Source organism: Sphaerisporangium album (genome assembly GCF_003323745.1).
Taxonomy (GTDB): Bacteria; Actinomycetota; Actinomycetes; order Streptosporangiales; family Streptosporangiaceae; genus Sphaerisporangium; species Sphaerisporangium album.
In genome coordinates this window covers 57,672-115,342 of sequence record NZ_QOIL01000011.1, presented here as the reverse complement: position 1 = coordinate 115,342, position 57,671 = coordinate 57,672, and the positions used below count along the sequence as shown (strand labels likewise).

Annotated in this window: 44 protein-coding genes (2 of these 44 cut by a window edge); 26 read left to right on the top strand and 18 right to left on the bottom strand. The window is 71.7% G+C overall.

The window, feature by feature from the left end; translation table 11 throughout:
* From DQ384_RS20340 to DQ384_RS20320, 5 genes are all read left to right on the top strand, one after another.
* Window positions 1-599, top strand: partial view of an SWIM zinc finger family protein gene (locus tag DQ384_RS20340; RefSeq protein ID WP_114030583.1) — the end only. Its footprint begins 769 nt before the window's first position; the window shows 599 of its 1,368 coding nt (coding positions 770-1,368); its start codon lies off the left edge, out of view; its stop codon occupies window positions 597-599.
* A gap of 217 nt (window positions 600-816) precedes the next feature.
* Window positions 817-2,250, top strand: a complete 1,434-nt coding sequence (locus DQ384_RS20335) for a DUF5691 domain-containing protein (RefSeq protein ID WP_245966634.1) — start codon at window positions 817-819, stop codon at window positions 2,248-2,250.
* 280 nt (window positions 2,251-2,530) lie between these two features.
* Window positions 2,531-3,595 carry an ATP-binding protein gene (locus tag DQ384_RS20330; protein ID WP_114030444.1) on the top strand — a complete coding sequence of 355 codons (1,065 nt, stop codon included), beginning with the start codon at window positions 2,531-2,533 and terminating at the stop codon, window positions 3,593-3,595.
* Window positions 3,585-6,167, top strand: coding sequence for a DUF5682 family protein (locus DQ384_RS20325; RefSeq protein WP_220183032.1), 2,583 nt, complete (start codon window positions 3,585-3,587; stop codon window positions 6,165-6,167). Before DQ384_RS20330 ends, DQ384_RS20325 begins: the two co-directional genes overlap by 11 nt.
* On the top strand, window positions 6,167-7,345 hold the full coding sequence (locus DQ384_RS20320; protein ID WP_114030442.1) for a VWA domain-containing protein: 1,179 nt from the start codon (window positions 6,167-6,169) through the stop codon (window positions 7,343-7,345). Before DQ384_RS20325 ends, DQ384_RS20320 begins: the two co-directional genes overlap by 1 nt.
* A gap of 10 nt (window positions 7,346-7,355) precedes the next feature.
* Here the strand turns inward: DQ384_RS20320 and DQ384_RS20315 are convergent, their stop codons facing one another.
* Complete coding sequence (locus tag DQ384_RS20315; protein ID WP_114030441.1) at window positions 7,356-8,177, bottom strand: hypothetical protein; 822 nt, start codon at window positions 8,175-8,177, stop codon at window positions 7,356-7,358.
* 182 nt (window positions 8,178-8,359) lie between these two features.
* Here DQ384_RS20315 and DQ384_RS20310 point away from each other — a divergent pair, with 182 nt between their 5' ends.
* The gene (locus tag DQ384_RS20310) at window positions 8,360-9,673 is read left to right on the top strand and encodes an MFS transporter (protein ID WP_114030440.1); all 1,314 of its coding nucleotides are present in this window, start codon (window positions 8,360-8,362) and stop codon (window positions 9,671-9,673) included.
* A 19-nt stretch (window positions 9,674-9,692) separates the two neighbouring features.
* Entirely contained in the window at window positions 9,693-10,289 is a 597-nt protein-coding gene (locus tag DQ384_RS20305) for a cupin domain-containing protein (protein ID WP_114030581.1), read from the top strand.
* 105 nt (window positions 10,290-10,394) lie between these two features.
* Here the strand turns inward: DQ384_RS20305 and DQ384_RS20300 are convergent, their stop codons facing one another.
* Window positions 10,395-11,531: a TNT domain-containing protein gene (locus DQ384_RS20300; RefSeq protein WP_114030439.1), complete on the bottom strand. Its 1,137-nt coding sequence runs from the start codon at window positions 11,529-11,531 to the stop codon at window positions 10,395-10,397.
* A gap of 339 nt (window positions 11,532-11,870) precedes the next feature.
* Here DQ384_RS20300 and DQ384_RS20295 point away from each other — a divergent pair, with 339 nt between their 5' ends.
* The gene (locus DQ384_RS20295; protein ID WP_220183031.1) at window positions 11,871-13,412 is read left to right on the top strand and encodes an aldehyde dehydrogenase family protein; all 1,542 of its coding nucleotides are present in this window, start codon (window positions 11,871-11,873) and stop codon (window positions 13,410-13,412) included.
* A gap of 31 nt (window positions 13,413-13,443) precedes the next feature.
* Here DQ384_RS20295 and DQ384_RS20290 read toward each other — a convergent pair whose 3' ends face one another.
* Window positions 13,444-17,169 carry an AAA family ATPase gene (locus DQ384_RS20290; RefSeq protein ID WP_114030437.1) on the bottom strand — a complete coding sequence of 1,242 codons (3,726 nt, stop codon included), beginning with the start codon at window positions 17,167-17,169 and terminating at the stop codon, window positions 13,444-13,446.
* A 26-nt stretch (window positions 17,170-17,195) separates the two neighbouring features.
* On the bottom strand, window positions 17,196-17,921 hold the full coding sequence (locus tag DQ384_RS20285) for a hypothetical protein (RefSeq protein ID WP_147268841.1): 726 nt from the start codon (window positions 17,919-17,921) through the stop codon (window positions 17,196-17,198).
* A gap of 255 nt (window positions 17,922-18,176) precedes the next feature.
* Here DQ384_RS20285 and DQ384_RS20280 point away from each other — a divergent pair, with 255 nt between their 5' ends.
* Complete coding sequence (locus tag DQ384_RS20280; protein WP_114030435.1) at window positions 18,177-19,145, top strand: pirin family protein; 969 nt, start codon at window positions 18,177-18,179, stop codon at window positions 19,143-19,145.
* A gap of 137 nt (window positions 19,146-19,282) precedes the next feature.
* Here the strand turns inward: DQ384_RS20280 and DQ384_RS44210 are convergent, their stop codons facing one another.
* A complete protein-coding gene (locus tag DQ384_RS44210) occupies window positions 19,283-19,375 on the bottom strand; it encodes a DUF3631 domain-containing protein (protein WP_220183045.1) in 93 nt (30 codons plus the stop codon).
* A 40-nt stretch (window positions 19,376-19,415) separates the two neighbouring features.
* On the opposite strand from DQ384_RS44210, the gene DQ384_RS20270 reads away from it, so the two are divergent.
* The 3 genes from DQ384_RS20270 to DQ384_RS20260 all read left to right on the top strand — a co-directional run bounded on the left by DQ384_RS20270 (window position 19,416) and on the right by DQ384_RS20260 (window position 24,103).
* Window positions 19,416-20,165 carry an SDR family NAD(P)-dependent oxidoreductase gene (locus tag DQ384_RS20270; RefSeq protein ID WP_114030434.1) on the top strand — a complete coding sequence of 250 codons (750 nt, stop codon included), beginning with the start codon at window positions 19,416-19,418 and terminating at the stop codon, window positions 20,163-20,165.
* A gap of 176 nt (window positions 20,166-20,341) precedes the next feature.
* Window positions 20,342-21,601 (top strand): nucleotide sugar dehydrogenase, encoded by a 1,260-nt coding sequence (locus DQ384_RS20265; RefSeq protein WP_114030433.1) that lies wholly within the window; start codon window positions 20,342-20,344, stop codon window positions 21,599-21,601.
* A gap of 102 nt (window positions 21,602-21,703) precedes the next feature.
* Window positions 21,704-24,103: a hypothetical protein gene (locus DQ384_RS20260; protein WP_147268840.1), complete on the top strand. Its 2,400-nt coding sequence runs from the start codon at window positions 21,704-21,706 to the stop codon at window positions 24,101-24,103.
* 6 nt (window positions 24,104-24,109) lie between these two features.
* On the opposite strand, the gene rfbB is transcribed toward DQ384_RS20260, so the two are convergent.
* Window positions 24,110-25,096, bottom strand: a complete 987-nt coding sequence (gene rfbB, locus DQ384_RS20255) for a dTDP-glucose 4,6-dehydratase (protein ID WP_114030431.1) — start codon at window positions 25,094-25,096, stop codon at window positions 24,110-24,112.
* A 166-nt stretch (window positions 25,097-25,262) separates the two neighbouring features.
* The gene (locus tag DQ384_RS20250; RefSeq protein ID WP_245966632.1) at window positions 25,263-28,160 is read right to left on the bottom strand and encodes a DUF4082 domain-containing protein; all 2,898 of its coding nucleotides are present in this window, start codon (window positions 28,158-28,160) and stop codon (window positions 25,263-25,265) included.
* 370 nt (window positions 28,161-28,530) lie between these two features.
* On the opposite strand from DQ384_RS20250, the gene DQ384_RS20245 reads away from it, so the two are divergent.
* Window positions 28,531-30,090, top strand: a complete 1,560-nt coding sequence (locus DQ384_RS20245; protein ID WP_114030429.1) for a DUF4082 domain-containing protein — start codon at window positions 28,531-28,533, stop codon at window positions 30,088-30,090.
* A 123-nt stretch (window positions 30,091-30,213) separates the two neighbouring features.
* Here DQ384_RS20245 and DQ384_RS20240 read toward each other — a convergent pair whose 3' ends face one another.
* A complete protein-coding gene (locus tag DQ384_RS20240; RefSeq protein ID WP_114030428.1) occupies window positions 30,214-31,281 on the bottom strand; it encodes a glucose-1-phosphate thymidylyltransferase in 1,068 nt (355 codons plus the stop codon).
* A 19-nt stretch (window positions 31,282-31,300) separates the two neighbouring features.
* The gene (locus DQ384_RS20235; RefSeq protein WP_114030427.1) at window positions 31,301-31,765 is read right to left on the bottom strand and encodes a GtrA family protein; all 465 of its coding nucleotides are present in this window, start codon (window positions 31,763-31,765) and stop codon (window positions 31,301-31,303) included.
* Window positions 31,766-31,855: 90 nt separating this feature from the next.
* Here DQ384_RS20235 and DQ384_RS20230 point away from each other — a divergent pair, with 90 nt between their 5' ends.
* Window positions 31,856-32,863 carry a glycosyltransferase family 2 protein gene (locus DQ384_RS20230; protein ID WP_114030426.1) on the top strand — a complete coding sequence of 336 codons (1,008 nt, stop codon included), beginning with the start codon at window positions 31,856-31,858 and terminating at the stop codon, window positions 32,861-32,863.
* On the opposite strand, the gene DQ384_RS20225 is transcribed toward DQ384_RS20230, so the two are convergent.
* Entirely contained in the window at window positions 32,820-33,605 is a 786-nt protein-coding gene (locus tag DQ384_RS20225) for a GNAT family N-acetyltransferase (protein ID WP_114030425.1), read from the bottom strand. The genes DQ384_RS20230 and DQ384_RS20225 overlap by 44 nt on opposite strands.
* Entirely contained in the window at window positions 33,605-34,759 is a 1,155-nt protein-coding gene (gene rffA, locus DQ384_RS20220; RefSeq protein WP_245966631.1) for a dTDP-4-amino-4,6-dideoxygalactose transaminase, read from the bottom strand. The genes DQ384_RS20225 and rffA overlap by 1 nt, the downstream gene beginning before the upstream one ends.
* Window positions 34,760-35,108: 349 nt before the next feature.
* Here rffA and DQ384_RS40475 point away from each other — a divergent pair, with 349 nt between their 5' ends.
* Window positions 35,109-36,461, top strand: coding sequence for a lipopolysaccharide biosynthesis protein (locus tag DQ384_RS40475; RefSeq protein WP_181871305.1), 1,353 nt, complete (start codon window positions 35,109-35,111; stop codon window positions 36,459-36,461).
* Here DQ384_RS40475 and DQ384_RS20200 read toward each other — a convergent pair.
* Window positions 36,437-38,821 (bottom strand): hypothetical protein, encoded by a 2,385-nt coding sequence (locus DQ384_RS20200; protein WP_114030421.1) that lies wholly within the window; start codon window positions 38,819-38,821, stop codon window positions 36,437-36,439. The two genes, DQ384_RS40475 and DQ384_RS20200, sit on opposite strands and share 25 nt — an antisense overlap.
* Window positions 38,822-39,169: 348 nt before the next feature.
* Between DQ384_RS20200 and DQ384_RS20195 the strand changes: the two genes are divergently transcribed.
* The 4 genes from DQ384_RS20195 to DQ384_RS20180 are packed head-to-tail and all read left to right on the top strand — an operon-like array spanning window position 39,170 to window position 42,982.
* Complete coding sequence (locus tag DQ384_RS20195) at window positions 39,170-40,111, top strand: sulfotransferase family protein (protein ID WP_181871304.1); 942 nt, start codon at window positions 39,170-39,172, stop codon at window positions 40,109-40,111.
* 32 nt (window positions 40,112-40,143) lie between these two features.
* Window positions 40,144-40,773 (top strand): class I SAM-dependent methyltransferase, encoded by a 630-nt coding sequence (locus tag DQ384_RS20190; protein ID WP_114030419.1) that lies wholly within the window; start codon window positions 40,144-40,146, stop codon window positions 40,771-40,773.
* Window positions 40,766-41,842: a polysaccharide deacetylase family protein gene (locus DQ384_RS20185; protein ID WP_114030418.1), complete on the top strand. Its 1,077-nt coding sequence runs from the start codon at window positions 40,766-40,768 to the stop codon at window positions 41,840-41,842. The genes DQ384_RS20190 and DQ384_RS20185 overlap by 8 nt, the downstream gene beginning before the upstream one ends.
* Window positions 41,843-41,866: 24 nt before the next feature.
* Window positions 41,867-42,982, top strand: coding sequence for a glycosyltransferase (locus DQ384_RS20180; RefSeq protein ID WP_114030417.1), 1,116 nt, complete (start codon window positions 41,867-41,869; stop codon window positions 42,980-42,982).
* On the opposite strand, the gene DQ384_RS20175 is transcribed toward DQ384_RS20180, so the two are convergent.
* Window positions 42,961-44,241 (bottom strand): hypothetical protein, encoded by a 1,281-nt coding sequence (locus DQ384_RS20175; protein ID WP_114030416.1) that lies wholly within the window; start codon window positions 44,239-44,241, stop codon window positions 42,961-42,963. The two genes, DQ384_RS20180 and DQ384_RS20175, sit on opposite strands and share 22 nt — an antisense overlap.
* 431 nt (window positions 44,242-44,672) lie before the next feature.
* Here DQ384_RS20175 and DQ384_RS20170 point away from each other — a divergent pair, with 431 nt between their 5' ends.
* From DQ384_RS20170 to DQ384_RS20150, 5 genes are read left to right on the top strand one after another with little or no spacing between them, the layout of a single operon-like run.
* Window positions 44,673-45,896 (top strand): glycosyltransferase, encoded by a 1,224-nt coding sequence (locus DQ384_RS20170; RefSeq protein ID WP_114030415.1) that lies wholly within the window; start codon window positions 44,673-44,675, stop codon window positions 45,894-45,896.
* The gene (locus DQ384_RS20165) at window positions 45,893-46,858 is read left to right on the top strand and encodes an NAD-dependent epimerase/dehydratase family protein (protein ID WP_114030414.1); all 966 of its coding nucleotides are present in this window, start codon (window positions 45,893-45,895) and stop codon (window positions 46,856-46,858) included. The genes DQ384_RS20170 and DQ384_RS20165 overlap by 4 nt, the downstream gene beginning before the upstream one ends.
* 58 nt (window positions 46,859-46,916) lie before the next feature.
* Window positions 46,917-47,915, top strand: coding sequence for a GDP-mannose 4,6-dehydratase (locus DQ384_RS20160; protein ID WP_114030413.1), 999 nt, complete (start codon window positions 46,917-46,919; stop codon window positions 47,913-47,915).
* Entirely contained in the window at window positions 47,912-48,949 is a 1,038-nt protein-coding gene (locus tag DQ384_RS20155) for a glycosyltransferase family 4 protein (RefSeq protein ID WP_181871303.1), read from the top strand. Before DQ384_RS20160 ends, DQ384_RS20155 begins: the two co-directional genes overlap by 4 nt.
* A gap of 4 nt (window positions 48,950-48,953) precedes the next feature.
* Entirely contained in the window at window positions 48,954-50,393 is a 1,440-nt protein-coding gene (locus DQ384_RS20150) for a tyrosine-protein kinase domain-containing protein (RefSeq protein ID WP_181871302.1), read from the top strand.
* Here the strand turns inward: DQ384_RS20150 and DQ384_RS20145 are convergent.
* The 4 genes from DQ384_RS20145 to DQ384_RS20130 all read right to left on the bottom strand — a co-directional run bounded on the left by DQ384_RS20145 (window position 50,282) and on the right by DQ384_RS20130 (window position 55,133).
* Window positions 50,282-50,938 carry an arsenate reductase/protein-tyrosine-phosphatase family protein gene (locus DQ384_RS20145; protein ID WP_114030410.1) on the bottom strand — a complete coding sequence of 219 codons (657 nt, stop codon included), beginning with the start codon at window positions 50,936-50,938 and terminating at the stop codon, window positions 50,282-50,284. The genes DQ384_RS20150 and DQ384_RS20145 overlap by 112 nt on opposite strands.
* On the bottom strand, window positions 50,922-52,682 hold the full coding sequence (locus DQ384_RS20140; protein WP_114030409.1) for a DUF4012 domain-containing protein: 1,761 nt from the start codon (window positions 52,680-52,682) through the stop codon (window positions 50,922-50,924). The genes DQ384_RS20145 and DQ384_RS20140 overlap by 17 nt, the downstream gene beginning before the upstream one ends.
* Window positions 52,672-53,601, bottom strand: coding sequence for an LPXTG cell wall anchor domain-containing protein (locus tag DQ384_RS20135; protein WP_147268838.1), 930 nt, complete (start codon window positions 53,599-53,601; stop codon window positions 52,672-52,674). Before DQ384_RS20135 ends, DQ384_RS20140 begins: the two co-directional genes overlap by 11 nt.
* 311 nt (window positions 53,602-53,912) lie before the next feature.
* Window positions 53,913-55,133, bottom strand: coding sequence for an ABC transporter ATP-binding protein (locus DQ384_RS20130; protein WP_114030407.1), 1,221 nt, complete (start codon window positions 55,131-55,133; stop codon window positions 53,913-53,915).
* A gap of 167 nt (window positions 55,134-55,300) precedes the next feature.
* On the opposite strand from DQ384_RS20130, the gene DQ384_RS20125 reads away from it, so the two are divergent.
* A complete protein-coding gene (locus DQ384_RS20125) occupies window positions 55,301-56,299 on the top strand; it encodes a LacI family DNA-binding transcriptional regulator (protein WP_245966630.1) in 999 nt (332 codons plus the stop codon).
* Here DQ384_RS20125 and DQ384_RS20120 read toward each other — a convergent pair.
* Window positions 56,296-56,796 (bottom strand): glutathione peroxidase, encoded by a 501-nt coding sequence (locus DQ384_RS20120; protein ID WP_114030405.1) that lies wholly within the window; start codon window positions 56,794-56,796, stop codon window positions 56,296-56,298. The genes DQ384_RS20125 and DQ384_RS20120 overlap by 4 nt on opposite strands.
* 413 nt (window positions 56,797-57,209) lie before the next feature.
* Here DQ384_RS20120 and DQ384_RS44205 point away from each other — a divergent pair, with 413 nt between their 5' ends.
* Window positions 57,210-57,671, top strand: the 5' portion of a protein-coding gene (locus tag DQ384_RS44205; RefSeq protein WP_181871301.1) for an aggregation-promoting factor C-terminal-like domain-containing protein. It continues 735 nt past the right edge of the window; the window shows 462 of its 1,197 coding nt (coding positions 1-462); the start codon lies at window positions 57,210-57,212; its stop codon lies beyond the right edge, outside the window.

Below are 57,671 nucleotides of genomic sequence, written 5' to 3'. Positions count from 1 at the left end.
CACGCGAGGACGTGCTCGCCGGCCCCGCGGTGCGGGACGAGTGGCAGGTGATCGGCCTGCGTGACGAGGAGCTGGACCGCCTCGTGTCGCGCCGGGTCTGGCTGAGGGGGCGCACCCACGGGCGGTTCGCGCTGGTGCTGACGTTCGCGCCGGTCGGCCAGGCCATGGACGCCTCCCTGGTCACCGGCACGACCATCCACGCCGAGCTGGCGTTCTACCCGGGAGCGGCCCCGTTGAGGGCACTGGTGGCCGTACGGCATGGCACGGCGCCGTCCGGGGTTCCGGCGGGTTCGGGGGTGCGCGAGGCGCTCGATCAGGTGGCCGCCGTGCTCGCGGGCGATCCTTGGGCCGACACCTGGCCGGTGCTGCTGAGCGACGTCGTCCCCGCCGCACAAGGCGACCGGTGGCTTCTCGCCGACGCCGGCGGGGTGCCGGGCGAGCAGGTGGAGGGCATGCCCCTGCATCCGTCGGCCGGTCTCCCCTGGAAGCTCCTGGCCGTGTCGGGAGGCCATCCGGTGACGGTCGCCGCCGAGTGGACACCCCACGGCCTGCACCCCCTCACCACGTGGGACGAGCACGGCCAGGTGGTGGTCTTATGAGGCCCCGCGCCCGCCTACACGCCGGTCCACGCCACGCCGGTACCCACTGCGCCGGTCCGCACCGCACCGGTCCGCACCGCGCCGGTCCGCACCGCGCCGGCGCGGTGGTCCGCTGCGCCGGTCCGTCCATTGAGCCTGCCCGTCGGCGCGTCGGCCTCGTCGATTCGTCGTCGCGGGGCCGACGCGGCGAAGAACGTCGTCAGAAAGAGGGGTCCCGGTGACCACGATCGACGAGTGGGAGCGGCTGGTGTCGGCCGCGCTGGTCGGCACCGACCGGCGTCCGCGGCCCGACCTGCTCGGCCAGGCCGCGGCCCACACGGTGGGGGCGCGCGCGGGGCAGCGGCTCCATAGGGGCGAGCCGCTGCCCGCCGCGCCCGCCGAAGAACAGCCGCCCGTGCCACGGGCGGCAGGTGAGCGCGTGGCCCGCATCCTCGACGGCGAGCATCCCCGGTTGCTCGCCGAATGGCTGGAGGCCGCGGCCGGCCGGGGGTACCGCCTGCCGGCGAAGCTCGTCCCCCGCGTGCTCGACCACGGCACGCGCGATCGCTCGCTGCGGTCGTCCATCGGCGTCCTGGCGGGGGCCAGGGGGCGGTGGCTGGCCTCGCTCAACGAGGCCTGGGGCTACCTGCTGGAGGAGGCCACGACCTACGCGCCCCCGCCAGGGCCGGAGGCCGAAGCGTCGCCGGGGGACGAAGGTGACGAGGCGGTGGCGGTTCATCCGCTGTGGGAGTTCGGCACCCGAGGGGATCGGCTGTCCTTCTTCCGCGGTCTGCGGGCCGCCACTCCCGTGAAGGCCCGGGCCCTGCTGCTTCAGAGCTGGGACAAAGAGGCCCCGGAAGACCGCGCGGCCTTCGTCAACGCCCTGGCGGACGGGCTGTCGATGGCCGACGAGCCGTTTCTGGAGGACGCGCTGGACGACCGGCGGCGCGAGGTCAGAAGCCAGGCCGCCGACCTGCTCACCCGGCTCCCGGAGTCACGGCTCGGGCGCAGGATGTCCGAGCGGGCGGCGCGGTGCCTGCGGGTCTTCGGGGAGCGGCTCCACGTCGAGCCGCCGGTGTCGTGCGACGCCGCGATGGAGCGCGACGGCGTCCGCTCCCGCGCCCCGGCGGGCACCGGGCAGCGGAGCTGGTGGCTCCAGCAGGTCGTCGCGCACACGCCGCTCACGTTCTGGACCGGCCACTTCGGTCTTTCCGCCAAGCAGATCGTCGCGCTCAACACCGGCGACTGGGCGCGCGAGATCAGGCTCGGCTGGGAACGCGCGGCGGTCCTGCAGAACGATCCCACCTGGGCGCGGGCGCTGTTCGCCGTCGAGCCGCTCAGCGACCTGCTCGCCGTCCTGCCTCCCGCCGAGCGCGCCGACAGGGCGGCCGAACTCGTCAACGACCAGCCGGTCGACGGTCAGTTGATCATGATGCTGGGCGGCCTGCCCGCGCCGTGGGGTCCGGCGCTGGCCAAGGCCGTGATGGAGAAGATCGTCGACACCGCCGGGCGCCAGCCCTGGAACCTCGCGGAGCTGGTCCGCCTCGCGGGCGAGCGCGTCGACCCCGCGATGCACGAGATGACCGCCCGGCTCTCGGACGAGCCCCCCGTCCAGGAGGTCGCCGCCACGCTGCGCTTCCGCTTCGACATGCACGAGGAGCTCCGCCCATGACCACCCGCACAGCACCCGTACGTAGAGCTGAGGCCGGTACGTACGAGGAACTCCCCGGTGCCACCACAGACGGGCGGACCACAGGGGTGTGGTCGTGAGCGGTCGGCAGGGCGGGGCGGTGGGAGGCGAGGGCGGCGTTCGCCGGGAAGGTCCTCGATCCTCAGAGCCGTTGCCGCGGCGGGCCGGTGGCCGGCGCAGGCGTTCCTATCTTCCTTTTCCAGTCCCTTCTCGGCCGGTGCCGCGCACCGGGCCGAGCACCTGAGAGTGAGCTGAAATCGATATGACCGTTCTGCGCCCCCACGCGGAAGACCAGTACGCCGAGGAGCTCGCGATCCTCGCCAAGTCCGACGACCGGCCGCGGCCGCCCGGATGGCGGCTGTCGCCCTGGGCCGTGACCTCCTACCTGCTCGGCGACGGCGATCAGATCACTCCGAAGTACATCGGCCCCCGCCGCATCGTCGAGGTCGCCGTCGCCACCCTCGCCACCGACCGCGCGCTGCTTCTGCTGGGCGTTCCCGGCACCGCCAAGACCTGGCTGTCGGAGCACCTGGCCGCGGCCATCAGCGGCGACTCCACGCTGCTCGTCCAGGGCACGGCGGGCACGGCCGAGGAGGCGATCCGTTACGGCTGGAACTACGCCCGGCTGCTGGCCGAGGGCCCGTCCCGCGAGGCGATGACGCCGAGCCCGGTGATGCGCGCCATGGCCGAGGGGCGGCTCGCCCGGGTCGAGGAGCTCACGCGCATGCCCTCCGACGTGCAGGACGCGCTCATCACCGTCCTGTCGGAGAAGACGCTGCCGATCCCCGAGCTGAACGAGGAGGTGCAGGCGGCGCGGGGCTTCAACGTGATCGCCACCGCGAACGACCGCGACCGCGGGGTGAACGAGCTGTCCAGTGCGCTGCGCCGCCGGTTCAACACCGTCGTCCTCCCGGTCCCGGCCAGCGCCGAGGAGGAGGTCGACATCGTGGCCCGGCGTGTCGCCCAGCTCGGCCACTCCCTCGAACTGCCTCCCACGCCCACGGGCCTGGAGGAGATCAGGCGGGTCGTCACGGTGTTCCGCGAGCTGCGGTCCGGGGTGACCTCCGACGGCCGCACGACGGTGAAGTCCCCGAGCGGCACCCTCAGCACGGCCGAGGCGATCTCGGTGGTGACCAGCGGCATCGCCCTGGCCGCCCACTTCGGCGACGGCGTGCTGCGGGCGGGCGACGTCGCGGCGGGCATCATCGGCGCCGTCGTGCAGGATCCGGTGTCCGACCGGGTCATCTGGCAGGAGTACCTGGAGACGGTGGTCCGCGAGCGTCCCGACTGGCGTGACTTCTACCGGGCGTGCCGCGATGTCTCCTGAGGCCCCGCGCACGCCGCCCGCACACGGCACCCCGCCCGCACACGGCACCCCGCCGGCGCACGGCACGCCCGGCGCACCGTCCGGCCGGCACAGGAAGAACGCGGGCGCGGCCGCGTCGTTCACGGTGCTCGGGGTGCGGCACCACGGCCCGGGGTCGGCCCGCGCGGTGGCCGCCGAGCTGGAACGGCTCCGGCCCGACATCGTCCTGATCGAGGGCCCGCCCGAGGCCGACCATCTGGTGGCACTGGCGGCCGACCCCGAGATGCGGCCGCCCGTCGCGCTGCTGGCGCACGTGCCGGGCGATCCGTCCAAGGCCGCGTTCTGGCCGTTCGCGACGTTCTCTCCCGAGTGGCAGGCCATCCAGTACGCCCTCCGCGCGGGCGTCCCCGTCCGCTTCTGCGACCTGCCCGCGACGCACGGCCTGGCCGCCGAACCCGCCGATCCGGTTCCCCGGCCCGTCGCCCCCGCCGTGGACGCCGAATTCCCGGAGGCGGCCGCCGGCCGAGGCACTCCCCCGGAGCATCCGGTCGCCGCGCGAGCCGCTTCCCCGGACGGGGCGGCCGAGGACGCTCCCGGAGACGCGCCGGGCGGGCGCGCCTCCGGGGCCCGGCCGCCGTCCGATGACGACGACGCCGCGGAACGGGAGGCCGAGGCGGAGGGACCGCGGGACCAGGTCGTCCATCGTGATCCGATCGGCGAGCTCGCCGGCGCCGCCGGGTACGACGACCCCGAGCGCTGGTGGGAGGACGCGGTCGAGCATCGCGGCGACACCCCGTTCGAGGTGATCGCCGAGGCGATGGTGACCGTCCGGCAGGGATACACCCCGCACGAGCAGGAGGCGCGGCGCGAGGCGTACATGCGCAGGACGATGCGCGCCGCCGTCAAGGACGGCCACCGGCGGGTGGCCGTGGTCTGCGGCGCCTGGCACGTCCCGGCGCTGCTCGACCCGGGCCCGGCCGCGCCCGACGACCGCCTGCTCAAGGGGCTGCCCAGGGTCAAGGTGGAGATGACGTGGGTGCCGTGGACGCACGGGCGGCTGGCCTCCTGGAGCGGCTACGGCGCGGGCATCACCTCTCCCGGCTGGTACGACCACCTGTTCTCCGCGCCGGACAGGCCGATCGAGCGCTGGCTCGCCTCGGCCGCCGCCGTCCTGCGAGAGGAGGACCTGCCGGTGTCGTCCGCCCACGTCATCGAGGCCGTCCGCCTGGCGCACAGCCTCGCCGTCGTGCGGGGGCGTCCGCTGGCCGGGCTGGGGGAGGTCACCGAGGCGGTCCGCGCGGTGCTGTGCGAGGGCGACGAGCTGCCGGTGGAGCTGATCCAGCGCCGCATGGTGGTCGGCGAGCGGCTCGGCGGCGTGCCGGACAGCACGCCGATGGTCCCGCTCCAGCGCGACCTGCGCGACCGCCGGCGCCGTCTGAAGCTGCACCCCGAGGCGCTCGACCGCGAGCTCGACCTGGACCTGCGCAAACCCCTCGACCTGGACCGCAGCCGCCTGCTGCACCGGCTCGGCCTGCTCGGCGTGGCGTGGGGGACGCCGCGCGAGGCCCGGGGCAAGGGCACCTTCCGCGAGTCGTGGACTCTCGCCTGGCGGCCGGAGTTCGACATCGACCTGATCGAGGCCAGCGGGTACGGCACCACGGTTCCCGCCGCCGCGACCGCCCGGGTGCGTGAGCTCGTCGACCTGGGTTCCCCGTGGACGGCCCGGCACGCGGGGCCCGGGCCGTCCGCCGCGCCCTCGCCGAGGACGCTGGCCGAGCTCACCGCGGTCGCCGAGCGCTGCCTTCTGGCCGACCTGCCCGACGCGCTCCCCCACGTCCTGTCGTCGATCTCCACCCGGGCGGCCCTGGACAGCGATGTCACCCACCTGATGGCGGCCCTGCCCGCCCTCGTGCGCACGCAGCGGTACGGCGACGTCCGCGGCACCCCTGCGGCGGGCCTGTCGGTGATCGTCGACTCGCTGCTCGGCCGCATCCGCGCCGGGCTGTCGGCCGCCGTCACCGGGCTGGACGACGACTCGGCGCGCGAGATGCTCGGGCACGTCGACGCCGTCCACGCCTCCGCCGGGCTTCTGGAGTCCGGCAGGCAGGGCTGGCTGGCGGCTCTGCGCGGCGTGGCCGAGCGGCGTGACCTGCACGGGCTGATCAGCGGCCGGTTGACCCGCATCCTGCTCGACGCGGGCACGATCCCGGCCGAGGACGTCGCGCGGCGCATGTCCCGGTCGATGTCGGCGGGCACGCCGCCCGCGCAGGCGGCGGCCTGGGTCGAGGGGTTCCTGGCGGGAAGCGGCCTTCTCCTCGTCCACGACGCCGGCCTGTTAGGTCTGATCGACACCTGGCTGACCGGCCTGACCGGCGAGGCTTTCGTGGACGTGCTGCCGCTGCTGCGCCGTACGTTCGGCGCCTTCACCCCGCCGGAGCGCCGCGCCATCGGCGAACGCGTCTCCTCGGGCGGGTCCGGGCGGGTCGCCGCGCTGGAGCCAGACGACGAGCGCGCCGCGCCGGCCGTGCGGACCGTACTCACGATCCTGGGAACCGACCTGACGTCCGCGGCCACCGCGGAGAGGAGCGCGTGATGGACGAGCGGCTGCGCAGGTGGCGGCTGGCCCTGGGCGGCGACGCCGACGGCACGGGGTGCGCCCTGAGCGGCGACGACGCCCAGATGGACGCCGCGCTCGCCGCGCTGTACAACGGCGGGCGCGGCTCGGGCCAGGGCTCGGGCGGGCGCGGGGACGCCGAGCGCGGCGCGGGTCTCGGCGCCTCGGCGCCGCGCGTCGCCCGCTGGCTCGGGGACATCCGGTCCTACTTCCCCTCGACGGTCGTCCAGGTCATGCAGAAGGACGCGATCGAGCGGCTCAACCTCACCCGCCTCCTGCTGGAGCCGGAGATGCTGGAGGCCGTGGAGCCCGACGTGCACCTCGTGGGCACGTTGCTCTCCCTCAACCGGGTGATGCCCGAGACGGCCCGCCGCTCGGCGCGCGCGGTGGTGGTCAAGGTCGTGGCCGATCTGGAGCGCAGGCTGGCGCAGCGCACCCGGACGGCCGTCACCGGGGCCCTCGACCGCTCGGCCCGCACACACCGGCCGCGCCGGGTCGCCGACATCGACTGGGACAGGACGATCCGGGCCAACCTCAAGAACTACCTGCCGGAACGGAACACCGTCGTGCCCTCCCGCCTGGTCGGGTACGCGCGCCGTCAGCGGGCCGTGATCCGCGAGGTCACCCTGTGCATCGACCAGAGCGGCTCAATGGCGGCGTCGGTGGTCTACTCGAGCGTGTTCGGGGCCGTGCTGGCGTCCATGCGCTCGCTGCGCACGTCCCTGGTGGTCTTCGACACGAGCGTGGTCGACCTGACCGACCAGCTGCACGACCCGGTCGAGCTGCTGTTCGGCACCCAGCTCGGCGGGGGCACCGACATCAACCGGGCCATCGCCTACTGCCAGGGGCTGATCACCCGTCCGTCGAACTCCATCTTCATCCTGATCAGCGACCTGTACGAGGGGGGCGTGCGGGAGGAGATGCTGCGCAGGGTCGCGGCCATGACGGCGGCGGGGGTGCAGGTGATCGTCCTGCTGGCCCTCTCGGACGAGGGGCAGCCCCACTACGACCGCGACAACGCCGAGGCGCTCGCCGCGCTGGGCGTGCCCGCGTTCGCCTGCACTCCGGACGCCTTCCCCGGGCTCATGGCCGCGGCCATCGAGCGCCGCGACATCGCCCAGTGGGCCGAACGCACCCTCGCCGTCCGCACCACATAGCGGCACGCCCTCACACGAGCCCCCTGTTGGCCAGGCCGGCGGCGCGGAGGTGGCGGAGCGTCCAGCCGTGGCCTTCGGGGTCGAGGTCGCGTGTCGCGGTCGTGAACAGCTCGGCGGCGCGGCGGTAGGACAACCGCCCACGTCCGGTGACCGGGCAGCGGTCGCCGGGCGGGGCGGTGGGCGAGGCGCGGCGTCCGGTCAGGAAGACGGGGCCGCCGGTGCGGCCGACGAGCAGCAGGGGCAGCAGCCTCGCCGTGCCGCCCCGCCAGCGGATCGCCGGCTCCGACCGCACGCGCATGCGGGCGAGGTCGAGGTCGTCGACGTCCAGGGCGAGCACCCGCTCGATGGGCGCGGCGGTCTCGTACAGCAGGCGCCAGCAGGTCTTCTCACGGAGCGGGACCGGCAGCTTGAAGATCTTTGTCAGTTGCTCGCGTGACGGCGCGGGCGACACGGCGGCCGGAGCGGGAAGGGGCCGCAGCCGCCCCAGCGGGTCGCGGCCGATCCAGCCGCGCGTCCGCCACCAGGCGATCGCCCCGCGCAGGATGGAAAGTTCGCGGCTGACGGTGCGGGGGTCGGCGGCGGCCGTCCGCTCGGTGAGGGCGGCGCGCAGGCGGTCTTCGGCGCCGGGGGCGTCGAGCAGGGCGAGCGGCACGATGGGCGGCGCCGCGCCGCGGCGTGCCCTGCCTTCGGGAGGAGTCCTGCCGACCAGGGGCCACGCCCAGGTCGCCAGCGCGATCCGGTAGACGCGCCGGGAAGCCTCGGCCAGCCGCAGGGTGGCCAGGTAGTGCTCGACGGCCACGGCGTACTCGACGGGCGCCGGTGGTGGTGTCATCGCCTTCGCTCACCTATCCGCAGTAAAAACTCCCGCCCAGGTCGGGGTTCCGACCCTACATCGCCGCCGAACCCCAGTTGGGACCGAGATGCCCTCTCTACCCGGTGCTGCAGTATAGAGACTCAACTTTCCTCAGCCCACTGATTGAAAGGCGCCGCTGCCGCCCTCCAGAGTGGACGGCCATGGCAGAGAGAACGGTGACGAAGTGGGCGCGCAGGCGGCTGGCCGCCTTGGCGTACAGAGATCTGCGGCTGTTCTTCGCCGGCGAGCTGACGTCGCTGCTGGGCTCGTCCATGTCCACGCTCGCGGTGTCCTTCGCCGTCCTGGACGGCGGCGGCACGCAGACCGAGCTCGGGCTGATCATGGCGGCGCGGATCGTCCCGATGGTGGCGCTCCTGCCGGTCGGCGGCGTCGTCGCCGACCGGGTGGGTCCCCGGCGGGTCATGGTGTGCGCCGACGTCCTGCGCTGCGCGAGCCAGGCCGTCCTGGCGGCGGCGCTGCTGTCCGGGCGTCCGGGTATGTGGGTGTTCGTCGTCCCGGCGGTCGCCTGGGGAGCCGGCGAGGCGTTCGGCATGCCCGCGCGGGGCGGCCTGATCCCCAGGCTGGCGGCGAGCGGCGCAGCGTACGAGGGCAGGCTGCGGGACGCCAACGCCCTGTCCGGGCTCGCCCAGTCGCTGGCGAACGTGGGCGGGCCCGCGCTGGCCGGGGTCCTGGTGGCCGTGGTGGGGCCCGGCGTGGTCGTCGCCCTGGACGCGGCGACCTACGGAGCGGCCGCCGTCGCCGTCGCCCTGCTCCGCGTATCCGACATTCCTCTCGCCTCACCCGGCACGCGGAAGGGGGCGGCAAGAGAGGGATGGGACGAGTTCCGGTCCCGCACCTGGCTGTGGGTGACCACGCTGCAGTTCACGCTGTTCAACGTGCTGGTGTGGGCGCCGTTCCTCGTCCTCGGCCCGGTGGTGGCGCACGACCGTCTCGGCGGCGCCCAGTCCTGGGGGCTGATCATGAGCGTGTACGGGACGGGCGCGGTGGCGGGCGGACTGGTGATGGTCGGCGGGCGGACGCCTCGCCGTCCGCTGGTGGTGGCCACGGTCGCGACCTTCGGCTGGGCGCTGCCGCCGGGCGCCATGGCGGCGGGGCTGCCCACCGCCGTGATCGCCGGGGCCGCGCTGGTGGCCGGGGCCGGAGCGGCGGTGTGCGGCGCGCTGTACGCGACCACGAACCAGCGGCACGTACCGCCCGGGGTCCTGGCGCGGATCACCTCGCTCACCGCGGTGGGCGCCTTCGCGCTCGGGCCGATCGGGCTGGCCGCCGCCGGGCCGGTCGCCGCCGCCGTGGGCCTCGCCGTCCTGCTGGGCTTCGGCGCGCTGTGGCAGCTCGCCGCCGGCGCCGTGGTCCTCGCCGTACCGGACGTCCGGCGCCTCACCGGCTCACCGGACATCGCCGGCTCACCGGACACCGTGGGACGGCCCGAGGTCGCGCGGACGCCGGTCGAATAGGATCTGCACCGTGCTGCTCATGACGCTCGGCGCGTACCCCGACGGCCCTTCCGTGCCGGTCTCCAGCGACGCCGAGGCGCTGCGCGTCGCCGGCGAAACATTCGCCGGCCCGGATCCGGTGATCGTCGTCGAAGGCGGACGCCGCCGCTTCCTGCGCCGGGACGTGACGGGCGCCTTCGTCGCGGTCCAGGAGCGTCCCCCGGTAGCCGAGGCGCTGGGCCTGCTCCCCCACCCCGAGGGCGGCTGGTTCCGCGAGACCTGGAGGACCGCCGCGTCCTTCGAGCCGCCCGGCTACGGCGGGGTCCGCCAGAGCGCGACGGGCATCTACTTCCTGCTCCAGCCGGGCGAGGAGTCGGTGTGGCACGTCGTCCGCTCCGACGAGGTCTGGCTCTGGCACCGGGGCGGGCCGCTGAGCCTCGTGCTGGGCGGTGGCGGCGAGCGGCCGGGCGACGAGGTGACGATCACGCTGGGGCCTGATGTCGAGAACGGCGAGGTGCCGCAGGCGCTGGTCCCGGCCGGTACGTGGCAGGCGGCCCGGCCCGCCGGGGGCGAGGGCGTCCTGGTGAGCTGCGTGGTGTCGCCCGGTTTCGACTTCGCCGACTTCACCGCCCTGTGACACGCCCCCGGGCCGGACCTCCGGGGCTTGCTGGAGGGAGGCGCGCGCCTCGTCGCCGGGGCTGACACCACCGGCCGGAGGCGCGCTCCCCCGTCGCGGGCCCGATCAGTTGATCGGCTGGAGATAGCCGTTGTCGACCAGCCATCTCACCGGAACCTCTTCCCGCATCTGGGGGGCCTCGGCGATCAGCCTGCTGACCAGGTGGTACTGCGAGCCGCCGCCCGGCTGCTGGAACGCCGATGCGATGGGGCCGAAATCGACGGCGAAGTCCCGGCTCACCCGGTAGGCATGGTAGTTGCATGGATATTGCGGGGAATCCGGGAAGGTGTCCAAATTGGTCGGCGGAATGCTCCGTTCCGGATAGGGTGTGCCATACGGGGCGAGGAAGGCCCCGAATTCGCTTCCGAAGCGGTCCACCCTCTCGCCGATGCGCAGCGTTTTCTGGGCGATGAGCGGCCTGCCGTTGGAGTAGCCGCCCGAGTGGGCGAATCCGAAGTCGGGCGGGAATCGGTACGAATTCAACGACCACTCCCAATAGCGGTTCAGGAACTTCTGCGGACGAAGCCCGCCGAGGGGGTCGTAGTCGCTGAGAATCCTGCCGAGTATGCCTTTTCTCGGCAGATTCTGCGGCCCGAGCCGCGGATCCTCATTGACGTAAGGCGCCGCGCAGACCGGCTCGCCGGGAGTGGAGTCCCCCGCGGCGGCCCGCACCGCCACGCCGGCGGCGCCCGCGCGTGCCGAGAGGGCAGCCAACCCCACCGGTGGCGGCGCCGCCACCGCGGGCGTGGCAGGCGCGGCCGTCCGACCGAAGGCCGTCCTCGTCACGGAATCGGCTTGGGTGCCCGCCTGGGCCGGAACACCGGCGAGGGAAAGGGCCGTGATGCCGATGGCGGCGGCCAGCGACGCGCGTCGGCGAAAATTTCGCAACGGATCCTCCTGATCAATGGGTGCGAATTCGGGCACGCCTCCCCCGACCCATCGATCACGACGGATCAGGGGAAACAGGGTGATTGACGAGATCCGCCTTGCTGGACCTGGAGGGTTTTCGCCCGTTTCTCCGGCGGCACGGTCCGGCCGCCCGGAATTCGGTCCTCTCCAGAAGACGGAGACAATCGATCTCGTGCGTACCCGTATCTCGATCAGGAGTTTCGCGAGCACGGCAAGGAAACAACAAAGATCGGACGCCAAAGCGCGCGATACCCGCCAACGGCAATCACATTCGGAAATGCCGATCAGCGCCATGTTTCACACGCGCCGCGCGAGGATCGGAGCCGTTGCCCGCCTCGCCCCCTGGCGTGCTCATCGCCGGGGAGGCGGACCGCCGTGCTGTGTTCACGCTGTGCTCACCCTGCTCACGCCGTGCTCACCGGCACGACCCGGCCGTCGACCGTCCGGCCTCTCCACACCCGGATTCCTCACCTGCTCTCGGGCGCGCCGGAGGTCGCGAAGCCCCGTTCGCGGAATTCGCGGCGTCCGTCCCTGTGGACAACGGGAAGTTGTCCACAGACGGCGGGGTGCGTGTTGGGGAAACCCGGTTCAGGCGGAAGAATGCTGGCAAGCGCCCATGTGAGGAGGTCAACGGTGACCCGCCAGATCAGCTCCGTCATCGGTGGCAAGCCGGCCGACGACACCACCGGCCCGACCTACGCGTCGGTCAACCCGGCACGGACGTCCGAGACCGTGGCCGAGGTCCGGCTCGCGGGCGAGGCCACGTTCGCCTGGGCCTGCGGCGTGGCCTCGGCCGCCCAGCGTGAGTGGGCCGCCGTCCCCGCGCCGGTGCGCGGCCGGGTGATCGCCTCGATCGGGCGGCTGGTCGAGGCCAACGCCGAGACGCTCGCGCGCCTGGTGACCGCCGAGATCGGCAAGCCGTACGCCGAGGCACTCGGCGAGGTACGAGAGATCGTCGACACCTGCGACTTCTTCCTCGGCGAGGGCCGCCGCCTCTACGGCCAGACCGTCCCGTCGGAGATGCCCGACAAGAGCCTGTTCACCTTCCGTGTCCCCGTGGGCGTCGCCGCGGTCATCACGGCGGGCAACTTCCCGGTGGCGGTGCCGAGCTGGTACCTCGTCCCCGCCCTGCTGTGCGGCAACGCCGTCGTCTGGAAACCCGCGGAGTACGCGGCGGCCTCCGCCCACGCGCTCTACCGGCTGTTCGCGGCGGCCGGGCTGCCTGACGGGGTGCTCAACATCGTCTTCGCCGACGGGCCCACCACCTTCGCCGGGCTGGACACCGCGCTCGGCGAGGGCACCGTCCAGAAGGTCGGCTTCACGGGTTCCACCGCCGTCGGGCGGCGCGTCGGCGAGCTGTGCGGGCGTCATCTCCAGTCGCCGTGCCTGGAGCTGGGCGGCAAGAACCCCATGGTGATCATGCCCGACGCCGACCTCGACCTGGCCGTCGAGGGCGCGCTGTTCTCCGGGTTCGGCACGGCCGGGCAGCGGTGCACCTCGCTCGGCACCGTCCTGGTGCACGAGTCCGTGCACGACGAGTTCGTCGGCCGGTACGCGCGGGCCGTGGCCGGGGCGAGCGTCGGCGACCCGGAGGGCGACGTGCTGTACGGCCCGATGCTCGACCAGCGGTTCGCCGACCGCTACGAGGACTACCTCGGCTGGATCGAGCCGCACCACACGGTCGTCACCGGCCCCACGGGGCGGATCACCTCCGGCAACCCCCGGGGGCAGTTCGACGGCGCGGGCGGGCTGTTCTACCACCCGGTCGTGGTGGACGGGGTGCGTCCCCGCGACCGCCTGTTCCTGGAGGAGACGTTCGGCCCGATCGTGGGTGTGGCGTCGTTCGGCAGCCTGGAGGAGGCGGTCGAGCTCGCCAACCGTCCCGGGTACGGGCTGTCGTCCTCGATCTACACGTCCGACCCGAAGGCCGCGTTCCGGTTCCGGGCGGGCATCGGGGCCGGCATGGTCAGCGTCAACAACTCCACCTCCGGCGCCGAGGCGCACCTGCCCTTCGGCGGCAACGGCAAGTCCGGCAACGGCAGCCGCCAGTCCGGGCAGTGGGTGCTCGACCAGTTCACCCGCTGGCAGGCCCTGAACTGGGACTACTCAGGCCGCCTGCAGAAGGCCCAGATGGACGTCGCCGAAATCATCCCCGACCTGGACTTCAGGCTGTGACCCGCCGGCCGCCCGGATCGCCGGAGACGCTTCAGCGTGGATGTTGGTCGTCCGGTCGGGGTCCGGGGGAATGGTGGTCGTTCGGGTCGTAGCCGAGGAGGCGCATGGCGGCTTCCGGTTCCATGGCGGCGGCGAGCAGTTGTGCGCGTTCCACGGCGCGGTTTCGGGTCTCCTCGGCTCGGCGGCGGGCCGCCTGCTGTCCGCGGACGACCATGACGGCGACGACCCCGCCCACGAGCAGCAGTACCAGTCCGGCGAGCATCGCCGCGATTCCGCTCGTCGACGGACCCGCCATCGCCTCGCCGCCGTCGGCGGGCGTCGAGCCTCCGAACACCGCGACCCCGGCGAGGACGAACAGCACGAGCGCCGCGGCCGCCCCGAGCGCCATGACCACGGGCCTGACCGGCCGCGGCCCCGTCGACGACATCCCGTACTGGGCCCCATCACCCGGGAGCGAACCGCCGACCGGCGCGGTCGCGGGCCGAGACGAACCGGTTGGGGGCGAGCCGGGCGGCACGGGACCGGTCGGGGTCGAGGCGTGCGGGAGCAGGGGCACGGGGCTCTGGCCTGAGGAGTCCCGGCCCGGGGAGTCCTGGCCCACGGGGGTGTGGAAGGAGGGGCCGTGAACCGAAGGGGTGGGGTTTGTGGAGGTTGGGTGACCTTGATCGTGTTCTGTCGCTGGTGGGGCGGTTCGAGGGTCTTCGGGACGCCAGGGGATGAGGTCCGGTGAGCCGCCGTCCGCCGAGTGCGGAGTGACGTCGGGGTACGCCGCCCGGTCCTGGATGTGGCCGCCAGGAGGCGCGAACGAGGGACCGGTGAGCGGGACGCCGCCCAGGCCGTATGCCCGGGGAGTCCCGGCCGTTCCCCCGCGCGCGTCGACGGGCTGGGCGACCTGGGGGTCCGTGCGGCTGACCGCAGGCGGGCCGCCGTAAGGCCATGCTCCCTGACCCGCGTACGGCCCGCTCGCCGTTCCGCCGTTCCACCCGTTGCGCTGATCGCCGTAAGGTCCGCCGGTCTGCGCTGGGGTGGGGTACGCGTGCGCTCCCCCGTTCTGAGGTGGGGCCGTGTACCCCTGTGGTCCGACCGTCTGTGGTGGGACCGAGTACCCGTGCGCTGCGCCGTTCCCAGGTGGAGCCGCGTACCCCTGTGGTCCGCCGGTCTGGGGTGGCACCGGGTATCCGTACGTGCCGCGGTTCTCAGGGAGGGCCGGGGAGCCGTACACGCCGCCGTTCTGAGGGAGGGGTGGGTGGCCGTAAGACCCGCCGTTCTGGGAGTCGGCCGGGTGTTCGTGCGGGCCGGCGTTGTCCGGGTGGCCCGGGGGGAGCAGTTGGCCGGGGATGGTTTGAGGCGCGGGGGCGGGCCAGGACGACGAGGAGGTCTGCCAAGGGGACGGAGAAGGGGGCCACGGGAGGGGGGAGGTCACGGGGCTGTGGCTGTGGTGGGCGGCGGCGGCGAGGTCGTGGTAGGCCTCCAGCTGCTCGTAGAAGGCGTCCGAGGCGTAGACCGTGCCGTCGACGAGCGGCCCGCGCGTGCGCTCGATCACGGCGATGACGTCGTCGCCGTTGAGCGTCTTGTGCTGCTCCAGCGCGTGCGCGACGGACAGGATCTCGCGCCGGTTCTCGCGCAGCAGTTCCTCGGTCCGCTCCAGCAGCCGGGCGAGGTTGAACTCGATGCGCTCGGCGAGCGTGTCGGGCGCCCCCGCCCCCGCCGGCTCCTCGGCGGAGCCGGCGCCGCGGGACGACGGGGCGGCCTTGCCGTCCCGGATGCCGAGGAGTTGCAGCGCGGGAAGGTGGGCGACGCCGACGCCCATGCCCCAGTACGCCTCCATGTGCCCGGTGACGGTGGTGGCGTGCTCCAGGTCGCCGGAGACGCCGGAGGAGTTGTCGTCGCCGAAGAACATGCGCTCGCCGGCGAGGGAGGCGAGCGAGACGATGATGTCGGACTCGTACTCGCTGCGCCAGCGGGTGAACTGGTCCTCGGGCTTGATGCTGGACACCATGCCGAGGTAGTCGGCGCCCTTCTCGATGGTGGCGATGTCGATCTCGAGGTGGAAGCGGGTGCGGTAGGCGGCGACGGCGTGGCAGGCCTCGTGCACGGCGACGGCGTGGCGTTCGCGCTCGATGTACTCGACGTCCTCGGGCGGCCCGAGCTGCTTGAGGCGCTTGGCGATCATGACGTCGCCCCAGGTGATGACCTCGCGCCCGGCCCGGATGGCGGTGATCAGCGACTCGTTGACGAGGTCCTTGATGGTGGCGCCGGTGGCGTAGGGCGTGATGGTGGCGAGCTTGTCGATCTGATCGGGGGTGAGCTGGTGGCGCACCTTGTCGAAGTACCCCTGGTAGGTGCGGACGCGCCCGGCCTTGGACGGGTAGCCGACCTTGTAGATGCGGTCGATGCGGCCGGGCCGCAGCAGCGCCTCGTCCAGCGAGTTCGGCATGTTGGTGGCCATCATGACGAGGATGCGGTACTTCGGCGGCGGCTTGGGCCGCATGCCGAGCAGCCGCCGCACGTACCGGTTGACGAAGCCGCGCGGTTTCTTGAGCCCGGACAGCTCGGTGAGAAGCGCCTGGAGCGTGCCCAGGTCGCCGCCGCCGGCGCCCATGCCCATGCCGGCCACGACGCGGTCGCGGCGCGAGCCCTCCGTGGCGGCCCCGGCGGACGCGGTGAGCGCGTGCCGGGTGAGCAGGGCGCGGGTGTCGCCGGACAGATAGCTGAAACCGTGGCATCCGCCCCCGGAGAAGGCGGCCGTCCCCGAGAAGGCTCCGCCGGGCGGTCCCTGCTGGGCGAGCGCGCCGCGCCTGCCCAGGGAGTCGGCCTCGTCGAAGAAGACGATCACGCCGCCGTAGCGCAGGGCGAGCTTGCGCAGCTTGCGGAACAGCGACTTGACCTTGAGCACGCCGATGCCCATGAACATGTTGATGAACGCGCCTGGGTCGACGAAGACGTACGGCTTGCCGGTCTCCCCGGCGACGGCCTCGGCCATCAGGGTCTTGCCGGTGCCGGGCGGCCCCCACAGCAGCAGTCCGCCCGGCACGTACCCGCCCCTGGCCTCGATCTCGCCGGGCCTCTCCAGGAAGACGATGTTCTCCTTGACCCGTTCGACGACGTGGTCCTGCCCCCAGACGTCGGAGAAGCGGGTCTTGATGTCGTCGGGGTAGTAGGTCTCGATGCCGCCTCTGGACAGGAACCAGAAGAGCCCGACGAACTGGACCATCACGAAGACGAAGCCGAAGGCGAGCTGCAGCCCGTACGGCAGGACCTGCCAGAGCAGGGCCGGCGCCTCGAACAGGGCGATGGCCGGCGAGACGTCGAGGATCTGACCGAGGACGAGCGCGAGCAGGGCGATCCAGAACAGCCACTTGAGCGCCCTGGCGATCCGGTAGCGGTTCCAGTCGCTGAACCGCCGGCGGGTCCAGCGGTCGAATCCTCCGAAGACGCTCCGGCTCCAGAAACGGTGGTAGCGGGCCGAGCGTTCGCTGACGAGGAAATGGACCTGCCGCAAAGCCTCGGCGGCGACGAGGCACAGGACGATGGTCCCGCCGCCCTCGGCGGCGATCGTGCGGGCGGAGTCGGCGAAGGTGGAGATGCCCTCGAAGCCGGCCAGGTGGTGCCAGACGAGGACGAGGAAGGCCGTCGCCAGCACGAGCAGGATCTTGATCCGGTCCCACAGCGCCATGGTGGCCCTGGTGGTGGAGTCGGGCCCGGAGTCGGGAGCGCGAAGGCCCGTGGGCCGCTCAGGCGCTGGGGCGTATGTCATCGGGGCTCCTCACAGGTCCCCCGGTGTCAGCCGGGGATTCGCTTGACCTTGAAGGACTGCGCGATCCTGCCGATCTCGTCGCCGCGGGTGCGATAGCACATGGCGGAGCAGCGGATGAGCATGACGGATACGCGACTGCCGTCGGCGGCGAGGTAGGCGGTCTGGTCGAAGGTCTGCACCGGGCCTCCGAGGACCTTGAAGTTGTACACCACGTGGACGCCCCGCACGCCGTCCTTTGGTGGCAGCACCTCGTCACTGAGGAGTTCGAAGTTCTTGTAGGGGTAGCCGGGAAGCTTCTCCAACTGGTCGCGAAGGTCGGCGGTGAGCGCGACGGGCAGCATCGCCGCGTTGCGCAGGGTGTCGAGGGAGGCCTTGTCCTGCTGGGTCTTGGTGAGGGTGGAGACCATGGCGAAGACGAAGGGCTCGTCGGAGCCGCCGGCCGGGTCGTACAGGTGGTCGGCGGAGGGCCGGCTGAACGCGTCGTAGCCGACGGTCCAGGAGAGGCGTTTTCGGAGCTGGGCGGTCGCGGTGGTCATGTCGCCGAAGAACTCGCGGTCCAGTGCCCGCTGGTCGACCTTCCGCCAGGAGGCCGGGACCTTGAAGTAGCTCTGCCCGTCGCTGCCCATGACGTACGTGAAGTCCGCGCCGCCACAACCGGCCGACAGGCCGGCCATCAGGGCGGCAAGCACGGCGGCCGTGACGCGGGCCGCCGCCGTGGCGGTCAGCCGTGACCCCACCCGCGACTTTTCCACAGGGGGCTTACCTCCGCTTTGCGGGCCAACACGGAGGTTGTGCCCCTTTTCGGGTCGTCGTCCCGCCCAGCGACTGTGGAAATCTTGACCAAATCTTGCCGGAAAATTAGCTCGACTTGTTACACACGCGCGAGTCGCCTCGGCCGTGGAATAGTTGCGTCGTCAACTTCTGTTGTGAGGAGTATTCTACGCCGGAGCGGCGCCACCGGGAGGCCCATCCTCGCGGCCCACGCCGTCATCCCCGAAGGAGGGACCATGCCCGCCGTAACCGCTGACACCCTGACCCTGCCGCGCGTGGCTGCGTCGGCGGACGCCGTGGCGCGTCCCGTGCTGGCCGTGACCACCGCGCCGAGCGGATTCGAGGGTGAGGGTTTCCCCGTCCGCCGGGCGTTCGCGGGGATCAACTATCGGTACCTGGACCCGTTCATCATGATGGACCAGATGGGTGAGGTGGACTATCAACCCGGGGAGCCGAAAGGGACCCCGTGGCATCCCCATCGTGGCTTCGAGACCGTTACCTACATCATCGACGGGATCTTCGACCACCAGGACTCCAACGGCGGTGGCGGCACCATCACCAACGGCGACACCCAGTGGATGACGGCCGGCTCCGGTCTGCTCCACATTGAGGCGCCGCCGGAGCACCTCGTCATGTCGGGTGGTCTCTTCCACGGTCTGCAGCTGTGGGTGAACCTCCCGGCGAAGGACAAGATGATGGCCCCGCGGTACCAGGACATCCGCGGCGGCCAGGTCCAACTGCTGACCTCCCCCGACGGCGGCGCGCTGCTGCGCGTCATCGCCGGTGAGCTGGACGGCCACGGCGGTCCCGGCATCACGCACACGCCGATCACGATGATCCACGCGACGCTGGCGCCGGGCGCGGAGATCACCCTGCCGTGGCGCGAGGACTTCAACGGCCTCGCGTACGTGCTGGCCGGACGCGGGTCGGTGGGCGCTGAGCGGCGTCCGATCCACCTGGGCCAGACCGCTGTCTTCGGCGCCGGCTCCTCGCTGACCGTCCACGCGGACGAGAAGCAGGACTCCCACACTCCGAACCTGGAGGTGGTCCTCCTCGGCGGGCAGCCCATCCGCGAGCCGATGGCGCACTACGGCCCGTTCGTCATGAACACCCGGGAAGAGCTTCAGCAGGCGTTCGAGGACTTCCAGAAGGGGCTGCTGGGCACGATCCCGGCCGTGCACGGGATGTCCGAGGGCGGACTGTAGGGCTCGCCAGGACCATATACGGACGAGTCCCGCCAGGAAGGGACGGGACTCGTCCGCGCCTGCCGCCTGGTTCAGTTCGTCCTGATCGCGTTGGCAGGGGGACAGGCCGGAACAGCCCACGGCTTCAACGCCGTCGCTCAGGGCTGACTCCGCTCATCCTGGCCCACCTCGTTGCGCGTCATCGCCAGGCAGGCGGCACGCGCCTGGGCGGGCCAGTGCCCGCCTGCCAGGCTGAACGGGGCGCGGGGCGGGAGCGGCTAGTCTGCCCCCATGCCTACCGCACTCATCACGGGCGCGACCGCCGGCCTCGGCGCCGCCTTCGCCCGCAGGCTCGCCGCCGACGGCTTCTCGCTGGTCCTGGTCGCCCGCGACGACAAGCGCCTCGACGCGACGGCCCGCACGCTGCACCGCAGGTACGGCGTGCGGGCCGACGCGCTCGCCGCCGACCTGTCGGGCGAGAAGGGCGTCGCGGCCGTGGAGGAACGGCTCGGCGAGGGCGTCGACCTGCTGGTCAACAACGCCGGTTTCGCGCACAGCGGCGCGGCCCTGGAGGTGCCTGTGGCCGAGGAGGTCACGATGCTGCGCGTGCACTGCGAGGCGATGCTGCGGCTCACGCTGGCCGCGCTGCCGGGCATCCGGGCGCGCGGGCGCGGCGGCGTCATCAACGTCGCGTCGGTGGCGGCCTTCATCGCCGACAGCACCTACAGCGCGTCCAAGGCGTGGGTGGTGAACTTCAGCGCGGGGCTGGCGGCCAAGGTGCCCGAGCCGCGCGTGCACGTCATGGCGCTGTGCCCCGGCTTCGTGCGGACGGAGTTCCACGAGCGGGCGTCGATCGACACCTCCGGCATCCCCGACTTCCTGTGGCTGTCGGCCGACCGGGTGGTGGACGCCGCCATGCGCGACTTCGCCCGCGGCGTGACGGTCAGCGTTCCCGACGCGCGGTACAAGGCCATCTCGGCGATCGCGCGGCACGTGCCGCTCGGCGTGATCGACCGCGTCTCCTCGCTCATCGGCCGCTGAGGCCGCGCGCCCCGCGCGACACCCAGGCGCCTTCGCGGCATCGTCCGGACATCACCGCAGGTCATCACCGGTTCTACCATCACGCGGGCGACACGCGCGCACGCGGCGAATGATCGTCGCGCCGCGCGCGTACGCCTACAGTCGGGCCACGTAGCCGAACTACGGGGGGTCCTGACGTGGGCGACAAACTGGTGGTGGTCGGACAGGGATACGTCGGCCTGCCGCTCGCCATGCGCGCGGTGGAGGCGGGGTTCGACGTCGTGGGGCTCGACGTCGACGCCTGGAGGGTCAAGCGGCTCAACGCCGGCGAGTCCTACATCGAGGACGTCGGCGACGACGTGCTGGCGGAGGCGCGCGGCTCCGGCCGGTACCTCGCCACCACCGACTACGCGCGGGCGGCGGGCTTCGACGTGTGCGTGATCACGGTGCCGACGCCGCTGCGGGAGGGCGTCCCGGACCTGCGGCACATCACCGAGGCCGGCCGCTCGATCGCGCCGTTCGTCCGGCCGGGGGCGACGGTCGTCCTGGAGTCGACGACGTACCCGGGCACGACGGAGGAGCACCTGCGCGGCGTGCTGGAGGAGGGCTCCGAGCTGCGCACGCCCGAGGACTTCTCGCTCGGGTACAGCCCCGAGCGCATCGACCCGGGCAACCCGCGCTGGCGCCTGGAGAACACGCCGAAGATCGTCTCGGGCATCGACCCGGCGTCGCTGCGCAAGGTGCGGGACTTCTACGAGCGCATCGTGGAGCACGCCGTCCCGGTGTCCTCCCCCCGGGTGGCCGAGCTGTGCAAGCTGCTGGAGAACACCTTCAGGCACGTCAACGTGGCGCTGGTGAACGAGCTGTCCATCTTCGCCGAGCAGCTCGGCATCGACGTGTGGGAGGCCATCGACGCGGCCTCGACCAAGCCTTTCGGCTACATGCGGTTCACGCCGGGGCCGGGCGTGGGCGGGCACTGCCTGCCGATCGACCCGTCGTACCTGTCGTGGAAGGTCAAGCGCAGCCTGGGGCACAACTTCCGGTTCGTCGAGCTCGCCAACGACATCAACGACCACATGCCGGACTACGTGGTGCACCGGCTCTCGCTCGCACTGAACCGGCAGGGCAAGCCGGTGCTGCGCAGCAAGATCCTCGCTCTCGGCCTGGCCTACAAGAAGAACACCGGCGACATCAGGGAGTCCCCGGCGATCGAGGTGGTCAAGGCGCTGATCAAGCTCGGCGCGGAGGTCAAGGCGGCCGACCCGCACGTGGACGCCCACCCGTTGCCCGGCGGGCTCACGCTGGTCGAGGCGACGGCCTGGGAGATGGCCCAGGCGGACGTGGTGGTCGTCCTCACCGACCACGAGCGCTTCGACTACGAGATGGTGCAGCGGGCCGCCGCGTACGTCTTCGACACGCGCAACCGGTGCAAGGGTCCCAACGTCGAGCGCCTGTGACCCCGCGGGCGGATGCGGCGGGGGATAAAAGGCCGGTAAGAAGATCGCCGCCTGAGGGCGTCCGGGGCCGTTCCGGCAGGTCAGGACCCCTAGCTTTCGCCCATGACGACGAATCCGCCGGCCGGCGCCACCGCGCGCGGCCGGATCGCGCCGGCCGGTGGTCCCTCACCGGCCGGCACCGCGGCGCCGCCGCGGCCCGCGCCCTCGGGCTCCCCGGCCGCGCCTGTCTCCCGGCGAGGACGCCTGGGAGGTCCGGCGCGCCGCCTTCTGACCTCCCGATGGGTACCCGGCGTCGTGGCGGGCGGCTTCCCCCTCCCGGTGCTCGCCCACTACGGCGTCTCGGTTCGGGACCTGGCGTTCTTCTGCGTCTACCTGGCCGTGTGCGTCGCGGTCCCCGGCACGCTGCTGGCGCGGGCCGCGTACCGGGGACGCCGCACGCTGCCCGAGGACCTCGCGCTCGGCCTCGCGACCGGCTACGCCGCCGAGGTGCTCGCCTACATCCCCGCGAGGGCGCTCGGCGCGCCCCTGCTCGTCCTGGCGTGGCCGGTCTCGGTGTACGCCGCGTTCCTGCTGGTCCCCCGGCTGCGCCCCTTCTGGAGGACGCGCCCGCGCCGGGACGTCCCGCCGTGGCAGAGGTGGTTCTCGGCCGGGACGGTCGTGTACCTCACCGGGTGGAGCGCCTTCATCTGCTTCCGCGTCACCGCGCCCACCTGGCCGGAGGCCGGCTGGTCCCACGTCGACCTGCCGTTCCACCTGTCCCTGGTAGGTGAGCTGAGGAACCACATGCCGCCGCAGCTCCCCATCGTCGCCGGGGAGCCGCTGAACTACCACTGGTTCGCCTACGCGCATCTGGCGGCGTCGAGCTGGATCACCGGGGTGGAGCCGCTGACGCTGGTCACCCGCCTGTCCGTGCTGCCCATGCTGGTGGCCTTCGCGGTCATCGTCGGCATGACGGGCCGGCGGGTCATCGGCTCGGCGGCCGGGGGCGCGATGGCCGTGGCCGGGACGCTGCTGGTGGCGGCGCCGAGCCTGTACGCGAACGCCAACGGCCTGATGCGCTGGACCGGCGTGCTGCACGTGCCCTGGAACAGCCCGACGCAGACCTTCGGCGCCCTGCTGTTCGCACCCGTGATGCTGCTGCTCGCGGACCTGCTCGCGCGGCCGGGAGGCGGCCGTGCCCGGTGGGCGCTGCTCGCCGTGCTGCTGGTGTCCGTCGCGGGGGCCAAGGCTCCGTACCTTCCCCTGCTCGCGGCGGCCCTGGCGGTGGTGACGGCCGCCGAGGCGGTGCGGCTGCGCCGTCTCCCGCGCGCCGCGCTCACGGCGCTCGGCATGACGGCGGCCGCCCTGGCGTTCGCGCAGGTCGTGCTGTTCGCCGGGGCCCGGCAGGGAATGACGATCGACCCGCTGTCGGTGGTCCGCGCGACGTGGGCGGAGCTGGCGGGACGGCAGGCCACCGCCGGGCTGGTGGCCGGGTTCGCCCTGGTGTTCGTGACGTGCTGGGGCGTGACGTGGTGCGGCGCCCTCGGGCTGCTCGCCCGGCCCCTGCTGCTCCTGCGCCCCGCCGTGACGCTGATGCTCGGCCTGTCTGCGGCGGGGGCCGCGCTGATGCTGCTGCTCGGCAGCGCGGGCGACCTCAACCAGGGGTACTTCCTGCAGTCGTGCTACCCGTACCTGGCGGTGCTCGCCGCGTACGGCCTGGTCACCGCCGTGCGCGAGGGCCGGCCGGGCATCCGGCCGATCATCGTCGCGGCGGTCGCCGGGACGGCCGTGGCGGGCCTGGTCCGCGTGGTGTGCGGCGTCCAGGTCCCGCTGCCGCCCGGAGAGAGGAGCGTCGGCCTGTTCCTGCCCTTCGCCGTCCTGCTCATCCTGATCGGCACCGCGTCGCTGGTGGCCGCGTCCCTGACGGAACCGAGGCGCGCGGCCGCCTGGGCACTGCTGGTCGTGGCGGTCTCGGCGGCCGGCGTGCCCGCCGCCTGGCAGGCGCGCGTGCTGAACCATCTCAGCCACGGCGCGGACAGCAACCTGAACGCGGCCGATCACCCCACGCCCGAGCAGGTCCCACGCGGCGCGCTGCGGGCGGCGCGGTGGCTGCGCGCGCATTCGGGGCCGGGCGACCTGGTCGCCACGAACGCGCACTGCCGCTGGGGGTACGACCGGCCGTGCGACAGCCGCCACTTCTGGGTGTCGGCCCTGACCGAGCGGCGCGTGCTCGTGGAGGGCTGGGCCTACACCGCCGCCAACCTGGACCGGGGAAGGCCGGACCTGCCGTTCACCGAGCGGCCCTTCTGGGACGCCGCGCGTCTGCGGGCCGGCGACGCCGTCTTCGAGGCGCCCTCGGCGCGGGCGGTCGCGACGCTGCGCGAGCGGTACGGCGTGCGCTGGCTGGTCGCCGACGAGCGGCTCCTCCGCCGCCCGGAGGCGGTCGGGCGCTTCGCGTCCTTCCAGGTGCGCTACGGCGACTACGCGGTCTACCGGATACCGGACCGCCCCCCGGGCCCGTGAGGGCCGTCAGGCACGCCCTCCCGAGCGGCGCCTCAGCGGCCGCCACCACGCCTGGTTGGCCCCGTACCAGCGCACCACCTCGTCGAGCCCCTGGTCGAACCCGGCCAGGGGCTCGTACCCGATGGACCGGATCTTCCCGCCGTCGACGGCGTACCGGCGGTCGTGCCCGGGCCGGTCCTCGACGTGGTCGACCAGGTCCCAGCCGGCGCCGCAGGCGTCCAGCAGCCGGCCGACCAGCTCGCGGTTGGTGAGCTCGACGCCGCCCCCGACGTTGTACACCTCGCCGGGCGACCCCTTCTCCAGCACGAGCTGGATCGCCCGGCAGTGGTCGTCGACGTGCAACCACTCGCGGACGTTGAGCCCGTCGCCGTACAGCGGCACGCGCACCCCGTCGAGCAGGTTGGTGACGACCAGCGGGATGAGCTTCTCCGGGTACTGGTAGGGGCCGTAGTTGTTGGAGCAGCGGGTCACCCGCACGTCCAGGCCGTAGGTGCGGTGGTAGGCGCGGCACAGCAGGTCGGCGCCCGCCTTGGCGGCGGAGTAGGGCGAGTTGGGCAGCAGCGGCTCGTCCTCGTCCCAGGCGCCCTCGGCGATCGAGCCGTACACCTCGTCGGTGGAGACCTGCACGACGGTGCGCACCCCGGCGTCCAGCGCCGCCTGCAACAGGGTCTGGGTGCCGAGCACGTTGGACACGACGAAGTCCGCCGCCCCGGTGATCGAGCGGTCGACGTGGGTCTCGGCGGCGAAGTTCACCACCACGTCGTGCCCGGGGACGACCCCGGCGGTGACGCGCGGGTCGGCGATGTCGCCGCGGACGAACGTGAAGCGCGGGCTCGCGGAGACGGGGGCCAGGTTGGCCGGGTTGCCCGCGTAGGTGAGCTTGTCGAGGACGGTCACCCGCGCGTCCTCCAGCCCGGGGTAGGCGCCGGTCAGCAGGGCGCGCACATAGTGGGAGCCGATGAACCCGGCCCCGCCGGTGACGAGGATCTTCACACGCTCACCTTCATCTCGCCCGCGTCCCTCCGCCGAGCCGGCGACGGGCCGCCCGTCCCGATCATGACGGGCTCAACCTACGCCGGGGCGGACCCGCGGGCCCGCGCCCTCCCCCGCCTTTGCCGAAACGCGTTCGACACCTTGCCGTGCCCAGGGGTGGGCGCCGTCAACTGGTGCTGAAGAGCACGTCGACCCAGTAGTTGGTCATCTGGAAGGTCTGGGTGGGGAACACGTTCGTCGCGCTGTACGCGTAGACGCCGTTCGGCCCGTCCGTGCCGCTCGCGAGGGCGGTCAGCGGGGCGTTCACGTACGCCGTGGTGAAGTACGGCCGGTTCGTCGCGTAGTTCCCCGACGGCGCGAGGTAGGACGCGACGTAGGTCGTGCCGGCGGTGATCGGGACGGGGTTCGCGAAGGTGACCTGCTGCCAGCCGGACGCGGTCTCGTTGGTGAAGGTGGCGCTGGCCAGGAGCTGGCCGGTGTTGCTCCACAGGCTTCCGATGTGCGTCCCGGTGTTCCCGGCCCCCTTGTAGAACCGGATTCCCTTGATCACGCCGTTGACCGACGACGTGAACTTCACTCCGAGCACCACCGACTTGGGGTCGGGCCAGGACGTGTTCGCCGGGATCGTCGCGTCGTTCCACAGGCTGCTGGTCGTGGCCTGCTGTACGAAGATGACGTCCGTCCAGTAGTTGGTCGCCTGGTAGGTGCTCGTCGGGAAGGTCGTGGTCGTCGCGTACGTGTACACGCCGTTGCCGCCGTCGGTGCCGTTCGCGAGGGCGGTGAGCGGCCCGTTCACCACCGCCTGGGTGAAGTACGGCGTGTCCTTCGCGTACATGCCCTGCGGGGCGAAGTACGACGCCACATAGGTGGTGCCGGGGGTCACCTGCACGGGTGTCGAGAAGGTCACCGACTGCCAGCCGTTGTTGGTCTCGTTGGTGAACGTGGCCCGCGCGAGGAGCTGCCCGGTCGAGCTCCACAGGTTGCCCACGTGCGTGCCGGTGTTGGTCGAGCCCTTGTAGAACCGGATGCCGTTGATCGTGCCCGCGGCCGTGGTGGTGAACTTCACCCCGACCTCCACCGATTTCGGGTCGTTCTGCGCCGCGATGGCAGGCACCGTGCTCGGGGACCAGATGGAGTTGGTGAGGACCACGTTCACGTTCACCGAGGCCGGCACCGGCTGGATGTTACCGATGTCGTCGATCGCCCGCGCCATGATCGTCGCCGGTCCGGCCACGGTGGGCGTCCAGGTGTACTGCCAGGTGTCGCGCCCGATCGCCTGCCGCCAGGTCGCGCCGCCGTCCAGCGACACCTCCATGGCCGCCACGACGCCGCCCCCGGTGTCGGTGGCCGTTCCCTGGATGACGGTGGACACGCCGCTCAGCAGGGACACGCCGCTCGCCGGGCTCGCGATCGTCGCCACGGGAGGCGAGGTGTCCGTCGAGGGGGTGGCGATGACCAGGCCGGGCTGGATGCTCGCGGGCTGCGCCCCCATGTCCGCCAGGACGTTGACCGTGAACTGCTGCATGTTGATGTCCGTGGGAGTGCCCGGCCGGTCGTGGACGGCGTCCAGGCCCCAGGACCACTGGGTGGTGCCGGTGCCCAGCACGAGCGCGCCGCTGCTGTGCTTGTAGAGGGTGAGTTTGTTGGTCGCCACTCCGGCGCCGTAGACGCTGCCATAGTTCAGCAGATACCGATTCGGCAGGACGACCGTGGTCGAGGACATGTCCACCAGCCCGGGCGGCCGGGTCGGGTTGTCCGGCGCCTCGTCCCATTCGTAGCCGAGCACACCCGCGGGGAACGTGATCATCTGCCCGGGTTGCAGGTTGGCGACGCTGGTGTTCTTCCACTCTCGCAGGCTCGCGACATCGGCCGGGACGGTGGTCGCGTCGCTGGCGATGCCGTTGACCATGAAAAGGGTGCCGGTCAGGGCGTTCTCCGGCCGGCCGCCGTCCGACGGCGGGGAGAAGCGCGGGTCGCGCCAGGTGCCGGTCCACTGCGGGCTGGGATCGATCTTGGCGTTGGCCAGCGTCTCCTTGTAGCAGACCATCGTGCGGAACGGTGTCGACGTCCCGTCGATGCTGGGCTCCCACCGCGTCTTCCAGAAGATCTCGTTGCCGGAGAAGAAGGCGAGGTTGACCCCGTTGTTCCGGGCGTTCTCCACGTTGCTGCGCATGTCGTTGGACCAGTACTCGTCGTGGCCCACCGACAGGAACGTCTTGTGCTCCAGCAGTTCGGCCGGGCGCGAGGCGGTGTCGGTGCCGGTGGTGTAGCTGACGTCGTAGCCGTTGGCCTCCAGCCAGCGGACCATCGGGTACTCGGAGTTGTAGAAGAAGCTCTGCGGCGAGACGTTGGGGTCGCGGGTGAGGAACGGCCGGTTGTAGCTGACCTTGTAGGCGCGGCCGGCGGGCTGGCCGGCGTACAGGCTGTTGCCGCCGTAGGTGTTGTAGGCCTGCCAGGTGGCGTCGGAGGTCTGCACGAGCAGGGTGGACCCTCGCGCGTCGTCCCGCACGACGAAGATGATCTGGCTCGCCCCACCGGTGTCCTGCCGTACCAGTTTGGCTATGTAGACGCCGGAGACGGCGGTCGCCGGCACCGCCCACGAGGCCGAGACCGCCCAGTTGCCGCAGTCGACCAGCCCGGTCGACGCGTCGCTCACGCAGGTCGGCTGTGTCTGCGGCAGGGGGACGGACGGGAGGACCGTCGCGATCTGCCGCGCGCCCATGCCGCCGTAGTAGCCGATGCGGTAGATGTCCAGGCGGTAGTTCGACGAGGTGGTGGCGATCTTGAAGTTCACCGTCTCGCCGTGGTTCACGCTCATCTGGGTGGCGTAGCCCTGGATCGAGGGATCGCCCGCGCCGACGATGTCCCACTGACTGGGAGGGTTGCCGGGCAGGCTGTTCTCCAGGCAGATGACCGAGGTCGGCGGGCAGGCGGCCCGGCCCCGGCCGTACCCGTCGTGCGAGGCGGGCGTCACGGCCCACGCCGCTCCGAGCGGGCCCGACGTGGCGAGGACGACCGCCTGGAAGGCGACCAGCGCCCCGCGAAGCATCCGACGCCAGGACATCGGCATTCCACCATGATCCGCCACGAACGCTCCCCCTGCGACGATCCGTGGCCGCCCCGCGCGCCACGCGAAGCCCGTGAGCATGAAGGACGGACACGAAAAGCTCGGGCTTTCGGCAGGATCGTAAGCTCCCACGCCAGGGTGAACGTCGATGTACTTTCCGTGTCGAGGCAGGTCAACCGATGTTTATCGGTACCACTCCGGCCCTTGACCGCGGCGCCGGAGTTCACCGCAAAGGAAATTCACCGCCCTTTACCGGGCCACCGGGCGCGCCCCGCATATCGCCTCCCGGTGGCGTGATCACAATCAGTGACGGCGGCTACTTATTCATAAGCCGCACCACTCCATATTGGGGATAAAGGATCACTTCATGATACACAGAACTCGTTTTCGGGTTCCCCGGCCGAATACCGGTCGTACCTGGCTGACGGCGGCGCTCACGGCCGTCCTCACGGCGGCCGCCCTCCTCGCGACACCGCTCGCCGCCGGCGCGGCACGGCGGGCGCCGGTGAACCTCGGCACGGCCGCCACGTTCGCGGTCCTCGCCGGATCCGCGGTCAACAACAACAACTTGACGGCGGTCACCGGAGACCTGGGCGTGAGCCCGGGCGGCACGGTGACCGGTTTCCCGCCGGGCACCGTGACCGGCACGATCCACGCCGGTGACGCCACCGCCGCCACGGCCAAGTCCGACATGGTCGCCGCCTACAACGACATCGCCGGCCGGACGCCGGTCACCACGGTGGCCGCCGAACTCGGAGGGACCACTCAGGGGCCCGGCATCTACACGCCGACCGGCGGCGCGTTCACCATCACCGGGACGCTCACCCTCGACGCCCAGGGTGAGCCGGACTCGGTCTTCATCTTCAAGTCGGCCACGCTCACCACGGCGACGGTGAGCAACATCACGCTCATCAACGGCGCGCAGGCCAAGAACGTGTTCTGGCAGGCGACCGACTCGGCGGCCCTCGGCGTCAACTCCACCTTCCGCGGCACCGTCATGGCGGCCAACTCCGCGCGGGCCTTCCCGGGCGCGTCCGTCTTCGGCCGGCTGTTCACGCTCAACGCCAACGTCATCCTGGACGGCACCACCACCGGCCCGGCGACCCACGTCGCCCTGCCGAACGACCCGCAGACGACGACGGCCCTGACGTCGTCGGCCAACCCCACCGCGCGGGGCCAGGTGGTGACCTTCACCGCCACGGTGAGCGCGGTCAGCGGCTCGCTGATCCCCCAGGGCCAGGTGCTGTTCAAGGAAGGAACGACGACCCTCGGCTCGAGTTACCTCGACTCCTCGGGCGTGGCCACCTTCAGCACCTCGTCCCTGTCGGTGGGAACCCACCCGATCCAGGCCGTCTACCTGGGCGGCGACGTCTTCGCCAGCGAGGCGCTCGTGCACTTCGCGCCGAGCAAGTCGGGCATCCTCAACCAGAACGTCTCCGCGAGCCTGTGGAGCAGCACGGCGACTCCCGCGGTGGCGTCCCACCAGGACGCCCAGGCGGTCGCGCTCGGGGTGAAGTTCCAGGCCAACACGAACGGGACCATCAGCGGCGTCCGGTTCTACAAGGGGTCGCAGAACACCGGGACCCATGTCGGAAGCCTGTGGACGAGCGGCGGGACGCTGCTGGCCAGCGCGACCTTCGCCGGCGAGACGGCCTCCGGCTGGCAGCAGGTGAACTTCGCGTCGCCCGTCGCGGTCACCGCGAACACCACTTATGTCGCCAGCGTCCTGAGCCCCACGGGGTACTACTCGGTCACCCGGCCGTACTTCACCCTCCAGTACAACAACGACCCGCTGCTCGCTCTCGCGGACGGCGCGCAGGGCGGCAACGGCGTCTACGTCTACGGCACGACGAACGCCTTCCCGACCAGCACCTTCCAGTCGACGAACTACTGGGTCGACGTGGTGTTCACGCCCACCGCCACGTGAGCCGGAGCGCGCACGGATGAGCCCGCCCGGTCCGTTCGCGCGAACGCGGCCGGGCGGCCCCGTGCCGGCCGATCCGGGTCTCCCGGCCGGCCGGCACGCCCGATCCCGGACGGATCCACACCGTCAGACCTTCACCTGGATCCTGCTGTGGTCGCCGACCATGAGCTCGTGGGTGTTGGCGACACCGGCCGCGCGGCTGACCTGGACGTTGCGCCCGATCAGCGAGTGCGCGATCCGCGAGACGCCGTCCACGGAGGAGCCGTCCAGGACGATCGAGTACTCGATCTCGGCGTTGCGCAGCTCGCAGCCGCGGCCGATCGACGTGAACGGCCCCACGTACGATGAGACGATCTTGGTGTCCGCCCCGATCACGAGGGGCCCGCGCAGGACGGAGTTCTCCACCACCGCGCCGGCCTCCACGACCACTCGTCCCGACGTCTCGCTCAGCGCGTCGATCGTGCCGGCGATGTCCGGTTCGATTGCCTCCAGGACGATGCGGTTGCACTCCAGGATGTCCTGGAGCCGGCCCGTGTCCTTCCAGTAGCCGCTGACCAGGTGGGAGTGGACGCCGTATCCGTTGTCCACCAGCCACTGGATCGCGTCGGTGATCTCCAGTTCGCCCCGCGCGGACGGCTTGATCGCCCGCACGGCGTCGTGAACGGCGGGAGAGAAGGTGTACACGCCCACGATCGCCAGGTTGCTGCGCGGATGTTCGGGCTTCTCCTGCAACGCCTGGATCTCACCCCGCGGCCCTAGCTCCGCGACCCCGTAGTACTGCGGCTCGGCCACCGGGGTCAACAGGATCTGCGCGTCGTAGCGGCCCCGTCCGAACGCCTCGACCAGCCCGGTGATCCCCCCCACCAGGAAGTTGTCCCCGAGATACATCACGAAGGGGTCGTCGGCCAGGAACTCCCTGGCGATCAGGACGCAGTGCGCCAGGCCGAGGGGCGCGTCCTGGGGGAGGTAGGTCACCGCGAGACCGAAATCCGACCCGTCCCCCACGGCCGCCCGCACCTCCTCACCGGTGGCGCCCACGACGATGCCGACCTCGGTGATGCCGGCGTCACGGATCGCCTCCAGCCCGTAGAACAGCACCGGCTTGTTGGCGACGGGAACGAGTTGCTTGGCCGAGGTGTGGGTGAGCGGCCGCAACCGCGTCCCCTTGCCTCCGGCGAGTACGAGTGCCTTCATCGCTCATCGAATCCTTAGGTCACGACCGCCCGCGGTCACGAAACGCCCACAGGCGATTCATCGCATAATTCAGCGGCAGGCTCGTCACGATCAGGATGAACTGCGCCGTCAGTATCGGCAGACCGGCCCATTCCACGAGGACCGGCAGCCCCGCCAGGGACCAGGCCAGAAATCCGATGCCCACCGCATAGAACCGGAGATAACCGGCGATCCAGGATTCCCCCCCGCCGGGAAAGACTACCAGCCGGTACCACGGATAGACCATCACCACGGTCAGGAAATGGCTCGCCACCACCACGTAGAGATAGGGAACGCCGCGGCCAAGAACCCGCAATCCGGCGACCAAGATGACGTAGTAGAGCAGAGCCGTGACGGCGCCCCCCGTGAGGTATGTGATGAGGTGGCCGCCGGGCATCCGGACGAGCTCGGCTATTTTGGGACCGGCGCCTCGGTCAAGGCCGACCCGCTGTCTGGTTTCGACCATTCGGATTCCCCCGAACCGATGAAGGACGGTCACGTCCCGAACATCGTAATCGTTATGCGCACCGTGAACGCCGAACAACGGGGGAATTGAATGTCAGTGTCGGTGGTCGTCCCGTGTTATCGCTCCGCGCGCACGCTGCCGAAACTCCTCGAAAGGCTCATGACCGTACTGGACGGCATGTCCGTGCCGCATGAGGTGATTTTGGTGGTGGACGGAAGCCCGGACGACACCTGGGACGTCGCGGCGAGGCTCGCCGACCGGTTCGGGCCCGTGCGCGCCCTGCACCTGTCCCGCAACTATGGCCAGCACAACGCGCTGCTCGCCGGGGTGAGAGAGGCACGGCTGGAGGTCATCGTGACGCTGGACGACGACCTGCAGCATCCGCCCGAGCAGATTCCGCTCCTGCTGGCCGCCCTCCACGGCGACCGCCTCGACCTCGTGTACGGCGTACCGCACGAGGAGGAGCACGGGCCGCTGCGCAGCCTCGCGTCCCGGTCGGTCAAGGCCGCCATGGCGGGCGTGCTCGACGTCCGCACCGCACGCATGATCAGCGCCTTCCGTGCCTTCCGCACGCACCTGCGCCAGGGATTCGAGGGGCTCACCGGGCCGCACGCCTCGATCGACGTCGTACTCTCCTGGGCCACGACGCGGGTCGGATCGGTCAAGGTGCACATGAACCGGCGCGACCACGGCCCCTCCAACTACACCCCCCGCATGCTGTGCCGTCACACCGCCAACATGCTCTTCGGTTACAGCGCCCTGCCGCTCCGCGTGGCGAGCTATCTCGGCTTCCTGGTCGGGGTCGTCGGGCTGGTCCTCGGAGCCACCGTCCTGTGGAGCTTCGCCGTGGGCGCCACCACGGTGGCCGGGTTCACCAGCATCTGCTCGATGATCACGTTGTTCTCCTCGGCGCAGCTCATGTCCATCGGCATCCTGGGGGAGTACGTCGGCCGCATCCACACGGGCGGGATGGGACGGCCGACGTACGTGGTCCGCGAGCGGATCGGCTACGGCGCGGCGGCGAGCGTCCCGTCTCCGGCCGGCCCCGGCGGGCTCACGAGGACGGGATCAGCCCCCTCCGCACCAGATGAACGGTGAACAGGGTTCGTACCGGCTCGAACCCGTACCTGGCCCAGGCCCGCTGCACACCGGTGTTGTGGCCTTGGGTGGAGATGACCACCTCGGTGCCGCCGCGGGCACGAGCCCGATCCTCCACGGCCGCGAGGAGGTGCGCGTACCGGTTGCGTCCCCGCTCCCCCGGCACCACACCGGCCAGGAGGATCTCCGTCGCCGGTCCGTCGTCCGCCACCGTCGCCAGCCCGATCACGCGGGACTCCCCTTCCCCCGGACCCGGACCGTACAGGGCCAGGCAGCCTCCCGCGGCGACCGGCCCCCGGGTCCAGTCCGCGTAGCACTCCCGCAGGTCGCACGCGTCGAAGAGCGGATCGGCCGCATAGTGGTTCCGGTACCCGGCGAAGATCTCGCCGACCAGCGCGCCCGCCGCCTCCGGGTCGCCGAGCGCACCCGTCCACAGGCCCGGCGCCGGCGGCGCCCCTCGCCCTCGTCCCACGGCGAGACGCCAGTGGACCAGGGAGTCCGCCAGCAGAACGGTGCGGCCGGTGGTGAGCAGCTTCGCGAACCAGTCGACCCGCTCCGCCGGGTACCGAAGGACGATCACATCGGCCGCCGACTCCAGGATCGCCGCGCGTACCGCCGGGAACGGCGGATCGTTCTCGCCGCACACCGTCAGCCGCTCCACCGGCCGTCCGAACCGCGCGGTCTCGAGCGGAGAGGCCAGCGTCCGCGCCGCCGGCACGGCCGTCACCTCGCGCGGGCCCATCAGGAGACCCGGTAGGAGGTCACCGCGTCGATCACGCGCCGCAGTTCCCGTTCCTCCAGGCCGGGGTACAGCGGCAACCGGACCTGCCGGTCGGCGACGCTCTCCGCGACCGGGCAGCCGCCCGGGGCCGTCCGCCCGTACCTCTCCCCGGCCGGCGAGCTGTGCAGCGGGAAGTAGTGGAAGACGGCCTGCACGCCGTGCCCGGCGAGATGGGCGATCAGCGCCTGTCGGTTGGCCATGTCCGGGAGCAGCAGATGGTAGATGTGCGCCGGGTGGGCGCATTCCGGCGGGACCACCGGCCGCGCGACCCCGTTGTCGTGTGCCCACGCCGCCAGGCTCTCGTGGTAGGCCCGCCACACGTCCTGCCGCCGCCGCTGGATCTCGCCGAACGACTCCAGTTGTGCCACCAGCTGCGCCGCGAGCGGCTCGGCGAGCATGAAGTTGGAGCCCATCTCCACCCATCGGTACCTGTCCACCTGGCCGCGGAAGAACTCCCGCCGGTTGGTGCCCTTCTCCCGGATGATCTCGGCGCGCCGGGCGAGGGCGTCCTCGGCGACCAGCAGCGCGCCCCCCTCGCCGCACTGCACGTTCTTCGTCACGTGGAAGCTGAGCGCGCCGAGGCGCCCGAAGGTGCCGAGCGGCCGATCCCGGTAGGACCCGCCCAGCCCGTGCGCGTTGTCCTCGACCAGCGCCAGGCCGTAGCGCTCCGCGAGCTTGGTGATCCGGTCCATCTCGCAGCCGACGCCGGCGTAGTGCGTGACCACGATGGCGCGGGTCCGCCCGGTGATCGCGGCCTCGATCAGCTCCTCGTCGATGTTGAGCGTGTCCGGACGGCAGTCCACGAACACCGGGACCGCGCCGCGCAGCACCCACACGCTCGCCGAGGACACGAACGTGTACGACGGGACGATCACCTCGTCGCCCGGGCCGACGCCGAGCAGGAGCGCGGACAGGTCCAGGGCCGTGGTCGCGGAGGTGGTGAGGACCACGTGCCCGGCTCCCGTCATCTCCCGCAGCAGCCGGGCGGCCCTCTCTCCGAACGGCCCGTATCCGGAGGACAATTCTCCGTACATGGCCTCCGTGACATGGCCGAGCTGGTTTTCCGCGACGAATGCCCGGTGGTACGGGATCGCCGTCATATCTGTTGTGCTCACGAAAACAATGAACACCGAGACGGCCGGAGCCGCGCCGCCGAATGACCGCGCTTTGGGGAGTTCTTGCTCAAGCAGTCACCTGGCCTGCCACGTGGCGCCCGCCGGTGAAGTGACCGTCCGCGAACCGGCATATCCCGCCTTCCACTTCAAAAGGCCGAATGCGACGAATTCGCCGGGGGCGCCGCACCGGGAGCGCGGCGGGCCGGTATCGGCGCGCCATTTCGCTATGCTGGCCGAATTCAGGCCCGATGCCCTCGCCGAATATACGGCTCGGCACGCCCGCATCGCGGTCGACGCGAGCCGGAGGTCGGAAAATGAGCGCCAGCCCGGGCGAAGGGGCGGCCGCCGGATGACCGGCGCGGCGAGGGCCCTGGTCCACACCATCGCCGCCCGAGGGGTCGTGACCGCCTCCTCGGCCGTGGTCAGCGTGATCACCGCCCGCACCCTTCTCGCCGAAGGACGGGGAGAGTACGCGGTGCTGATCGCCATCGCCTGGGCCGGCCTGGTCCTCGGCGGGCTCTCGGCCGAGCAGGGGCAGGTGGTCCTGTGGGCCGACGCCGGGCTCCGTCCCGCGCTGACCGCGAACGCCCTGGTGCTTGGCCTCCTCATGGGCGTGCTGACCGCTCCCGTCGTCGGTGCCGTCATGCTCCTTTCGGGATGGAACTCCTCCTGCGCCGCCGTCATGCTGGCGGCCGTCCCGATCCTCATCGTGTGGGAGTACCTCTGCGGCATCGCGTTGCTGCGGGACAGGGCCCGCATCCTGAACAACGGCACGATGATCGGCTGCCTGCTGTGGTGCGCCTCGGTGATGGCCGCGGCGATGGCGGGATGGCTCACGCCCAAGGTGGCCTTCGCCCTGTGGACGGCGTACGAGCTGGTCACCGTCGTCTACTTCGTCCACGCGCTCCGGCCGCGCCTGAGAGATCTCGACCACAGGCTGGCCCGTCGCACCGTGGGCGTCGGGCTGCGCTACCACCTCGGCCTCGTCTCCACGCAACTGCTTCCCCGGGTGGACGTGCTGATGGTGAGCGCGTTCTCGTCCACCGGCCAGGCCGGGCTGTACGCCGTCGCCACCACGCTCGCCGACCTGGCGCGCATACCGGTCGAGGCCCTGGTGAAGGTCGCGATGCCCCGGCAGGTGGAGGGAGACCACGAGCGCGCGGTCGAGGTGACGCTGCGCGCGGTGCGCGCGGCCATCGTCATGGCGCTGGTCACGGCCGGCGGCCTGTGCGCGCTGGCGTCCGCGCTCGTCCCGCTCGTCTACGGGGACGCGTTCCGCGGCAGCGTGCTCCCCTTCCTCTGCCTCGCGCCCGGCATCGTGTCGGCGAGCGTCGCCCGGCCGATCTGGATCTTCCTGCTGCGCCTGGACCGGCCCTGGGTGGTCACCTCCATGTCGGTCGGCACGCTGGTGCTGGACGTGGCGCTCAACGCGCTGCTCATCCCCCGCTGGGGCGCCACGGGATGCGCGGCGGTGACAGGCGTCGTCCTGACGGCGCTGGCCTGCACGCAGTGCGGATGGTTCCTGCGGGCCACCGGAACGCCGGCGCGGTGTCTGCTCCCGCGGTGGCCCGAGATCGCCGTCTCGCTGTCGGCGGCGGCGCGCGCGGCGGGCGACGCCCCTCTCGCCGGGCGCGTCCTGGCCGGCCGGCGCCCCTCACGCGTGCGCGAGCCGGACGCTCACGAGCGGTCCGGCAGCCGGTAGACGGCGTAGTCGCCGGAGCGGAACCGCAGGCCGATGAGGGCGTCCAGAGAGGCGCCGGAACCGGTGAGGCGCCGGTCGACCAGGAGCCAGCGAACGTGGTGGCGGTCGCGCAGCACGCCGAGGGAGGCCGCGGTGGGGGCGTTGACGGCGGTGTCGTTCAGGCGCAGCAGCTCCCGGTCCCAGAAGGGCGGGTACCGGTAGTCCTGGCCCGGCCGCCACCGGTCGTTGGCCCGGGCGGTGTAGCGCCAGCCCTCGACCAGGATGCGCCGCTCCGTGAGCGCCGCCGCCCAGAACTGACCGGCGTCGCACGGGTCCCGCCGTCCCCAATGGCAATGGGAGTTGGTGGCGACCAGGTCATCGGGCGAGGAGTGGTCGCGCAGCCACCGCGCCGCGGCCAGGGCGCCCTCCGGCACCGCGGCGGACTCCGATGCCACGGCGTGGCCGACCTTGCCGAGGCCCTTCGCCGCGGCCTTACCGGGAAGCCAGAGCATCAGGCCGTATCCGCAGGCCGTGAGGCCGACGCCGGTGGCGGCGGCGGTCAGCAGGGCCGTGGCGCGAAGCCGTCCGAGGGTCGCGGCCAGCACGACGCCGGCCACGGCGACGACGGCGAGCACGGTGAGGTAGGGCAGGAAGAGGGTGATGGCGGGCCGGCCGGGAGCGAGGGGGACCGTCACGTGCCAGGCGAAGGCGACCAGGCAGACGGCGAGGACGGCGGTCACCAGGGCGCAGGCGGTCGCCCACGCGGGAACGCGCGCGCGGCGCAGCAGGGTGCGGGCGCCGTAGACGCTGACGATGACCAGGTAGGGGTAGACGGCGAACAGGAAGAAGAACTGGCTGTAGCCCGGGTGGTGGAAGAGCACGGTGACCGCGTGGCCGGCGGCGGCCATGGCGAGCATGAACACCACCGCGGGCCTGGCGAGCAGCCGCCGGTCCGCCAGCAGCCCGGCGGCTCCCGAGCAGGCGAACGCCAGGCACAACGCCAGCAACGCGCCGGCGCCGAGCAGCCAGAGCGGGCCGGCGCCGGGCTGCCCGCCGAGTTCCTGCCAGCGCTGGCGCATGGCGGAGACCGGAGACAGAAGGATGCCTTGGCGGGCATGCCCGAACAGAACGAGCTGGGCGTAGGCCGTACAGGCCACGGTCATCGCCGCCGCGAGCAGGCCGGGCCAGCGGGGCCGTTGCCGCAGCGCCGCCCCGACCGCGATCACCGCGACCAGCCCGGCCAGCAGCAACGGCAGGAAGACCGCCTTGGCCCCCATCACGGCCACCATCAGAACGGCGGCCACCGTCCAGAGCCCGGCCTGCTCGCGTACCGGCAGCGGCGCCCGCGGCCCGGCCCTCCCGGCGGCTCGCCGGGTCAGCTGGTCCAGCACCAGGACGGCCAGCGCGGCGAACAGCAAGGCGCCGAAGGTCTGCGTGGGACTGCGCCAGGCGGTCGACTGGACCCCGCCCCAGCCGAAGACCATGGTGGAGCTGAGGTACAGGCTCGGCGTGCCCACGAACACGGTGCCGGCGAGCACCGGCCCGGTGATCCCCCAGGACCCGGCGACCCGCCGCGCCGTCATCGCGATCAGCACGAGGAACGCGGCCAGCATGGGCAGCATCGAGAGCCGCAGCACCAGGACGACCAGCTCCACCCCGGTGACCCAGCTCGACGCCGCGACGTGCGCGTAGGCGAACCAGTGATACAGCAACGGCTCGCCCGCCACCATCGGCGTCCGCGGCGGCATGTGATGCTTCAACTCCGCCGCCAGCGCGAGATGGAACGGCTCGTCGTAGTCGCCCGCCCCCATGGCCGGCCAGCTCAGGGCGTTGTTACGGAAGAACGGGACGGCGCTCCACACGGTGAGCCCGGCGAAGGCGCCCGCGATCGCCCAGGACGACCGCAGCGGCGCGCGGGCCCGCGCGCCGCTCCGCCAGAACCGCCGCAGCCCGGGAACCAGCAGGAAGACCAGGTAGGTGGCGACCGGCCATGCCAGGACGAGCCGCGGCGCCCCGAGCGCGCGGGCGGGGAGGTAGGTGAGGACTTCGAGGGCGTATCCCACCGCCAGGCCGAGCGCGACCTCCTCGGCCACCGTACGCCGGCCCCGGTACACGGCACGGACCAGCAGCGTCCCCGGCGACGCCACACCCAGCGCCAGATACGCGCAGAACAACGCCATGTCCCGGCCCGGGGTGCCGAACCACGCCGCCACGGCCACGGCCACCAGCAGCCCGGACAGGGCCGGCGCCCACCACCCCCGCACCCTGGGCGGCCGTTTCGGCGACGGTCCGCGCCCGCCCGGCCCCACCTCCATCGGCGCGGTGGCGACCAAGAACTCCGACCGGCTCTCGGAGCCGGGAAACGACGAGGTGTGGGCCATGCGGCAATTGTTGTCGGCGGGCTCCGGGGGACGCCCTTTCGAATATGCGCGCGGCGGTCTTGTTGCCGGTTCTTTGCCCGCGACCGCGAATGCCGCAGAAAACGGCCTGTCACCGAGGCCCCCGGCAGGCGGCGAGACGTTATGGGCGGATTCGGGAACGCACGGGTTGGATGGACTGACCCATCACTGCGGAACGGCCGGACGATTCGGACCGTCCGGTCAACCGTGACTATGAACATGGCAGCGATTCGGAAACTCCGCCGAAGCGCCGTGGGCGATCGCCCGGCGCAGGTGTACCTATGTTTCCTTGGAATGTGCAGGCGCCGCGATAGTGGGAGAGATCTTGTGATGGAAGACACCCCCTCCACAGCGCGGAGCCAGGTCGCGACGGTGAATCCGTTCCAGCCACCGGGGAGCCTGAACCTCACTTTCCTCCTCGGCACGGGACGTTGCGGTTCCACGCTGCTCTACAAGGTGCTGACGCAGCATCCCCTGCTCGGTTTCCCCACCAATCTCGACGATCGGTTCGGACGGCTCGCGCCATCGCTCCGGCGGCTGGCCGCGGCCATGCACCAGTGGTCGCGGCCGGGCTTCCCGCCGAAGCGGGTGCGGCCGAGCGAGGCGCAGACGGCCCTGGCCCGCGAGGTGTCACCGCTGGTGGTCGAGCCGTTCCGCGAGCTGGTGGCGGCCGACGTCACGCCGTGGCTGGCACGGCGGCTGAGCACGTTCTTCGAGGATCGGGCCGCGCGCGAGGGCGTGGACCACTACGTGCACAAGTTCACCGGCTGGCCCCGCGTCGGCTTTCTGCTCGAGGTCTTCCCCCAGGCCCGCTTCGTGCACATCCTGCGGGACGGGCGGGCGGTGGCCAGCTCGTGGACGCAGATGCCGTGGTGGCGTGGACATCTCGGCCCGTGCGGCTGGCACTACGGGCCGCTGCCGGACGCGTACGCCGAGGAATGGGACCGCGACGGGCGGTCGATGATCCATCTGGCCGGGATCGGCTGGAAGATCCTCATGGACGCGTACGAGCACGCCCGGATGAGCGTTCCCCCCGACCAGTGGCTCGAGGTGCGCTACGAGGATCTGGTCGACGATCCCCGCAAGCAGATGACCATGGTCCTGGAGTTCCTCGGCCTGCCGTGGACGTCCCGTTTCGACCGCTGCTTCGGCCGTCACAGGTTCGAGAACAGGCAGGTGGAGGCCTTCCGTCATGACCTCACACCCGGCCAGCTGGCGCTGCTGAACCGTTCTCTCGGACCGCACCTCGGCGAACGCGGTTACACGTTCTGACCTCGATATCGGATCTACGCAGGGGGATCGTGATGCAGACCGCCATGAAACGGCTCAACAGAAAGATCGAGGTCGCGCGACGGCATGGAGCCCAGAACGTCGCCAAGGCCCTCGCGGGGAAGGCGCTGCAGTTCCCCCTGGCGCTCGTGTTCGGCGGCGACCGATGGCACCTGCGGGGATTTCACACCACCAACTACAAGAAGATGGCGGTCGAGCTCGCCCGCGCCGTGCCCGGGCGGCTGGACGTCGCCGTCGAGGTGGGGTGCGGTCTCGGCGACATCCTCACCCGGGTGCCGGCCACGCGCAGGCTGGGGTTCGACGTCGACCGCGGCGTGATCGCCTGGGCCCGGTTCCTGCGACGGGCGCGCGGACCGAGGGCGGAGTTCGCCGTGGGCAGCTTCGACGCGCTGATCCGGCACGAGGTGCGGGAGATCGACCTCCTGCTCGCGCTGGGCTGGTTCCACTACATGCCCGACGAGTGGATCGAGCACCAGACGCGCTCGCTGCTCGCCGCCAAGCGGGTCAGGTACGTGATGGTCGACGAGTTCCCCGACCAGAAGGGCCGGATCGAGCGCATCTTCGACGGCTTCGGCGTCCGGATCGACCGGCGTCACGATTGGCAGGACGACAAGCACCTGCTCCTCTACCGCTGCGATGTCTGACCTCCGGCAGGCGGCCCGCGCGGCGGGGACCGGTGGGAACGGCGCCCGGCGGCGCCCCGCGTTCATCATCACGATCGACGTCGAGGAGGACGACGCCTGGAGCGGCTCGGCCACGGTCGCGACGCGCAACGCCGCCTTCCTGCCCCGCTTCCAGGCGCTGTGCGACAGGTACGGCCTGCCTCCGACGTATCTGGTCGACTGGACCATGGCCACGAGCCCGGCGTTCCAGGAGTTCGGCCGTGCGGTGCTGGAGCGCGGCCGCGGCGAGATCGGCATGCACCTGCACGCCTGGACCACGCCGCCGATCCTCCCGCTGACCGGCGCGGACCACCGCCACAAGCCGTTCCTGACGGACTATCCGGAGCACGTGATGGCGGCGAAGGTGACGACCGCGACGAGGGTCCTGGAGGACACCTTCCAGATCGCGCCGGTGAGCCACCGTGCCGGGCGGTGGATGCTGGACGAGACCTACGCGCGGATCCTCGTCGAGCACGGGTACCTGGCCGACTGCTCGGTGACGCCGCACATCTCCTGGCGCGGCACCTCGGGGGCACCCGGCGGGCGCGGCCCGAAGGACTACACGGGCTTCCCGGAGAAGCCGTACTTCGTGGACCCGGAAGCACTGCACAGAGCGGGCGGGTCGCCGCTGCTGGAGGTGCCGATGACCATCGCGGTCCGCCGGTACGGCGCCGTGGTGGAACGCGCGCGCGCCCTGCTGTCCCGGAGCGGCCCGGCGCGGCGGGCGTCGGGCAGGCTCTGGCCGGCGACGACCTGGATGCGCCCGAACGGCAGGAACCGCCGCGACATGATCGAACTCGCCAGGCGCGCGCTGCACTCCGGGCGCGATCACGTCGAGTTCATGCTGCACTCCTCGGAGCTGATGCCGGGCGGCAGCCCGTACTTCCGGACCTTCCGGAGCGTCGAGGCGCTCTACGACGACATCGAGGCACTCTTCGCGTTCGCCTCCGGCCCGTTCGAGGGGCTGACCCTCTCCGGATACCGGGCCCGGTTCGCCGCGGACGCGGGGCGGCCGCCGGAATCCGCGGCGGGGCCGCGGCGCACCGGATGACCGGACAGCCGGACAAGGAGACACATGCGCCCCGTGCACGTCTGCGAAGTGATCAAGTCGCTCGCCAAGGTGGGCGGCGCCGAGGTCCTGCTCACCCGGCGGCTGTGCGCGGCCCCCACGGGCAAGCGCTACACCGTCGTGTGCATGGAGGCCACCCCCGCGCCGTTCCTGGAGCGGCTCCGGCGGCACGGCGTGACCGTCGTCGACCTCACCTCCTGCCCCCGCCCGCTCAGGCTGGCCCGGCTGCCCGGCGTGGTGCGGCGGCTGCGCCCGGACGTGCTCAACGTCCACTCCCCCCTGCCCGCGTCGGTGCTCCGGCCGGCCTCCCTGCTGTGGCGCCACCGGCCGATGCTGGTGTCCACCGTGCACAGCGTCCGGTTCCGGCTGCCGACCCTGCTGCTCGACCGTGCCACGGGGTGGCTGGACGGTCGCACCGTGGCCGTCTCCCCCGAGGTCGCGCGGAGCGTGACGACCCTGGGCGCGCGCCGCCTGTCGACCCGCGTGCACGGTGCCGACGTGGCCGAGCAGCGCCGCTGGGCGGCGGAGGCCGCCGCGATCAGGAAGGAGTGGGACGTGCCAGGCGACGCCTTCCTGATCGTGCACGCCGGCAACTTCCGGGCGGTCAAGAACCACGGCTTCCTCATCGAGGCGGCGGCCGAACTGGCCGCCGCGGGGCCGACCCGCGCGACGTTCCTGCTCGCCGGGTCCGGCCCGCTGCTGGCCGAGACCGCGCGGCGCGTCGCCGACCTCCGGCTCCCCGGCGTGCGCCTGCTCGGCCACGTGCCGGACGCCGCGCGCCTCATCGCCGCGGCCGACCTGCTCGTGCTCTGCTCGACGTACGAAGGGCTGCCGGTCGTCGTCATGGAGGCGCTCGCCGCGGGCGTACCCGTGGTGTCCACCCGCGTCGGCGGGATCCCGGACCTCATCGAGAGCGGCCGCAACGGGCTGCTCGTCCCGCCGGGCGATCCCAAGGCGTTCGCGGGGGCGATCCTGCGGGCGATGCGGCCCGACACGCACGCCCGGTTGCGCGAGGGCGCGCGCGAGAGCGCGGGGACGGTCGACATCGGGGAGACCGCGAAGTGGTTCGACCGGTTGTACGACGAGGCGCCGCGCCGATCTCAGGACAGGGCCGCCGGCTGAGCGGCCCGCTCGGGCTCCGGCCGCCGCCCGTCGCCCGGCGCCGGTGAAGCCTGCTCCTCGGGCGGCGTGCGGGTCCACGCGAGCGCGCACAGCAGGCTCGTCACCATGACCAGGGGCATCCGCTGGCGGGCGATCAGTCCTATGTTGGCCATGGTGGTGGCGTAGACGAGCGCGCCGGGGACGAGGAAGAGCAGGAGGATCAGCAGCATCCTGCGGTCGCGGAGCCACAGCCGGCGGGCGCCGGCCACCCCGAAGCAGATCAGCGCGTACCACACGCACGTGTCGATCTTGCCCAGTTGCAGCGCCAGGCTGCCGGGGGTCCACGGGAACGGGGACAGCAGCGTGTAGACCAGTTTGGGGCCGAGCGCGCCCCACGGGAGGCCACCGTCGTCGAAGGCGACGCCCGACCCGTGCCGCCACCCCGACAGGCCGGCGTTGGAGTTCTGCGCGGCCGGCGACTGGGCGTACTCCAGCTGGTTGCGCATCGCCTCGACCGGCTCGCTCTTCATCACGAACTCGAACTGGAACAGGACGACCATCGCCAGGGCGGTGAGGACGACCAGGCTCCGCAACGAGACGACGTGCTTCAGCCCGCTGACCCCCAGGGCGAGCGGGAGCACGCACATGAAGGCCATGTAGGGGCGGACGTTCCACAGCGCCCACAGGAGCGGCGCGAGCAGGAGGAGCCTGCCGAGGCCGAAGCGGCGCGTCAGCGAGACCCCGACGGCCAGCGTGGCCATCACGAGCAGCGCGTTCACCCCGTCCTTGTAGGTGTCGGAGGTGTGCAGCAGGAAGGCCGGCATGAAGGCCACCACGACGAGCAGCCGGAACGCGGCCCGCTCGTCCGCGCCGAGCATCCTCGCGAACCTGTACATGACCACGCACAGCACACAGGCCATCAGGGCCATGAGCGCCGCGGAGGCCAGCGGTGCCGGGCCGTCGCAGATGTATCTGATCAAGGCCAGGAGATTGCAGTGGAGCGCGGCTCCGTAGAGCCGCCCCGCGCCGCTGACCGTGACGTAGGAGATGCCGTCCCGCCTCCACTGGTCGGCGATCTCCTGCGCCCACAGGTCGTACACGACGTTGTCGCCGCCGTAGTCGATGAGGGCGCCTCCCCGCAGCGACAGGTGCGCGGCGAGGCGGGCCATGAAGGCGACCACCAGCACCGGCAGCACCCGCTTCGCCGCCGTCGCGTCCAGACCGGCGCGGACGGCCAGGACGAGCATCCCCACGATCAGGACGACGATGGAAATCTCCATGAGGGTCGGCTCCTCCCGGGCTTCGAGACCACACCCGCGGCCGGCGGCCGCGGAACGCCCTGGACGAGGGCATTTCGCACGACGCTAGTGCCGGAGCGAGGCGGGAGATCGCCGCGGACCCCTCGCCTGGCACGACGATGACCCGCACCGTGCAGACTCTTTCCATGCCTCGGCGACTTTCACGGGCCCTGGGCGGTATTTCCCCTTTCAATCGACAACCATGGCTTCGGCGGGTCATTCGGCGGATAAATCCGAAAACCACTCGGCCGGATACTCCATCGAGAGCGGATCGCACCCGCTCCGCCACAAATCGACCATGAGTGAGTACCGAATCAGGAAACACTTTTGCGGGCACCGCGACGGTGCGGCGAACGGAATAAATGGCGAGCTAGCTTCTTCGACGTGACCAGGCCCACCGCCAAGGAGCGCGCGTGAAGTCAGACAGCCGGATCCGAGTCATGGAGATCATCGCCCGGCTGAACGTCGGAGGGCCGGCGACGCAGATTTCGGGGTTGATCGAGCGGCTGAACCGCCGTGAATTCGACCACCGCCTGTACACCGGGCACGTCGACGGAGACGAGGCCGACCAACTCCGGCTGAGCGAGTCCCCCGGGCACCCCGGCACGCCGCGAGCCGAAGACGAGCCGGACGGCCGGGCCGCGCGGATGCACACGGTTCGCGGGCTCGGCCGGGCGATCAGGCCATCCGATGATCTGCGCGCCCTGGCCCACCTCGTCGCCGCCATGCGCCGCTTCCGGCCGCACGTCGTGCACACCCGGACGGCCAAGGCGGGGGCCCTCGGCCGTCTCGCCTCCCTGCTGTCGGGGGTCGGCTCGGCCCGGGTGCACACCTTCCACGGTCACCTGCTCGACGGGTACTTCACCGGGGTCAGGCGCGCGGCGTACGTGCACTCCGAACGCCTGCTGGCCTCGGTGTCGCACCGGCTGGTCACGGTCGGGGACCGCGTCCGCGACGACCTTCTGGCCGCAGGGATCGGCACGCCGGGCCAGTACGTCGTCATCCCGCCCGGGGTCGGCGTCCGCGCCCTGCCGGCCCGTGAGGAGGCCCGGCGGGCGCTGAACCTCCCCCTGGACGCGCCCGTCGTGGCCTTCGTGGGGCGGCTCACCAAGGTGAAGAGGCCCGACCGGCTGCTCGCCACGGCACACGCCGTCCTCGGATGGATCCCCGGCTGCCGGTTCGTGGTCTGCGGCGGCGGCGAGCTCCGCGAGGAGGTCGAGCGCGCCGCGGCGCGGCTTCCCGGGCCGATCGTGTTCACCGGCTGGCGCGGCGACACCGAGACCGTCTACGCGGCCGCGGACGTCGTCCTGCTCACCTCCGACAACGAGGGCACGCCGCTCACCCTGATCGAGGCCGGTATGGCCGGCGTTCCCGTCGTGGCGACCCGCGTGGGCAGCGTCGGGGAGGTGGTGCTGGACGGCCGGACCGGTCTGCTCGCCGGCCGCGACCCCGCCGAGCTGGCGGGCCACGTCGTGCGGCTGCTCACCGATCCCGGACTCGCCCGGTCGATGGGCGAGTCCGCCCGCCGGTGGACCACCTCGGCCTTTCCCACCGAACGCCTGGTCTCCGACACCGAGGACCTTTACCGGGCGGTCGCACGCGGCCGCCGGCCCGAAACCACGGAGGTAGACAGATGAGAGTGCTCGTGACCGGCGGGGCCGGGTTCATCGGCGCGAACCTGTGCCGCGCGCTGGCCGCCCGGCCCGACGTCGAGCGGATCACGGTTCTGGACGACCTCACCGGCGGGGACCTCGTCAACCTCGCCGGGGTGGACGCCGAGTTCGTGCTGGGCAGCGTCCTGGACCGGCCACTGCTGGCCGAGGTCGTCTCCGGGGCCACGACGGTGATCCATCTCGCGGCCATGCCGTCCGTGCCCCGGTCGCTGAAGGATCCGCTTACCTCGCACGCCGTCAACGCCACCGGCACCGTGAACGTGCTGGAGGCGTGCCGGCGCACCAGGCCGCACGTGATCGTCGCCTCGTCGTCCTCGGTGTACGGGGACGGCCCGGAGGCGTTCAAGCACGAGGACCTGCCCGCCCGGCCGCTCAGCCCGTACGGCGCAGGGAAGCTCGCCGCCGAGAGCTACACGCTGGCCTACGGGCAGAGCTACGACCTGCGGGTGCTGGCGTTCCGGTTCTTCAACGTCTACGGGCCGCTGCAACCGGCCGACCACGCCTACGCGGCCGTCGTACCGGCGTTCGTCTCGGCGGCCCTGCGCGGCGAGCCGGTCCCCATCTACGGCGACGGCACCCAGGCCCGGGACTTCACGTACGTCGAATCCGTGGCCGGCGTCCTGGCCGACGCGGCGGCCCGCCGCGTGACCAGCCCTGTGCCGGTCAATCTCGCGTTCGGCACGCGCGTCTCCCTCCTGGAGCTGAGGCACACGCTCGCGACCGTGCTCGGACGTCCGGTCGACGCCACCTTCCTGCCGCCCCGGGCCGGCGACATCCACGACTCGCGATCCTCGCCCCGGCTGCTCGGGGAACTGTTCCCCGACCTGCGTCCCGTCCCGCTGGAGGAAGGGCTCCGCCGGACGGTGGCATGGTTCCAGACGTTCCTTCGCCCGGTGACGGGCCACGAGATCAACGCGGCCATCTGATGGAGCACGGCCACGCATCGACCACCAAGCACGTCCTCGCACGCTCACAGGAGAAGCCGTGAACGACTCGCCAGGGAAGACCTACCTCATAACCGGCGGGAGCGGGTTCGTCGGATCCCATCTGACCGATTCCCTGCTCGCCCGGGGTGACTCCGTGTTCATCCTGGACAACCTGTCGACCGGGCGCCTCGCCAACCTCGAACACGTCATCGGCCATCCGCGCCTGCGGTTCGTCCAGGGGTCGGTGCTGGACGAGCTCATCGTCGACGAGCTGGTGCACCGGTGCGACGTCGTCGTGCACCTCGCCGCGGCGGTCGGCGTGAAACTGATCGTCGAGCATCCGCTGCGGTCGCTGACCACCAACATCCGCGGGTCCGAGATCGTCATCGAGGCGGCGCACCGCTACCGCCGGAAGATCATGATCACCAGTACGAGCGAGATCTACGGGAAGAACTCCGCCGGCCCGCTCTCGGAGCTCTCCGATCGCGTGCTCGGCAGCCCGGCGGTGGTCAGGTGGGCCTACAGCACGGCCAAGGCGGTCGACGAGATCCTCGCCAACGCCTACCACAAGGAACGCGACCTGCCGACCGTCATCGTGCGGCTGTTCAACACGGTCGGGCCCCGGCAGAGCCCCGCCTACGGGATGGTCATCCCGCGCCTCATCCGGCAGGCGCTCGGCGGCACGCCGCTCACCGTCTTCGGCGACGGCACGCAGACCCGGTGCTTCGCCCATGTGGGGGACGTGGTGGTGGCGCTGCTGGAACTGCTGGACCGCGAGGAGGCGATCGGCGAGACGTTCAACGTCGGCGCCTCCCACGAGGTCACCATCCTGGAACTCGCCAAGATGATCATCGAGCTGACCGGGACGACCAGCGGGATCGAGAACATCCCGTACGCCGAGGCGTACGAGACGGGCTTCGAGGACATGACCCGCCGGGTCCCCGACACGACGAAGTTGCGCGCCCTCACCGGATGGACGCCGCGACGCTCCCTCCTCGACATCCTGCGGGAGACCATCGTCGAGGCGCGCGGCGAGCTGGTGACGTCGCTGAGATGAACGCGTTCACCATCCTCGCGACCGGGCTCGCCGGTTTCCTGCTCACCGCGCTCGCGACGGGGCCACTCGGCCGGCTCGCGACGCGCTGGGGACTCACCGACCGCCCGGGCGGGCACAAGGCGCATGCCCGCCCGATCCCCTACCTCGGGGGAGTCGCGATCACGCTGGGCACCGTCGCCCCCGTGATCGTCATCGTCGGCCTGAACGATTTCACCCTGACCGTGGTGGTCTGCGCCGCCGTCGCGGTGGCACTGCTCGGCCTGATCGACGACATCGCGCCGCTCTCCCCCTTCACCCGGCTCGGCGTCGAGTCGGTGGCGGCGGCCGGGGTCGTACTGAGCGGGATCCACGCCCCCGTCACAGGCGGCTGGCTGGACGTCCCTCTGACGATCCTGTGGATCGTCCTGATCACGAACTCGTTCAATCTGCTGGACAACCAGGACGGCGCGCTCGGCGCCATCACGACGACGGGCGCGGGCATGCTCGCCGTCACGGCCTTCGCGGCCGGCCAGCCGATGATCGGCATGCTGCTGACCGCGCTCTGCTGCGCCGGCCTGGGATTCCTGCTGCACAACTGGGCACCGGCCCGGGTGTTCATGGGCGACTCCGGCTCGCTGTTCATCGGTTTCGTCCTCGCCTGTTCGACCACGGCGGTGGTGAAGGACGAGGGCCTGTACGAGGTGATCGGCAGCCTGCTCCTGCCCACGTTCGTCGCCACGATCGACACCGGGGTGGTCATGCTGTCCAGGGCGCGAGCCGGCCGTCCTCTGCTGCTCGGCGGCACCGACCACGTGTCCCACCGCCTCAACTCGCTCGGCTTCAGCGTCCGGCTCACGGCCGTCGTCCTGGCCGGCGCCGCGGCCGTCTCGGGCGCGCTCAACCTGGCGGTGACCTTGCATCTCACCTCGCCCCTGGTCACCACGGCCGCCGCGGTCGGCGCGGCCATCGTGCTCATCGGGCTCCTGCAACGAGCGCACAGCCCGGTGCCCGGCCATGCCGGCGAACCCTCGGTCAGCATCACTGAAAGGCGTTAATCAGGTGCAAGGTCTCTACTACCTCCGGCTCATGCGCGCGCACTGGGCGGTCGTCGTGCTGACGCTGATCGCCTCCGCCGCCGCCGCCATGGTCATCAGCGCCAAGACTCCGCCCAAATACCAGGCGCAGATCACCATGCTGGTGACGGGGGACGACAAGGAAGGCAGTCTCGCCACCGCCATCCAGGCGGGCGCGCTCTCCCAGCAGCGGGTGCAGTCGTACGCGACCCTCGTGACCAGCCGGCGGGTGATCGGCCAGATCACCAGCCCGGACGACGTCGGGCGCGTCCAGGCCGGGATCAAGGCCGAGGCGATCCCCATGACCACGCTGATCAAGGCCACGGTCACCGACACCGACCCCGCCCGCGCGGCGCTGCTGGCCAACAAGCTCGGCGTGGCGTTCTCCCGCACGATCAGCGTGCTCGAGCGCCCCAGCCGGTCGAGCCCTTCCACGGTCAAGGTGACGGTGGTGGACCAGGCGGCCGTCCCGGGGAAACCGATCAGCCCGCGCCCGCTGACGAACCTCCTCATCGCGGAACTGATCGCCCTGATCGTCGCCTTCGGGGCGCTGGTGCTGCGCGATCGCATGGACACGACCATCAAGACGGCCGAGACGCTGCAGGCCGTGTCCAAGAGCCCGACCATCGGGATGATCGGGCACGAGCGTGACGCGCAGCGGCATCCGCTGATCCTCCGCGACCACGGCAGGTCGTCCAGGGCCGAGGCGTTCCGGGCGCTCCGCACGAATCTTCAGTTCATCGGCGTCGACCGGCGGCCGCGCTCACTGGTGGTCACCAGTTGCCTGGCCGGGGAGGGGAAGACCTCGATCGCCGTCAACCTCGCCATCGTGCTGGCCCAGGCCGACTGGCGGGTCATCATCGTGGACGCCGACCTGCGCCGCCCGCGCGTCGCCGACTACCTCGGCCTCGAAGGAGCGGCGGGGCTCACCGACGTGCTGATCGGCTCGGCCTCGCTGGACGAGGTCACCCAGACGTGGGGACCGCTTCCGATCACCGTGCTGACGAGCGGGCAGATCCCGCCGAACCCCAGTGAGCTGCTCAATTCCCAGGGGATGCGCAAGCTCCTCGGCACCCTCACCGACACCTACGACATGGTCGTCATCGACACCCCGCCGCTCCTGCCGGTGACCGACGGAGCCTCGCTGGCGGCCGTCTGTGACAGCACGCTGCTCATCGCCCGGCACGGCAGGACGCGCGCGGGGCACATCGCGCGCGCGACCGAGCTGTTGTCCTCCCTCAACGCGCGTGTGGTGGGAACCGCGCTGAACTTCGTGCCGACCAAGGGCAAGGACGCCTACGGCTACGAAAGCGGTTACGAGCCGGACGACGGCGCACGGCGGTCGACGGCCGGGGCGACCTCGGCGGTCAGCATCTCGAGCGGGGCCGACAGGCCGGCGACGATCAGCCGGGCGGCCGACCTGTAGGCGCGCATCGAGCCGCCGAAAGGATCGGGGACGTCGGGCTCCTCCACCCGGACCAGCCCGCGCAGTGCCCGCGCCCGGGCGAGGAGGTCGTGGGCCCGCCGCGCCGGGTCCCCCTCCTGGGCGATCTCCTCGGCTGACCGGGGCCGCGCGAGCACGGCCCCGGTCAGCGCGCCGAACTCGACGATGGTGAAGACCCGGCCGGACATCCACGGGCTCCCCCGCACCACGAGGCCGCGATGCGCGGTCGTGGCGGTCAGGACCAGGTCGGCCTCCTCCAGCATCCGTGAGGTCAGCCGTCGTGACGTGAACCCCGTGGGATCGGCGCCCAGCTTCTCCAGCAGGCGCGCCGACCGGCGGGTCATCGGCCGTCCGGAGACGGCGTGCACGCCGGCGCTCTCCACGACGACGGGCGAGCGGGCGCCCAGCCGGGCACGGGTGTACCGCTCGGCGATGGCGGAGCGGCAGATGTTGCCGGTACAGACGAACAGCAGGCGGAAGCGGCCCTCGGGCGGCGCGAGACGCTCCGGATCAGGGCGGGCAGCCATGCCCGTCCTGAGCGATCCGGGTGACCTGCGGGCGGGCCAGGGGCTGCACCGGGACCACCGGAGACGCCCCGGAACCCGGTTCCACGAGGTCTAGTTCCCACGTCCTGGACTGCCCGGGGGCCAGCTCCATGAGGGTGGAGTAGACGGGGTGCGATCTCTCGGCCTCCTTGATGGCCGGGACGGGCCGGCCGTCCAGGCGCGCCCCGGTGAGCTCTGCCCCGAGCCCGGCGTACAACGAAACCCACAGCAGGTTGGAACCGGCCGCGTGGGGACGCCTGGGGCTGTCCAGCCTGCCGGTGACGTAGGAGGGCAGCGCCACGCGGGGCACGTCGTTGGTGAGCCGGATCCGCACGCGCGTCTCCCGCCGCCCGTCCCGGCAGGGGCCCAGCGTGTACTCCAGCGAGCGGTTCAGGTAGTAGTCCAGCTTGCCGCCGGCCGAGTTGTTGACCACCAGCCCGGCGTACGGCCCCGGCAGCCGCGGCAGCACGCCGCCGGCCGTGGTGGCCGACAGGCTCCGCTGCTCGGCGTCGTGGCGGCTCCATATCTGGATCCTGCGCTCATCGAGCATCGGCTTGAGTACGGGCAGCAGGTGGGAGGGCCCGGCGAAGGACTTGGGCAGCGCCTCGCCGACGGCCGTGGCGATCGCGATGAGGAAGCGCTTGCGCCTCACCGGGTCGGGATAGCGGTCATAGGCCGCGCGCTCGGTCAGGTCGACGACGTTGGAGGTGGTCACCCGCTCCCCGCCCGGCAGGGTGACCGGCCCGATCAGGCCGAGCATGTAGGACAGGCCGACCGGGTCGATCGCGATGGCGCCGTCCAGCCGCCGGCCGGTCTGGCGCTCCCAGAGCGCGGTCCAGGTCCTGGCGGCGTACGGGAAGTGCGGGGAGAGGTTGGAGACGGAGAGGAGCCGGGCCGCGCCGTCGCCGTAGCGCGCGCGGAACGCCGGGCCGTGGTCGGTGACGGGGCGGGCGCTGGAGCTCAGGTCGTTGTCGGTGGCCAGCCGCGTGACGCGGATCCGGCCCTGATCGGCGGAAAGGATGCCGAAGGCGCCGACGAGGCCGCCGGTGCCCCGCGATTCCGCGTTGGTCTGGAAGGCCAGGAAGTAGCGGCGCGGGCCGTCGCCGCCCAGCATCGGAGGGATGAGTTCCGCGGCGGTCGCCGCGCCGCCGACCCAGCCGCGCAGCCGGTCCAGCTCGTCCAGGACCTTGCCGCGTGTCTCGTCCACGGAGGTCACCCGGGTGTGCGCCGGGGTGGCCGCCAGGCGGTCCCGCGCCCGCGACAGACGGGCGGTGGCTCCGTGCAGAACCGGAGCCGCCGCCCTGAGACCGTCCAGGAGCCGGTGAACGTCGTCCGCGGAACCGGAGTCGGCCATGAGGATCGACCTGCCGATCCCCTGAAGGCCGGTCAGCACACCGGTGATCTCGGCGGCGGACTCGGCCAGCCCGCGCACGGTCGTGGCGCCATCCCCCATCACGGGCAGGTGGGTGAGCAGCGCCCAGTCCGGCCCGCCGGTGAGACGCCGCGCCTCGGCCGCGTGGCGGTGGGCGTCGGCCAGCGTCACGGCCATCCGGTCGAGATCACGGGCGCTCATCACCGCGCGCAGGTGCAGCAGGGCGTCCCTGGTCGCCTGCAGGTGGTCGCGCACGCTGAGGCCGACATACGCCGACCAGCCCCCGTACGACGCCAGGACGAGCACCGGGAGGAGCGAGCCGGCGACGAGCCGCCGGCGCCGTCTAGCGTGCACCAGTGGATCGGCGGCGCCGCACGGAGATCAGGACACCGGCGGCTCCGGCGACCAGCAGGGCGCCGCCGACCCCTGCCAGCGCGGTCACGGGCGCTCCCGTGAACGGAAGCTGTTTCCCGGCCTGCTGCCCGCCCGCGTGCTTCTCACCGCCGGGCTGCTGACCTCCGGCCGCGTGCGCCTCCGCACCCGCGCCCTCCGGGCCGCCGTGCTCGCCGCCGTGCTCGCCACCATGCTCACCACCGTGCCCGCTATGGCCATGGTGGTCCGACCAGTGGCCGCCGCCTCCGCCGCCGTCGTGGGCGTTCTCCAGGTGGAGCAGCTTGTCGGCCTTGACGACTTCCTGATCATGATCGGAATCGTCGTGATGTCCGTCGGCCACATTGGCGACATGGTCGTCCTGCTTGGCGTCGGGCTCGTTCGTCACGGCGTCGCCGAGCTCCTTGCCGTCCTCGGCATGGCCGTGCTCCTTGCCGTCCTCGCCATGGTGGTGACACTTCTTGCATTCGCGGGCGTGGCGGGTGACGACGTTGCTCGGCGATGACACGTTGCCCTCGGCGTCCCGCGCCCTCACGAAATACGAGACCGTGTCGCAGCACCGGCGCTTGTCCAGGTATCTCAGGACAGTGCCGGGCACCGTGGCGATCAGATGGAACGGCGAGCCGGCGTAGATCTCGTAGGCGACCACGCCAGGGCGCGGCGGATAGCCGTTCTCGGGCGGGTCCCACTTCAATTTGATGAGTTTCGCGGTGATCTGGAAAAGTCTCAGATTTTTCGGCGCGTTCGGCTGCCGGATCCCAAGGCGGAACGGCTCCGTACGCGCGACAGGCGTCGAAACGGTCGGCGCGGTCGAAGCGGCCGGCGCGGACACGGCCGCCGCCGCGGCAACTGTTCCCGACCCCATGGCACCGGCCAGGACCAATGCCGTGAACGTAGGTATAGTGCGTTTCCCAGCCATTCAGGACTCTCCGATGGGCGCGGTTCCGGCTGCGGGAGACATCGCCCGTAAGCCGAGCGAGATGTCGACGCAACCGTTCTATGCACCAAAGCGGAAAGGCGGGCGTCCGGCGCACCGCTTTTGCGGAACCATCACACACCGTTCCGCCTACCTTGAACGCGAAAAGCCGTGAAACACGAAAAAGCCCCCGCCGTGGGAGGGGTGCACGGCGGGGGCTTCTCGCCCGGAAGGCTGGTTCGCCGGGGACGCGGCGCCCAGGGGCGCCGCGCGGGACCTCAGCGGCCGACGTTGGCGGGGTGGCCGATGGCCAGGCCGCTGTCGGTGTCGAAGAAGTGCAGGTTGTGGGTGTCGACCGCCAGCTCGATGTTCTGGCCGGGGCGGACGTGGCTGCGGGCGTTGACGCGGGCGGTCCACAGCGACTTGTCGCCGACCAGGGGCAGCGCGGCCTCTTCGTCGTCACCGGTGTCCTGGGCGGCGACGGTGTCCTTGTGCTCGACCGGCGGGGCGTCGATGAGGAACAGGACGTTGATCTCGCTGCCCAGCTCCTCGGTGACCTCGGCGCGGGTCGGGATGCGGGCCCAGCCGCCGGAGCTGCCGTTGGCGGCCACGGCGTCCTCGAAGTCGGAGGGGCGGATGCCGAGGATGAGCTTCTTGCCCAGGTACTGGTCCAGGCCGGGCTTCTCGGCGAACGTCGAGTCCGGCACCGGCAACTTGTAGCCGGCGAAGGCCACGGCGGCGCCGCCGTCGCTGCGCACGAGCTCGGCGTTGACGAAGTTCATGGACGGGGAGCCCATGAAGCCGGCGACGAACAGGTTGACCGGGCTGTCGAACAGGTTCTGCGGGGTGTCGACCTGCTGGAGGAGGCCGTCGCGCAGCACGCAGACGCGGTCGCCGAGGGTCATGGCCTCGACCTGGTCGTGCGTGACGTACACCGTGGTGACGCCGAGGCGCTCGTGCAGGGTGTTCAGTGAGGCGCGCATGGAGACGCGGAGCTTGGCGTCCAGGTTGGACAGCGGCTCGTCCATGAGGAACGCCTGCGGCTCGCGGACGATCGCGCGGCCCATCGCGACGCGCTGGCGCTGGCCACCGGACAGGGCGGCGGGCTTGCGCTTGAGGTACTGGTCGAGGCCGAGCATCTTGGCGGCCTCCTGAACGCGCTTGGCGATCTCGGCCTTGGGCATCTTGCGCAGCTTGAGGCCGAAGGCGAGGTTCTCCTCGACCGTCATGTGCGGGTACAGCGCGTAGTTCTGGAACACCATCGCGATGTCGCGGTCCTTCGGCGGCAGGTGGTTGACCACCCGGTCGCCGATGGAGATCTCGCCGCCGCTGATGTCCTCCAGACCGGCGATCATACGCAGCGCCGTGGACTTGCCACATCCCGACGGGCCGACGAGCACCATGAACTCGCCGTCCTTGATGTCCAGATTGAGGCCGTTAACAGCCTTCACCCCGCCGGCGTAGATCTTGTCGACGTTGCGCAGAACGATTGATGCCATGGCAGTCCTTCGTGCGTCCGGGTGCCCGCCGGATGTGGATACGTTTTCATGAATCTCATCTGAACCGGACATCTCTGTCAAGCCCCTGTGAAATATAACCTCTTCACACTCTTCGGATAGCGCCATGGCCTTGGCCGATCGGTGGAAATCATGATGGAATCGTTTCCATGAGGATGAGCGAGCAGCGGCGTACGACGATCAAGGATGTCGCCGAGGCGGCGGACGTCGGGGTCGCGACCGTCTCGCGCGTGCTGTCCGGCACCGGCTCGGCCAGCCCGGCCACCCGCGAGAGGGTGCTGGCCGCCGCCGCGCGGCTGGACTACCGGCCGAGCGCGCTCGGGCGCAACCTGCGCCGCCGGCGCACGGGGGGCATCGGCCTGCTCATCCCCGACATCACCGACAGCTTCTACGCCAGGCTGGCCGATGGCGTGCTCGCCTGCGCGCAGTCCGCCGGCGAGCCGGTGATGATCGGCACCACCGGCGACGACCCCGAGCGGGAGGCCGAGCTCATCGGCTCGCTGATCGAAGAGAGCGTGGAGCGCGTCATCGCGGTGCCGTCCGGCGACGGCGAGATGTGGGGGCCGGCGTTCCGCGCCGGTCTCGGCGTGGTCTTCGCCGAGCGGCCCGTGCGGGGACGCGAGGACGTCCCCGCCGTCGTGACCGACGACCGCTCGGGCGTGCGCACGGCGGTCGAGTACCTCGCCGCGCTCGGGCACCGCCGCGTCGCCTTCCTCGCGCGCCACGGCCAGGAGCAGCGCGTGCGCGCGTTCCGCGAGGCGATGGGCGCGCTCGGGCTGCCCGTGGACGAGGAGCTGATCGTGCGGGCGCGCGCGACCCGCGACTCGGCGTACGCGGCCGCCGCCGGCCTGCTGCACCACCGGTCCGACCTGACGGCGGTGCTGGCGGGCGGCAACCTGCTCGGCGAGGCCGCCGTCCTCGCCGCCCGTGAGCTCGACGTCCGCGTGCCGCGCGACGTGTCGCTGATCATGTTCGACGACGTTCCCTGGGCGGAGCTGTGCTGGCCGCCGCTCACGGTCATCGCCCAGCCCGCCCAGGACATGGGCTACCGCGCGGCCGAGCTCGTCCTGCGCCAGGGCCGTCGCACGCGCGGGGTCGTCCTGCCCACCGAGCTGATCGTCAGGGGCAGCTGCGGCCCGCGCCGTTAGCCGGCCGCCTTGCCGATGGTCTTCTCGATCAGCGCGGTCACGGCCGCGTCCTCGGGCTCGGTGCGGGGACGGAAGCGCGCGACCACCGTGCCCTCGCGGTCGATCAGGAACTTCTCGAAGTTCCACTGGACGTCGCCGGCCTCGCCGTCGGCGTCGGGGACCTCCACGAGCGAGGCGTACAGCGGGTGGCGCTGCTCGCCGTTGACCTCGATCTTCTCCAGCAGGGGGAAGTCGACGCCGTAGTTGGTGGCGCAGAACTCCTGGATCTCCTCCGCCGAGCCGGGCTCCTGGCCCGCGAACTGGTTGCAGGGCACGCCGACGACCGTGAACCCGAGGTCGCCGTACCGCTCCTGCAAGCGGACGAGACCGGTGTACTGCGGGGTGAGCCCGCACCTGGACGCGACGTTGACCACGAGGACGGCCTTGTCGCCGGCGAGCCGGCCAAGCGTTGTCGGAGCGTCGTCCAGCGTACGCACCGGAATATCACGAAGACTCATGAAGCCACCCTAATCAGGCGTCCGCCCCACGCGCGGCTCGCCGCGCGCGAAATCACTTCCTTCCCTGTTCAACGGGGTCCTCGCCGCCAAACCTTAACCCTGCGGCATTTCCGGACCACGCGGTGATCATCTCCCGCACGACGCGCGCCAACCAGGGGCCGCGAGACGGCAGAGATGTCCCACCTCGATGGCAAACAACCGTCCGTAGCGTGTCGCGGAACGCGGGCGCCGGGCGGACCACCTACTAGAAACCGCCGTAGAACACGTCGCGGCGCCTTCCGGGAGACATCTGTGTCTTCAACCGATTCCGGAAAGGCCACGCGGACGTCGCGGCGCCCGAGCCACGGGCGCGGGGACGGGAGACGGCCGCCTCGGCGGCCTCCTCCGCACGCGACCCGATGAATAGGACTGATTTGGACAGTAAACGCGCTATTCATGGCGCCGTCGCGGCCCTCATCGTCACCGCCGTCCTGAACGCGGCGGCAGGCGCGGCACAGGCCCTCACCAGGGCGGACACCACTGCCGACGCCGTCAAGGAGACGACGGGACCGACGGGCGCACTCGCGGCGGCGGCCCGCGCCGCCACCACAGTGCGGGCCGGAACGCAGGCCGAAGCGCCGGCCGACGCGCAGGCCATCGTCACGGCGCCGGCCGCCGTGACGCCGGGCACCACCACCACACGGCCCGCGGAGGCGGTGAGCGCCGTCACCACGGCCCCCGTCACCTCCGCCCAGGCCGGCCAGGCCTACACGGCCGGCACCACGTACCCGGTCCATCCGGTGTACGCCGCCTACTCGGCGTACGTGGCCCCGATGACCCAGGGGGCCCGAGCGGGCCAGACCACCGGCACGACGGGCACGATCGGCGCGGTCGAG

Coding starts and splice junctions, on each gene's coding strand:
- DQ384_RS20330 (WP_114030444.1), top strand. CDS start 2,531: ATGACCGTTCTGCGCCCCCACGCGGAAGACCAGTACGCCGAGGAGCTC.
- DQ384_RS20325 (WP_220183032.1), top strand. CDS start 3,585: ATGTCTCCTGAGGCCCCGCGCACGCCGCCCGCACACGGCACCCCGCCC.
- DQ384_RS20320 (WP_114030442.1), top strand. CDS start 6,167: ATGGACGAGCGGCTGCGCAGGTGGCGGCTGGCCCTGGGCGGCGACGCC.
- DQ384_RS20315 (WP_114030441.1), bottom strand. CDS start 8,177: ATGACACCACCACCGGCGCCCGTCGAGTACGCCGTGGCCGTCGAGCAC.
- DQ384_RS20310 (WP_114030440.1), top strand. CDS start 8,360: ATGGCAGAGAGAACGGTGACGAAGTGGGCGCGCAGGCGGCTGGCCGCC.
- DQ384_RS20305 (WP_114030581.1), top strand. CDS start 9,693: ATGACGCTCGGCGCGTACCCCGACGGCCCTTCCGTGCCGGTCTCCAGC.
- DQ384_RS20300 (WP_114030439.1), bottom strand. CDS start 11,531: ATGGCGCTGATCGGCATTTCCGAATGTGATTGCCGTTGGCGGGTATCG.
- DQ384_RS20290 (WP_114030437.1), bottom strand. CDS start 17,169: ATGACATACGCCCCAGCGCCTGAGCGGCCCACGGGCCTTCGCGCTCCC.
- DQ384_RS20280 (WP_114030435.1), top strand. CDS start 18,177: ATGCCCGCCGTAACCGCTGACACCCTGACCCTGCCGCGCGTGGCTGCG.
- DQ384_RS20270 (WP_114030434.1), top strand. CDS start 19,416: ATGCCTACCGCACTCATCACGGGCGCGACCGCCGGCCTCGGCGCCGCC.
- DQ384_RS20260 (WP_147268840.1), top strand. CDS start 21,704: ATGACGACGAATCCGCCGGCCGGCGCCACCGCGCGCGGCCGGATCGCG.
- DQ384_RS20250 (WP_245966632.1), bottom strand. CDS start 28,160: ATGTCCTGGCGTCGGATGCTTCGCGGGGCGCTGGTCGCCTTCCAGGCG.
- DQ384_RS20245 (WP_114030429.1), top strand. CDS start 28,531: ATGATACACAGAACTCGTTTTCGGGTTCCCCGGCCGAATACCGGTCGT.
- DQ384_RS20240 (WP_114030428.1), bottom strand. CDS start 31,281: ATGAAGGCACTCGTACTCGCCGGAGGCAAGGGGACGCGGTTGCGGCCG.
- DQ384_RS20235 (WP_114030427.1), bottom strand. CDS start 31,765: ATGGTCGAAACCAGACAGCGGGTCGGCCTTGACCGAGGCGCCGGTCCC.
- DQ384_RS20230 (WP_114030426.1), top strand. CDS start 31,856: ATGTCAGTGTCGGTGGTCGTCCCGTGTTATCGCTCCGCGCGCACGCTG.
- DQ384_RS20225 (WP_114030425.1), bottom strand. CDS start 33,605: ATGGGCCCGCGCGAGGTGACGGCCGTGCCGGCGGCGCGGACGCTGGCC.
- DQ384_RS40475 (WP_181871305.1), top strand. CDS start 35,109: ATGACCGGCGCGGCGAGGGCCCTGGTCCACACCATCGCCGCCCGAGGG.
- DQ384_RS20200 (WP_114030421.1), bottom strand. CDS start 38,821: ATGGCCCACACCTCGTCGTTTCCCGGCTCCGAGAGCCGGTCGGAGTTC.
- DQ384_RS20195 (WP_181871304.1), top strand. CDS start 39,170: ATGGAAGACACCCCCTCCACAGCGCGGAGCCAGGTCGCGACGGTGAAT.
- DQ384_RS20190 (WP_114030419.1), top strand. CDS start 40,144: ATGCAGACCGCCATGAAACGGCTCAACAGAAAGATCGAGGTCGCGCGA.
- DQ384_RS20185 (WP_114030418.1), top strand. CDS start 40,766: ATGTCTGACCTCCGGCAGGCGGCCCGCGCGGCGGGGACCGGTGGGAAC.
- DQ384_RS20180 (WP_114030417.1), top strand. CDS start 41,867: ATGCGCCCCGTGCACGTCTGCGAAGTGATCAAGTCGCTCGCCAAGGTG.
- DQ384_RS20175 (WP_114030416.1), bottom strand. CDS start 44,241: ATGGAGATTTCCATCGTCGTCCTGATCGTGGGGATGCTCGTCCTGGCC.
- DQ384_RS20165 (WP_114030414.1), top strand. CDS start 45,893: ATGAGAGTGCTCGTGACCGGCGGGGCCGGGTTCATCGGCGCGAACCTG.
- DQ384_RS20155 (WP_181871303.1), top strand. CDS start 47,912: ATGAACGCGTTCACCATCCTCGCGACCGGGCTCGCCGGTTTCCTGCTC.
- DQ384_RS20145 (WP_114030410.1), bottom strand. CDS start 50,938: ATGGCTGCCCGCCCTGATCCGGAGCGTCTCGCGCCGCCCGAGGGCCGC.
- DQ384_RS20130 (WP_114030407.1), bottom strand. CDS start 55,133: ATGGCATCAATCGTTCTGCGCAACGTCGACAAGATCTACGCCGGCGGG.
- DQ384_RS20125 (WP_245966630.1), top strand. CDS start 55,301: ATGAGGATGAGCGAGCAGCGGCGTACGACGATCAAGGATGTCGCCGAG.
- DQ384_RS20120 (WP_114030405.1), bottom strand. CDS start 56,796: ATGAGTCTTCGTGATATTCCGGTGCGTACGCTGGACGACGCTCCGACA.